This window comes from Pseudomonas botevensis (assembly GCF_019145475.1).
GTDB lineage: Bacteria > Pseudomonadota > Gammaproteobacteria > Pseudomonadales > Pseudomonadaceae > Aquipseudomonas > Aquipseudomonas botevensis.
This window is the reverse complement of the sequence record NZ_JAHTKI010000003.1, coordinates 1-55,374: the sequence shown is the minus strand read 5'-3', so window position 1 is coordinate 55,374 and position 55,374 is coordinate 1. Positions and strand designations below refer to the sequence as shown.

Genomic DNA, 55,374 nt, shown 5'->3' with positions numbered 1-55,374 from the left:
CTCAACGCCCTGTTGCATCACGTGCCGGACATCATCAATGTCCCGCGCGCCGGTATCGTCCATCGTCTGGACAAGGACACCACCGGTCTGATGGTGGTGGCCAAGACCATTCAGGCGCAGACAAAACTGGTTGCACAATTGCAGAGCCGCAGCGTCAGCCGGATCTACGAGTGCATCGTGATCGGCGTGGTCACCGCCGGGGGCAAGATCAATGCCCCGATCGGTCGTCACGGCCAGCAGCGCCAGCGCATGGCGGTGATGGAAGGTGGCAAGCCTGCCGTCAGCCACTATCGCGTGCTGGAGCGCTTCCGTTCCCACACCCACGTTCGCGTGAAGCTGGAAACCGGCCGGACCCACCAGATCCGCGTACACATGGCCCACATCAACTTCCCGTTGGTCGGCGATCCGGCGTACGGCGGTCGTTTCCGCATTCCGCCGGCCGCGAGCCAGACCATGGTCGAATCCCTCAAGCACTTCCCGCGTCAGGCCCTGCACGCGCGATTCCTCGAGCTGGATCATCCGACCACCGGTGAGCGCATGAGCTGGGAATCGCCGCTGCCGGAAGATCTGGTCTGGCTGCTGACCCTGCTCAAGCAGGATCGCGAGGCATTCGTCGGATGAACTGGCTGACGCCGGACTGGCCCGCGCCGGCCAGCGTCAAGGCCTGTGTCACCACCCGCGAGGGCGGCGTCAGCGAAGCGCCGTTCGACAGCCTCAATCTCGGCGATCATGTCGATGATCTGCCGCAGGCGGTTGCCGAAAACCGTCGGCGGCTCACTGATCATTTTTCAATCAAGCCTGCCTGGTTGCAGCAGGTCCACGGCATCACCGTGGCTCATGCCGACCCGGGCGTGGTCGCGACCGCCGACGCCAGCTGGACCGCCACGCCGGGCATTGCCTGTGCGGCGATGACGGCGGACTGCCTGCCGGCATTGTTCTGCGACCGCGCCGGTACTCGCGTTGCCGCCGCCCATGCCGGGTGGCGTGGTCTGGCGGCCGGCGTGCTGGAGGCTACCCTCGACAGCCTGCAGGTGCCGGGCGAAGAGGTGCTGGTCTGGCTCGGCCCGGCCATCGGTCCACAAGCCTTCGAGGTCGGCCCGGAAGTGCGGGAAGTCTTCGTCGACCAATTGCCGGAAGCGGCGACGGCTTTCGTCCCGAGCCAAAACCCCGGCAAGTTCATGGCCGACATCTATACGCTGGCGCGCCTGCGTCTGGCGGTTCGCGGTGTCACGGCAGTGTATGGTGGCGGTTTCTGCACCGTCAGCGATCCGCGCTTCTTCTCTTACCGCCGTGCCTCACGCACCGGTCGGTTCGCCTCCCTGGTCTGGCTCACCCGCTAGACTGATCTGCATCAAACGTCTGCCGCTTGAATCTTCCAGAATCGACCGCATCTATAGCGGTATCTGGCAGGTTTCTTCATTCAGGATGGTTCTCAGGTCCGGCCTGCTCAAAAGGAAGGTGACCCATGCGTATAGACCGTTTAACCAGCAAATTACAGTTAGCCTTGTCCGACGCCCAATCCCTGGCCGTCGGCCACGATCATCCGGCCATCGAGCCGGCGCACTTGATGCAGGCCATGCTTGAGCAGCAGGGTGGTTCGATCAAGCCCCTGCTGATGCAGGTCGGCTTTGACGTCAACAGCCTGCGCAAAGAGCTGACCAAAGAGCTCGATCAATTACCGAAAATCCAGAACCCGACCGGCGACGTCAACATGTCGCAGGATCTGGCGCGCCTGCTCAATCAGGCCGATCGCCTGGCCCAGCAGAAGGGCGACCAGTTCATTTCCAGCGAGCTGGTATTGCTCGCCGCCATGGACGAGAACAGCAAGCTCGGCAAGTTGCTGCTCGGCCAGGGTGTGAGCAAGAAGGCGCTGGAGAACGCGATCAACAACCTGCGCGGCGGCGAGGCGGTCAATGACGCCAACCACGAAGAGTCGCGTCAGGCCCTGGATAAATGCACTGTCGACCTGACCAAGCGCGCCGAAGACGGCAAGCTCGATCCGGTGATCGGCCGTGACGACGAAATCCGCCGCACCATTCAGGTTCTGCAGCGCCGTACCAAGAACAATCCGGTGCTGATCGGTGAACCGGGTGTGGGCAAGACCGCGATCGCCGAAGGTCTGGCGCAGCGGATCATCAATGGCGAAGTGCCGGATGGCCTGCGCGGCAAACGTCTGTTGTCCCTCGATATGGGGGCACTGATTGCCGGCGCCAAGTATCGCGGCGAGTTCGAAGAGCGCCTGAAAGCGCTGCTCAACGAACTGTCGAAGCAGGAAGGGCAGATCATTCTGTTCATCGACGAACTGCACACCATGGTCGGCGCCGGCAAGGGCGAAGGCTCGATGGATGCGGGCAACATGCTCAAACCGGCCCTGGCCCGTGGCGAGTTGCATTGCGTCGGTGCGACCACGCTCAACGAGTACCGCCAATATATAGAGAAGGACGCGGCTCTCGAGCGGCGCTTCCAGAAAGTGCTGGTGGACGAGCCGAGCGAGGAAGACACCATTGCGATCCTGCGTGGCCTCAAGGAGCGCTACGAGGTTCACCATAAAGTGGCGATCACCGACGGCGCGATCATCGCGGCGGCGAAGCTTAGCCATCGCTATATCACTGACCGGCAGTTGCCGGACAAGGCCATCGACCTGATCGACGAAGCGGCCAGCCGCATCCGTATGGAAATCGACTCCAAGCCGGAAGTGCTGGATCGTCTGGAGCGTCGCCTGATTCAGTTGAAGGTGGAGTCCCAGGCGCTGAAGAAAGAAAGCGACGACGCGGCGAAGAAACGCCTGGAAAAACTCCAGGAGGAAATCGACCGCCACGAGCGTGAGTATTCGGATCTGGAAGAAGTCTGGAACTCGGAGAAAGCCGAGGTGCAGGGTTCTGCGCAGATTCAACAGAAGATCGAACAGTCCCGCCAGGAACTGGAAGCCGCCCGCCGCAAGGGCGACCTGAACCGCATGGCCGAACTTCAGTACGGGGTGATCCCGGATCTGGAGCGCAGCCTGCAAATGGTCGACCAGCACGGCAAGAGCGAGAACCAGTTGCTGCGCAGCAAGGTGACCGAAGAGGAAATTGCCGAGGTCGTGTCGAAGTGGACCGGCATCCCCGTATCGAAAATGCTCGAAGGCGAGCGCGACAAACTGATGAAGATGGAAAGCCTGTTGCATCAGCGCGTGATCGGGCAGGACGAAGCGGTGGTGGCGGTGGCCAACGCAGTACGGCGCTCGCGCGCGGGGTTGTCGGACCCGAATCGTCCGAGCGGCTCGTTCATGTTCCTCGGCCCGACCGGTGTCGGTAAAACCGAGTTGTGCAAGGCGCTGGCCGAGTTCCTCTTCGATACCGAAGAGGCGATGGTGCGGATCGACATGTCCGAATTCATGGAGAAACATTCCGTGGCGCGGCTGATCGGTGCGCCACCGGGATACGTCGGTTATGAAGAGGGCGGTTATCTGACCGAAGCGGTACGGCGCAAGCCTTACTCGGTGATCCTCCTGGATGAAGTCGAGAAGGCTCACCCGGATGTGTTCAACATCCTCCTGCAAGTGCTGGAGGATGGCCGCCTGACCGACAGCCACGGGCGCACGGTGGATTTCCGCAATACCGTGATCGTCATGACCTCCAACCTGGGTTCGATGCAGATCCAGGAGCTGGTCGGAGATCGTGAGGCGCAACGTGCGGCGGTGATGGATGCGATTTCCACGCACTTCCGTCCGGAATTCATCAACCGGGTCGACGAAGTGGTGATCTTCGAGCCGTTGGCGCGGGATCAGATTGCCGGCATCACCGAGATCCAGCTGGGCCGTCTGCGCAGCCGTCTGGCCGAGCGCGAGCTGAAGCTGGAACTGAGCCCGGAAGCAATGGACAAGCTGATTGCCGTCGGTTACGACCCGGTCTATGGCGCACGGCCGCTGAAACGGGCGATCCAGCGCTGGATCGAGAACCCGTTGGCGCAGTTGATCCTGTCGGGGCGTTTCCTGCCGGGCGAGACTGCTCAGGGTGTCGTGGAGAACGACGAGATCACATTCAACTGATACTCGACGGTGTAAAAACAGGAAGGCCTCGCTTTGCGAGGCCTTTTTTTCGTTAGGCTGTTGAACTCTAAGGAAAAGGCTTGTAAAGTGCGCCCCGCAGTCAGTCACCCACAAGGTTTCAGCTCACTGGGCAGAAATCTGAAATAAGTTGCAAATCATTAACTTGAAAGCGATTTAGGGGGTTGACAGAGGTGTTCTAGGTTGTAGAATAGCGCGCCTCAGACACACGAACGCAGCGATGCGAACGGGTGGCAGAGGTGAGGCAAGCCTCACAGTTGTAACTTGAAATATGTTGTTCCGTGATAGCTCAGTCGGTAGAGCAAATGACTGTTAATCATTGGGTCCCAGGTTCGAGTCCTGGTCACGGAGCCAATTTCAAACCGGGGTATAGCGCAGTCCGGTAGCGCGCCTGCTTTGGGAGCAGGATGTCAGGAGTTCGAATCCCCTTACCCCGACCATTTTTGGGTCGTTAGCTCAGTTGGTAGAGCAGTTGGCTTTTAACCAATTGGTCGTAGGTTCGAATCCCACACGACCCACCATTTTTGAAACCAGGTAACACTGGAATCGAATCTTAAGATCAGAGGCCAAAAGCGCTGATCGAGGAAGGCGACTGAAAGGTCGCCTTTTTTTTACCGGGGTATAGCGCAGTCCGGTAGCGCGCCTGCTTTGGGAGCAGGATGTCAGGAGTTCGAATCCCCTTACCCCGACCATATTAAAAATCCTCGTATCGAAAGATACGGGGATTTTTTTTGTCCCGAAAAAGTGAAGTTTCATTCAAGTCGTCGTACAACATGCCGATAGCCCGCTAACAAAAGGGGCCTGCCGGGTCATTCGCCCCTTTGAATCTGGCCATTACAAGAAAAAGGGCGTTCTTCATGTTGCTTCGTCAGTTGAATATTGCTCCCCGTGCCGCACTGGGTTTCGCCCTGATCGCGGTGCTGGTGGCGTTGCTCGGGGTGTTTTCGCTGGGGCAGATGTCGAGCATCCGCGACAGCGAAGTCGCGGTGGAAACCCAATGGCTGCCCAGCATCCGTGGGGGCGACGAGATCCGCGAGATCATGTTGCGCATCCGCACCATCTCCCTGCGCATGGCGCTGGATCCCGATCCGAAGAACGTCGCCACTTACCGCAGCCAGATGGACACCCGTGACAAGGAGTTGAGCGAGAAAATCGCTGCCTACGACAAACTGGTGGTCACCCCCGAAGGCAAGCAGATATATGACCAGTTCAAGAAAACCTTCGCCGCCTACCGTTCCGGCATCGCCCAATCCTTTGTCCTCGCCGAGCAGGGCAAGCGTGACGAGCTGACCAAGCTGCTGCTGGTCGACATGAAGACCGTGGTCGACGGTTCCGGCAAGCAGCTCAGCGACCTGGCGGATCTGTTCGCCAAACAGGTCGCCGCTGAGAGCGAGAACTCTGCTGCCCACTACGCAACCTCACGCACCATCGTCAGCCTGTTCATTGCCCTGGCGGCGCTCGCCACCGTGGCTCTGGCGATGTTGCTCACGCGCAGCATCGTGCGCCCGCTGAGCAACGCCGTGAGCGCAGCCGAGAGCGTGGCGAACGGCGATCTCACCCGGCCCATCGAAACCCATGGCAATGACGAGGTCAGCCGTCTGCTCAAGGCGCTGGCGACCATGCAACAGAATCTGCGCGAAACCCTGCAGGGCATCAGCGGTTCGGCCACGCAACTGGCGACTGCCGCTGATGAACTGAATGCCGTGACCCTCGACAGTACTCAGGGGCTGCAGCAACAGAACAACGAGATCGAGCAGGCGGCGACCGCCGTCAACGAGATGACCACCGCGGTGGAAGAAGTCGCGCGCAATGCCGTTTCGACCTCCGATGCAACCCGACAGTCCAGCGAGTCGGCGCATCTGGGGCAGGAGCGCGTGAGTGAAACCGCCAGCGCGATCAATGCTCTGGCCAGCGACGTGGAGCACACCGGCGGGTTGGTGCAGGCTCTGGCGAACCAGTCTCAGGACATCGGCAAAGTACTGGATGTGATTCGCGCCATTGCCGAGCAGACCAACCTGCTGGCGCTCAATGCGGCGATCGAGGCCGCGCGTGCCGGGGAAAGCGGGCGTGGTTTTGCCGTGGTTGCCGATGAGGTGCGCGCGCTGGCGTATCGCACGCAACAATCGACGCAAGAGATCGAGCAGATGGTGCAAGGCATGCGCAACGGTTCGAGCCTGGCGCTCGATTCGATGCAGGCCAGCGCTTCGCGGGCCGCCACCACGCTGGTTCTGGCCGAGCGCGCCGGCGAAGCGCTGCAGACCATCACGGCTTCGGTACACGAGATTCATGAACGCAATCTGGTGATCGCCAGCGCCGCCGAAGAACAGGCGCAAGTGGCGCGGGAAGTGGATCGCAATCTGGTGAACATTCGCGATCTGTCGGTGCGCTCTGCAGCGGGTGCCGATCAGACCAGTGCCTCCAGCCACGAACTGTCGCAACTGGCCAATGCCCTGCAAGGCCTGGTACGGCGCTTCCAGTTGTAACTTCGGCCGATGTGAAAAAGCCGCGCCTTTCGAGAGAAAGCCGCGGCTTGGTTTTTTCCGGAGTTGAAAGGCAATCAGGCGCCGTCTTGATCTTTCAGATGTTCAAACAGGCCTTTGGGCATTTTCTTGCCATTGGCTTCGAAGTTGGCTTTGACGTTGTTGTACGCCTCTTGCTCGTCGATAAAGCCGTCGTGGTTGGTGTCGATCTTGTCGAAGTCGGACTTCGGCGCGACTTTCAGGAATTCGGCACGGGAGACTTTACCGTCGCCATCGGTGTCGGTTTTGGCCATCGACGCATCGCCGCATTTGCCTTCACCACATTTGCCTTCCGGGGTTTTCACCGAAGTTTCCGCCGAGGCGACCATGTAGCCCTGGGTCAGCGGCTGCGCGGCGAACACCGAGCCCGAGAGCATCAGGCCACCGGCCAGGACAGCGCCGACCAGGCCAATGGAGTTCTTGGTAGGTTTCGAAGTACGGGACATTGCATTCTCCTTCGGTTGCACAGCGCAACCACGCGTTTGGGATTAGCCGGAGCCGTTGTGCTCGGGTGTGGCCATTAGGCGGGGGCGGTGTATCGCGTCTGTGTCGTGCAGCGGGGGAGTTTGTAAGCGAAGGTGGGAAAGGTGGGGCGGGATACAGTAGGAAACAGATCTTCAGGGTTTGTGCTGTTCAAACAATTGTGCGAACGGGGTTGCTCGCGAATGCAGGGGGCGGCAATTCATTACTGTCTGCCCCGGCGCTTTGGCGAGCAACCCCGCTCCCACGGGGTTTACATCAGTGCAGCTTCAGGCGTGGCTCGGTGCCGCGTCCGATCTTGCTGCCCAGCATCAGCATGGCCGTGCGGAACGGTCCGTACAACGCCATCTGGTGCATGCGGTACAGCGACACGTAGAACATCCGCGCCAGCCAGCCTTCGAGCATCACGCTGCCGGTCAGGTTGCCCATCAGGTTACCCACGGCGGAGAAACGTGACAGCGAAATCAGCGAGCCGTAGTCGGTGTACTTGTACTCCGGCAGGGACTTGCCCTCGATGCGCAGTTTCAGCGATTTGGCCAGCAGCGACGCCTGTTGGTGCGCGGCTTGCGCGCGTGGCGGCACATTGCGGTCGGAACCGGGTTGCGGGCACGCGGCGCAGTCGCCGAAGGCGAAGATGTTTTCGTCGCGGGTGGTCTGCAAGGTCGGCAGCACTTGCAGTTGATTGATGCGATTGGTTTCCAGACCGTCGATGTCCTTGAGGAAACCCGGCGCGCGAATACCGGCGGCCCAGACTTTCAGGCTGGCCTTGATTTCGTTGCCGTCGGCGGTGATCAGGCTGTCGGCGGTGACTTCGCTGACCGACGCGTTGGTCATCACGTTGACCCCGAGTTTCTCCAGGGTCTTGTGGACCGGGCCGCTGATTCGCTCCGGCAGGGCAGGCAGCACCCGTGGCCCGGCTTCGATCAGGGTGATGTGCATGTTCTCCGGTTTGATCCGGTCGAGGCCGTAGGCCGCCAGTTCATGCGCAGCGTTGTGCAGTTCCGCTGCCAGCTCGACCCCGGTCGCACCGGCGCCGACGATTGCCACGCTGATCTGCGCGACATCGTCGTTCTGTCCGGCGTGAGCGCGCAGGTAGTGGTTGAGCAGCTGCTGGTGGAAGCGCTCTGCCTGTTTGCGGGTGTCGAGGAACAGGCAATGCTGCGCCGCGCCCTGGGTGCCGAAGTCGTTGGTGGTGCTGCCGACCGAAATCACCAGCGAGTCGTAAGGCACTTCCCGCGCCGGTACGAGTTCGACGCCGTTTTCGTCGTAGGTGGCGGCAAGCTGGATTTTCTTCTGCGCGCGATCGAGCCCGCTCATGCGCCCGAGCTGGAACTCGAAGTGGTTCCATTTGGCCTGGGCGACATAGTTGAGTTCATCTTCGGAAGAGTTCAGCGATCCGGCGGCCACTTCGTGCAACAGCGGTTTCCAGATGTGGGTCAGGTTGGCGTCGACCAGCATCACGCTGGCAATGCCACGCTTGCCCAGAGTCTTACCCAGACGGGTAGCCAACTCCAGACCGCCGGCGCCGCCGCCGACAATGACAATACGATGGGACATGGGGATAACTCGCAAGGCTAAAAGAAATCGGTGCGGTCACCCGAGCGAGCGCGATGCTGCTCATAGCGTCAGGTAACTGATAAATCGGCTCAACAGGCCCAGACCAATGGTCACTGCCAGTACCAGCACCAGGAGCATCCACGGCCGGAAAGGCCGGCGCTCGACACGGTGTTGGGACAATTGCAGGTACTCTTCGACATGCTTCTGGTCTTCGGGGTTCAGGCGGCTGGTCATAAAGGCCTCGTCAGGGATAGACGTTGCTGAATGCGCAGACGTTACAGCGTTTTGTCTGCGGGCGTTGAACGGCGCATGTCATCCGGGCGAATGATTGCGCTTTTGTAACATCCGGCCGGCAATCGCGCCATCCTGCTAGAGGCTGATACCGACGTCGAACACGATGCTGCGGCCGAGGTTGCTGCGCAGAAAATCCGGTGCATCCGGATGGGCGAACAGCACGCGGGCGAACGTCGGGCCGACCAGCGACAACGAGCGCCAGCCCTGACGCAAATATTCGGTCGGCGGTGGAAAGTGGCTGTTCAGATCCAGCACTTCGCGCTTGAGGCTGGCGAAGGCGATGATGTCCAGCTCCCCCAGATCCATGCCGCGCTCCTTGTAGTTGTGCGCTTTTTTGCGCAGGGTCGGCGCCAGTCTGAGCAGAAATTCATTGGCCGGAATCCGCCGTGGCTTGGCTTCGCGCCGCACCAGTTGGCTGAGGGAAAACGCACTGCGCCGGCGTTGCAACTCGTCGCGCCATTCGTCGTTGAGGCGTCGCCCCTCATCGAGCACGAAAAACACTTCGAAATTGGCATCACGGAACAACACGTCCGGCGGCTCCCCGGCGGGGGCAAATTCGTCGGCGCGGTACGGAATGTTCAAGCCTTGCAGCAGGCGCTGGCAGACCCAACGCTCACGCTCCCATTTGCGGGCATTGGACAGGAACGCGTTGGCTTGCTCGGCCGCGATGGTCAGCAGGCGTAGGTAATCTGAGTCATCCATAGGCCCAAGCTTAGCGTTCAAATGCGACAAGCAGAAAATTTGCGCAGGCGTGCGGTGTAGACTGCGACGAATCACCCCTGTAGGGGAATTGGTCAGGGAGGAGTCATGATCGGTGCTGAACTGCTGTCGTCCACGAGCCTGACACTGGGCTGGCTGGTCTACCTGCCAGTGCTGGTCTGGGCGGTCTGCCGCGCTCCGTGGGTCGAATTGTTCAGTGACAATCGGCGTCAGCATTTGTTGTTCGGGACGGTATTTGCACTGTTTCTGTTGTGGCTGGTGCGCAGGGATTTCGACACTGGCGTGTCTTACCATTTCATCGGCATGACGGCGGTGACGCTGTTGCTCGACTGGCCGCTGGCAATCGTCGGCGGGTTGGTGGCGCAACTCGGCCTGGTACTGCTCGGCCGGCAGGATCTGGCGGCCCTCGGGGTCAACGGGGCGTTGTTCATTTTGCTGCCGGTGTTGATCACTGAATGCCTGGCGATCCTGGTCGAGCGGGCGCAGCCGCGTAATCCGTTTGTGTATATCTTCTGTTCCGGGTTCTTTGCCGCCGCGCTCTCGGCGTTGCTGTGCCTGACGCTGAGCCTGACCCTGCTGTGGTACGACGGCCTGTTCGCCATGCCCGAATGGCTTGAGGACTTCATCGGTTACCTGTGGCTGCTGATTTTTCCCGAAGCGTTCATCAACGGCATGGTGGTCAGCGCGCTGGTGGTGTTTTGCCCGGAATGGCTGGAGACCTTCAACCGCACCCGCTACCTTTCAGCGCCCTGGAAAGACGACGATCGCGATTCTTGATCCACATCAATCACACCGCGCGCGCGGCATTTCATGCTCGGCCAAATCCCTTCAGGAGCAGCGACATGAGTGTTTACGAGTGGGCGAGGCAGGAAACCCGGCAAAGTCTGGAGATGGCGCAGGAGGTGGGGTTCGATCCGGGCCTGAGCCTGCGCGCCTTGCTCAGTGCGGTGGTGCAGCAGAGCAAGGCGGTGCGCAACGCCGAAGACCTGGCCGACGAGTTGCGCTTTCTGGCGGAAAACCTCGACGACGATCAGGACTACGGCTTTATGCGGCCCTGAGCGGGATCAGTGGCGCGGGTCGAAATCGCTGGAAAACAGTTCGTCTTCGGCATCCGGGGCGACCGGAATCTTGTGATCTTCGGCAGCCCAGGCACCGAGGTCGATCAGCTTGCAGCGATCCGAGCAGAACGGGCGGAATGTGTTCTCGGGAATGAATTCCACCGGCGCGCCGCAGGTCGGGCAGTTGACGGTTGGGGTCTGGCTCATGATCGGCCTCCACTTAAAGTCAGGTAAAAATCGTGCAGACGCTCCACCTCGCCGTGCAGCCAGGCGAGGTCGCGGTCGTTGACCACCACGTCATCGGCATGGCTCACGCGGTCTTCACGGCTCGATTGCGCCTTGAGGATCGCCTGAACCTGCTGCTCGCTGGTCTGGTCACGTTGCAGGGTGCGTTCGATCTGTAATTGTTGCGGGGCGTCGATCACCAGGATCCGTTGGGTCATCGCGTATTGCCCTGATTCGATCAACAGCGGCGAAACCAGAATCGCGTAAGGCGATTTTGCCTGCGCCAGGTGATGAGCGATTTCCTCGGCGATCAACGGATGCAGCAAGGCTTCGAGCCAGCGCCGCTCTTGCGGCACTTCGAAAATCAGTTTGCGCAGGGCCGCGCGGTCCAGTGTGCCGTCGGCCTGCAAGACGCCGGGGCCGAAATGCTCGGCGATTTTCGCCAGCGCCGGGCGCCCCGGTTCGACCACCCAGCGCGCCGCGTGATCGGCGTCGACCACATGGATGCCGAGGTCGATGAAGTGCTGCGCGGCCGCGCTTTTGCCGCTGCCAATGCCGCCGGTCAGGCCGAGAATCCAGGGTTTTTCCACAGGGGTATTCATTTCAAACCGACAAACTGCCAATAGAAGTCGGTTATTTGACCACCCCAGAGCAAGGCAATCCAGCCGGCAATTGCCAGATAGGGACCAAAGGGGATGGGCGTCGATGTGTTCTGCTCGCGCAGCTTGAGCAAAATCACCCCGAGAATGGCCCCCACCAACGATGAGAGCAGGACGGTCAACGGCAGGATCTGCCAGCCGCCCCAGGCCCCCAAGAGGCCCAGCAGCTTGAAGTCGCCGTGACCGATGCCGTCCTTGCCGGTCAGCAGTTTGAACAGCCAGAACACCGACCACAGCGCCATGTAACCCGCCACCGCGCCCCACAGCGCCTCATGCAGCGAGACGAACACCCCGAAGCTGTTGACGATCAGCCCCAGCCACAGCAGCGGCAGCACCAGCACATCGGGCAGCAATCCGACGTCGATGTCGATCAGGCTCATCGCCAGCAAGCCCCAGGTCAGGACGATCAACAGGCAGGCGGCCCAGCCGAAACCCAAATGCCAGGCAATGAAGGCCGAGAGCAGGCCGCAGGCCAGTTCGGTCAGTGGATAACGCTTGCTGATCGGCGCGGCGCACGCCGAGCAACGTCCACGCAACCACAGGTAACTGAGCAGCGGAATGTTTTCCCACGCGCGGATACGGTGGGCGCAATGCGGGCATTGCGAATGCGGCAGCATCAGGTTGTAGGTGGGCAGTGGCGTTTCGCCGGGCAGGCCGAGGACATCGCGGGCCTGCTGGCGCCAGTCGCGCTCAAGCATTTTCGGCAGGCGCCAGACCAGCACGTTGAGGAAACTGCCGACCACCAGCCCTACGAGCAGGGCGGTGAAGACAAAAGCCAACGGATACACACTGAAGAGTTCGTCGACAGGCATGTCAGATCGCGGAGCCGAGTTGGAAAATCGGCAAATACATCGCCACCACCAGCCCGCCGACGATCACCCCGAGTATCACCATGACGAACGGCTCCATCAGGCTGGTGAGGTTGTCGACCATGTTGTCCACTTCGTCCTCGTAGAATCCTGCGACCTTGTCGAGCATCTCGTCCAGCGCGCCGGACTCTTCGCCGATCGCGGTCATCTGCACCGCCATGTTCGGAAAGACGCCGGTGGCGCGCATCGAAAAATTCAACTGCATGCCGGTGGCGACATCCTGCCGGATCCGCTGCACCGCCCGCTTGAACACCACGTTGCCGGTGGCACCGGCCACCGAGTCCAGGGCTTCCACCAGCGGCACCCCGGCGGCGAACGTGGTCGACAGGGTACGAGCGAAACGCGCCACGGCAGACTTGTACATCAGCGTGCCCACCAGTGGCAGTTTCAGCAGCCAGGCGTCGCGACGGTCGCGCAGGGGCTGGGAGGTTTTCAGCGCATGGCGCGTGCCGAAAAACGCCGCCACCAGGGCGCCGAGGATCGCCCACCACCATTGCTGCATGAATTCCGAGAGACTGATCACCATCAGGGTGAAGGCCGGCAGCTCGGCACCGAAACCGGAGAACACCGACTGGAACTGCGGCACCACTTTCACCAGCAGGATCCCGGTCACGACGGCCGCCACCAGCACCACGGCCGTCGGGTAGGTCATGGCTTTCTTGATCTTGGCCTTGAGGCTCTCGCTCTTTTCCTTGTAGGTCGCGACCCGTTCCAGCAGGGTGTCGAGGGCACCGGACTGCTCGCCGGCATCCACCAGGTTGCAATACAGTTCATCGAAATACTGCGGTTTCTTGCGCAGTGCCGCCGCGAAGCTGTTACCGGCGGCGACCTCCTGCTTGACCTCGTCGACCAGCTTGCGCATCGCCGGGTTTTCAAAGCCTTCACCGATGATGTCGAACGACTGCAACAGCGGCACGCCGGCCTTCATCATCGTTGCCATCTGCCGGGTGAACAGGGCGATGTCCTGGGCCTTGATGCGTTTGCCGAAACTGAGCAGTGAGGCGGATTTCTTGCGTACCTTGCCCGGATTGATGCCTTGCTTGCGCAGTTGCGCCTTGATCAGTGCCGGGTTCTGCCCGCTCAACTCGCCAGTGACCTTGCTGCCTTTCCTGTCCGTGCCTTCCCAGGCGTAGACGCTGATTTTCGCTGCCTTGACCGCCATGTTCAGTCCTTGGTGACCCGGTTGATTTCCTCAAGGCTGGTGATGCCTTGCATGGCCTTGTGCAGGCCGGCGGTGCGCAGGTCGTTGAAGCCGTCCCGGCGCATCTGGGTATCGATTTCCAGCGCATTGCCTTCGGCCATGATCAACCGTTGCAGCTCGGCGGTATTTTTCACCACTTCATAAATCCCCACGCGGCCCTTGTAACCGCCGTTGCAGTGATCGCAACCGGCGGGTTCATAGATCGTGAAGCTGCCGATGCGTTCCTCGGGGAAGCCTTCCCTGAGCAGTGTCTCGGGAGGGATCTCGATGGGCTTCTTGCAGTGGCTGCACAATTTGCGCGCCAGGCGCTGGGCGATGATCAGGCTGACCGAGGTGGCGATGTTGAAGCCTGGAATGCCCATGTTGTGCAGGCGGGTCAGGGTTTCCGCCGCGCTATTGGTGTGCAGGGTCGACAGGACGAGGTGACCGGTCTGCGCGGCCTTGATCGCGATCTCGGCGGTTTCCAGGTCACGGATCTCGCCGACCATGATCACGTCCGGGTCCTGACGCAGGAACGAGCGCAGGGCCTGGGCGAAGTCCATGCCCTGGCGTGGATTGACGTTGACCTGATTGACGCCTTCCATGTTGATCTCCACCGGGTCTTCGGCGGTGGAAATATTGATGTCGACGGTGTTGAGGATGTTCAGGCCGGTGTACAGCGAAACGGTCTTGCCCGAGCCGGTCGGGCCGGTGACCAGGATCATGCCTTGCGGCTGCTTGAGCGCGGCGAGGTACAGCTCCTTCTGCTCCGGCTCGTAGCCGAGGGCGTCGATGCCCATTTGCGCGCTGGTGGGGTCGAGAATCCGGATCACCACTTTTTCACCCCACAGGGTCGGCAGGGTGTTGACCCGGAAATCGATCGACTTGCTCTTCGACAGGCGCATTTTCAGGCGTCCGTCCTGGGGTTTGCGGCGTTCCGAAATGTCCAGGCTGGCCATGACTTTCAGGCGTGCGGCGATACGGCTGGCCAATTGAATTGGCGGCCTGGCGACTTCGCGCAGGATGCCGTCGGTGCGCACCCGCACCCGGTAGTTTTTTTCGTAGGGCTCGAAGTGCAGGTCGGACGAGCCGCTCTTGATCGCGTCCAGCAGCATCTTGTGGACGAAGCGCACCACCGGCGCATCGTCGGCGTCGAGCCCGCCGATGGCCTCCTGTTTGTCGTCGTCGATGGATTCGATGTCCAGCCCGTCGAGATCGACGTCGGCCATGTCTTCGAGGCCGCTGGCGTGGGTGTCGAAGAATTTTTCGATGGCGTCGGTGAGCTTGTCGTCCTCGACCAGGATGGCTTCGGTGCTCAGCCCGGTGCTGAACTGAATGTCGTTGATCGCCTGATGATTGCTCGGGTCGGAGATGCCGACGAACAATTTGTTGCCGCGCCGCCAGAGGGGCAGGGCGTGATGCTGGCGCACCAGTTTTTCACTGACCAGGCCCTTGGGCTGGGTTTCCTTGTCCAGGCAGTTGAGATCGAGGAAGGCCACGCCGAAATGCTCCGACGCGATCTCGGCGACCTGCCAGCTCTTCACCAGTTTGTTCTGTACCAGATAGCTGACCAGCGACAGGCGATTGCGCTGGGCCTGTTGCCAGGCTTGCTGGGCGCTTTTTTCCGTCAGCAGTTCGGCCTGCACCAATCGTTTGGCCAGACCGCTCAGAGCGATGTCATTCATGGGAATCCCGGACGCAGACAGTTCATGACTTATAGCCTAGTCAAGTGACAGCGCCAAACACCCTCGGTGCAGGTGACAAAAAGTGTCAGATAGTGCGGTTGCAGGTTGTAGGAAACCGTCACTCAGTGGCGCCACGCCCAGCAGACGCGGCTTGCAGCCGGTTGGCATGGGCTGTGCTGAGACCTGTTCAGATCATGAGACTTCGACTCATGCATGGAGAGCCTGTCTATGAACAACCAAAAAGGTTTCACTCTGATCGAGCTGCTGATCGTCGTGGCGATCATCGGCATTCTGGCCACTGTGGCATTGCCGCAATACTCCAAGTACCAGGCGCGGTCGAAAGTGACGGCGGGGCTGGCCGAGATTTCGGCGATGAAGGTGCCGTATGAGGATGTCATCAATGCCGGTACTGCTCCCACCACGGCCAACACCGGGCCTGGTGGTGCAGCGGCCACCAGCAACTGCACGCTGACCGTGACGGGTACGGCGGCCACCGGTGCTGGCACCATCGTCTGCACATTGGTCAATGCGCCTGCCCCCGTGCTGAGCAAAACCATTACCTTGACCCGCGATGCCACCAACGGCTGGACTTGCACCAGCACCGCCGCTCAGGACTACCTGCCGAAGCAATGCACCGGCGTTTGATCTGACTGCGAAACACCCCGCCCCGCCGATTCTGGCGGGGCTTTTTTTTGCCTGACATACCGCAATGAAAAGTCCTGAGGATTCATGGCCTTAAGCCGCCAGGGCAAATCTGCAAGTTGCATGCAGATTATTCGGTGCTCGTGCAATTTGCATGATTCCGAAAATTCGCTATTTTTATAACTTGTTGATTTATATGAATTTATTTCGATGTTCAAAGTTGGCACAGCGTTCGCAATATCTCTCGTAACCCTGCTGAAAAGAAATCCAGCAGACTTTCCAGAAAAACAGGAGTTACTCGTATGAAGAAGTTCGCTATCACTGCCGCTGCTGCTACCGCGCTGACCCTGACCATGGCCACCGGTGCGTTTGCACAATCCACCCAGGCAACCCAGGCGCCGATGACCCTGGCTGCCGGTGAAATGACCAAGGCCAAAGAAGCTACTTCCGACACCTGGATCACCACCAAAGTCAAAAGCGATCTGGTCACCGAAAAAGGCATTCCAGGCACTGACATCAAAGTAGAAACCAACAAAGGCGTCGTTTCCCTGTCCTCTACCGTTGCCATCACCGAGGCTCAGAAAACCACCGCCGTGGCCATCGCCAAGAAGATCAAAGGCGTCAAGGCCGTTTCCGCCGACGGCCTGAAAGCCGAGTAAGGCAAGACTTCTCGCCTGGACCGGGAGAAGACGCGACAGGCGGGCCGAGCAATACGTCTGCCGCACTTTAGAGTTCATGCGAACGGCCACACGGAGGTGGCCATTACAGGCCCCGGCACTTGTGTCGGGGCCTGTTCTATTTCAGGGGCAGGAAAAGCGGGGAGGTCAGTTGCCGCGCTTGCTATTGATCTGTTTCAGGCGACTGCCTTCGAAGCGCAGGTACTGGTACATGCCGTTGCTCGGGCCGTAGGTCCATTCCTCGACCTGGAACTCTTCACGACGGTTGGCGCTGCGCTTGTAACCGAGCAGATCACGACTGACCGGCTCACCGCATTTTTGCAGCACCTCGCTGGCACGGTCGCCAAGACTCACCAGTTGGCTGCCGCAGCGCAGGGTATCGGACGCGGCAGCCTGGCTGGCGATCAACGCCAGCCCCAATGCAGCAAGCAGTATGCGGCTCATCATTCGGCATCCAGATGCATTTGTGTCACCACCCGGCCATCGCTCTCCGCCTCGCCGAGATTGGCGTCGATGAAGTACACGCGGTCGTCGGCCAGTTGGCCCTTGTCCACCAGATAGTCCTTGATGCTGCTGGCGCGATCCTGACCGAGCTGGCGCAGCAGCACATCGCTGGAGCTCCAGAACTTGATCACGTCGGCGCGCATTTTCGCCGTGCGTTCTTCCTTGCCCAGATCCTTCCACTCGGCCGGCGGCTGGGTTTTCAGACGGGTGCGGTAGATGCCTTCCAGCAACGGGCCTTTCTCGCCATCCGGCACCTGCAACAGCGATGCCTGGGCCGGCACCTTGTCGCCACGGCGCTGGAGCATCTTGTAGTAGTTGTACTGGTATTCACGTTCCAGACGCTGTTCGGCGATCAACGGGCCGTCGCTGCTTTGCGCGGCGGTGCCTTCGATCTCCAGGCGCAGTGCCGGACGTTCCTTCAAGGCCTGGGACAGTTTGACCAGCGCCGCTTCGGCGTCCTTGCTCAGGTCGCTGGAGCCGGGGGCGAAAGAGACGGTGCCGAGGTCTTCGGAACCGCCGCCGCTGACCAGCCCGCCGATCAGTTTGAACGGTGCGGCCGCTGCCTTGACGATGAGGTTACGCAGGGTCTGCCAGACGATCGGCATCACGCTGAATTGCGGGTTGTTCAAGTCGCCGGTGACCGGCAGCTCGATGGAGATCTTGCCGTCGACGTCCTTGAGCAGCGCAATCGCCAGTTTCAGCGGCAGGCTCACGGCGTCCGGGCTGTCGACTTTCTCACCCAGCTGCAATTGTTCAACCACCACTTTGTTTTCGGCCTTGAGCTGGCCCTTGGTGATCAGGTAATGCAGGTCGAGATTGAGCCGGCCCTTGCGGATGCGGTAACCGGCGAACTTGCCGGAGTAGGGCGTCAGGGTCGTCAGCTCGACCCGTTTGAAGCTGGTGGCGATGTCGAGGCTGGCCATCGGGTCGAACGGGTTGACTGCGCCTTTGATGGTCACCGGAGCATAGCGATCGACCTTGCCCTTGACGTCGACACTGGCCGGTTTTGCCTGGCGACTGTCGATGGTGCCGATCTGGCCGTTGAGCTGCTGGATCGCGGTGGCGAAGTTCGGGGTCAGGCTAAAGTCGGCGAAGTTGGCCGAGCCATCGTTGATGGCGATTCCGCCGATATGAATACCCAGCGGTTTTTCATTGCTGGCGGGCTTGGCTGCTGCCGGTTTGGCCGCAACGTCCGCCGGTTGCAGAACCAGCAAGTCATCGATGTTGGTGGTGCGGTCATCATTGATCATGAAGCGCGCGTAAGGCTGGAACAGGTTGATCCGGTCGATCGACAGGCTGTCGCCGTGCTGGTAGTTCAAACCTTCGACCACCACTTGCTGCCACTTGAGGAAGTCGCGGGTCTTCAGGGTGTCGAGGGTGTGCAACTGATCGACCTGGGCACGTCCGGTGACGCTGAGCGCCAGTGGCTCGGTGCTCTTCAGGTTGACCTTGAGGTCGCTGCCGAGCATGCCGCTGCGCAGTTCCAGGCGAATGAACGGGGTGATGTAGGACTGGGCGACACGCAGGTCGATGTCCTGGGTCTTCACGTTGAGCTGGGCGGTGACCGGCGCCAGATTGATCACGCCATCGGCGCTGATCTTGCCCTGCTTGCCCAGCCCGGTGTCGAGCTTGAGGTTGAAGGGCGAGCCATTGAGGCTGTCGAAATTCTGCAGGTCGACGTTCAGCGGCCCGACTTCCAGCGCCACGGCCGGCTGTGCCTGGCGGTCAGCCAGATGCACTTGATAGTTGCGCAGTTGCACATCCTTGAGCAGCACTTGCCAGGGCTTGCTCGGCGCGGCCGGTTCCTTCGGCGAGTCGGCGGCCGCTGGAGCGGACTTCGGTTCTGCGGCGGCCTTGGCCGCCGGTTTCGATGGCTGACTGGCGAACAGTTTTTGCCAGTCCAGTTGCCCGTCGGCTTCGCGAGCCGCCCAGGTTTCCAGTTTCTGGCTGCGGATCTTGCCGACCACCACTTGCTGTTTGGCCAGATCCACCGTGGTTTCGCTGACGTCCAGGCGTTCGAGTCTGGCCAGCGGGCGACCGTCCGGTGCCTTGATCGCGAACGGCGCGACACTCACCGCGACGTTGTTCAGCAGCAGTTCGGTTTCCTTGGACAGGTTGAGCTTGTACTCGGTGCTGAGGCTGACCACGCCGTCTTCCAGCACCAGCGGCACTGCATCGCGCACATAGGGCCAGAACGACTTCATCTTGCCGTCGGTGATTTTCAGCGTGCCTTCGGAGGTGAGTGGGATCAGACTGAAGTTGCCGGCCCAGTCGATTCGCCCGCCCGCCGGCCCCACCGCGACCAGGGTCATGTCGGCGCTGTCCTCGGGCAGGGTGCTGAGATTTTTCAGTTCGAAGTCGAGGGCGTCGTAGACGAATTCGATGGGCTCGCTCGGACGCGCGTCCTCGAAATGCAAGGCGCCGCCCGCGAGCTTGATGCGGTCGATGCGCAGCGGAAACGGCTTGGCATCCGGATCGGCCGGGGTCGGTTCGCTGGCCGGCAGTTTGAACAGGCCGAGCAGGTTGAGCTGGCCGTCCTTGGCGAAGAGGATTTCAGTCCTGGATTTTTCCAGCTCGATATCGGACAGGTGCAGGGCTTTTGTCCACAGGCTGTCGAGTTGCAGGTTGGCGTACAGGCGTTCGAAGCCGACTTGTTCCTTGCCCGGCTCGCCGATCACCAGCCCCCACAGGGTGACTTCAAGGCTGAACGGATTGAGTTCGATGCGTTGAAGGTGCGCGGGCACGGTCGCGTAGTTGGCCAGTTGCTGGTTGACCACGCGAAGCGCAATGCCCGGCAAGATCAGAAACCCCAGCAGGCTGTAGAGGGCCAGAGCGGTCAACAGGGCGCCAGTCGCGCGAATCAATCCTTTGGGCATGTGCGGCTTCATCTGTCTGAATCGGAGTGCCTTGGAGTATGGCACGCGATTACGGTTCCGAAGTGCGCCCGCTTTATAGGAAATGTCTGAAAGTTGTGAGGGCTCGCCGGGAGTGGGTCAGAGCTGAAGGATCAGGGTTTTCAGCGGCGGCTGTTGATCCTGCGACGGAAAGTCCCGGGCCGGGGTCATCACGCTCCATTCGCGCACCGGGCGTCCGGCCTTCTCGGCGCAACGCAAGACCTGTTCGCGCCAGTCGTCCATGCTCACTTTCGCCAGGTTGTTGCAGCAGATCAGCACGCCGTTGTCGGCGGTGGTCAGCAGGGCAGGCTTGAGCAGGCTTTGATAGTCGCGCAGCAGGTCGACGGTGCCGAACGCACTCTTGGCCCAGGCCGGTGGATCGAGCAGCACCAGGTCGTATTGGCGCTGTTCGAGGCGCTGATAGCCCGGCAGTTTCTGCCCGCGCCGCTGGCTGATCGGCAGGCCGGCCAGTTGGCGGATCGCCGGGAAGTAATCGGACTGGATGAATTGCATGGCTGGCAATTGCGGGTTGAGCAGGCCATTTTCGCGCCCGACCGCCAGATTGCCCTCGGCGAAGTCCAGGTTGCACACTTCACGGGCACCGCCGGCCGCCGCGCTGAGACCGACGCCACAGGTGTAGGCGAACAGGTTGAGGACACTCTTGCCTTTCGCGTGATCCTTGACCCAGCCGCGTGCGTTGCGCAGGTCGAGAAACAGCAGCGGGTCCTGCCCGGCGTGGCGCCCGCGCACCCGGTAGTTGAGGCCCCACTCGTGGCCAACCAGATCGGCCAGCGCAGCTTCGTCGGCGCGATAGACGCTGTCTTCGCGATCGATACGCGAATTGCCACGGGAGCGGTCGTTGTAGACCAGCAGAGTGTCGAAGCCCAGGGTCTGATTGACCATTTCATGCAGTTGCAGCAGCGCATCACGCTCCAGCGTCTGGTGGAAACTTTGCACCAGCAACTGCGGGCCGTAGCGGTCGATGGTCAGGCCGCCGGCACCTTCCTGGCTGCCGTGGAACAGTCGATAGCAATCGGTGCCCTGGCCGTGCAGTTCGGCGAGCAGGTCCTGGCGTTGGTCGAGGGCGGCGCGCAGCGCCTGATTCAAGGAAGACATGCGGGCGCCTTGCTGGTGAGAATGGTGGGGCGCGGGAGTTTAGCAGCAACTGAGCCTCAAGCCTCAAGCTTGAGGCCAGGGGCCTGAAGCTGCCTTTACTGATTCAGCCGCTTGTCGATCAGCCCCTGCACGACACTTGGGTCGGCCAGGGTCGAGGTGTCGCCGAGGCTGTCGATCTCGTTGCAGGCGATCTTGCGCAGGATGCGCCGCATGATCTTGCCCGAACGGGTCTTGGGCAGCGCCGGTGCCCACTGGATCAGATCCGGTTTGGCGAAACTGCCGATTTCCTTGCTGACGTGGGCCAGCAGGTTCTTTTTCAGTTCATCGTCAGGTTCGGTGCCGTTCATTGGCGTGACAAAGGCGTAGATGCCCTGGCCCTTGACGTCGTGGGGATAACCGACCACGGCGGCTTCGGCGATGCTGTCGTGCAGCACCAGGGCACTTTCCACTTCGGCGGTGCCGATGCGGTGGCCGGAGACGTTGATCACATCGTCGATGCGTCCGGTGATCCAGTAGTCGCCATCCTCGTCACGGCGTGCGCCGTCACCGGTGAAGTAGTAGCCGGGGTAAGGTTTGAAGTAGGTGTCGACCATCCGCTGCGGATCGCCGTAGACACTGCGGATCTGCGCCGGCCAACTGGACTTGATCACGAGTACGCCGCTGCCGGCGCCTTTGATTTCCTTGCCGGCTTCATCGAGCAGGGCCGGTTGCACGCCGAACATCGGGTGGGTGGCGCAGCCCGGTTTGATCCGTTGGGCGCTGACCAGCGGGCTGAGCATGATGCCGCCGGTTTCGGTCTGCCACCAGGTATCAACGATGGGGCAGCGCTGTTCGCCGACCACGTTGAAATACCATTCCCACGCTTCCGGATTAATTGGTTCACCGACGCTGCCGAGCAATCTGAGGCTCTCGCGGGACGTTCCCTGCAATGGCCCGGCACCTTCGCGCATCAAGGAGCGCAGGGCGGTCGGTGCAGTGTAGAAAATATTGACCTTGTGTTTATCGATCACCTGCCAGAAGCGGGAGGTAGTCGGGTAACTCGGTACGCCTGCGAACATCAATGTGGTCGCGCCGTTCGCCAGCGGGCCGTAGACGATGTAACTGTGGCCGGTGACCCAGCCGACGTCGGCGGTACACCAGAACACTTCACCGTCGCGGTAGTCGAGAACGTATTTGAAGGTCATCGCCGCTTGCAGCAGGTAACCGGCGGTGGTGTGCAGCACGCCTTTGGGTTTGCCGGTGCTGCCGGAGGTGTAGAGGATGAACAGCGGATCCTCGGCGCCCATCGGTTCCGGTGGGCAATCGTCACTGACATCGTGCACGGCCTCGTGATACCAGAGGTCGCGGCCATCGACCCAGTCGACCTTGCCTCGGGTGTGCTCGACCACCACCACGCTGCTGACGTTCGGGCAGCTTTGCAGGGCCTTGTCGACGTTTTGCTTGAGTGAGGCGAAACGCCCGCCGCGCACGCCTTCGTCGGCGGTGATCACGGTGCGGCAGTCGGCATCGAGAATGCGGTCGCGCAGGGAGTCCGGGGAGAAACCGCCGAATACCACCGAATGAATTGCGCCGATCCGCGCGCAGGCGAGCATCGCGTAGGCGGCTTCAGGGATCATCGGCATGTAGATACAGACCCGGTCGCCTTTCTTCACGCCACGGCTTTTCAGCACGTTGGCCAGGCGGCAGACGTGATGATGGAGTTTGTTGTAGGTGACAGACAGGGATTCGGCGGGGTCGTCGCCCTCCCAGAGCAGGGCGGTCTGTTCGCCGCGCGTTGCCAGGTGGCGGTCGATGCAGTTGTAACTGACGTTCAGCTTGCCGCCTGCGAACCATGAGGCCTCGCCGGTCTTCAGGTCATAGCGCTGGACGGTCTGCCACGGCGTGCTCCAGTCGAGGAACTTTGTGGCTTGCTCGGCCCAGAAGGTGCTGGGGTGTTCAACGGATTCGCGGTACAGGCGCTTGTAGTCGTCCTGACTCAACTGTGCAGCCCGGCGGACGGCATCGGCTTTGGGGAACGTGCTGATATCGAACATGACGGTTCCTTATTCTTGTTTTGCGACATGAATAAAGATGCGCCGAGTGCCCGAAGGGTTCAAGTTGTCTGCTGAAACAACTGTGGGAGCGGACAAGCCCGCTCCCACAAGAGGGTGTGGTTGCCCGCGAGGTTCGCAGGCAACCGGTCGGATCAACCGCGGTGACGACCGCGGAAGTAGTTGATCAGGCCTTGGGTGGATGGATCCTCGGCGGCGGTTTCTTCGCTGCCGACCAGGCGGTTGTAGACGCCCTTGCCCAGTTCCTTGCCCAGTTCCACGCCCCATTGGTCAAAGGCGTTGATGCCCCAGACCACGCTCTGCACGAAGACCTTGTGTTCGTACATCGCCACCAGCGCGCCGAGACGACGCGGGCTGATGCGCTCGACCACCAGGGTGTTGCTCGGACGGTTGCCCGGGATCACCTTGTGCGGTGCTAGTTTCTGCACCTGATCTTCGCTCATGCCCTTGTCGCGCAGTTCGGCTTCCGCTTCCGGCAGGGTCTTGCCGAGCATCAGTGCCTGGCTCTGCGACAGGCAGTTGGCGTACAGCCACTGGTGGTGGTCGGAGACCGGGTTGAAGCTGACGATCGGCACGATGAAGTCGGCCGGGATCAGTTGGGTGCCTTGGTGCAGCAACTGGTGGTAAGCGTGCTGACCGTTGCAGCCGACGCCGCCCCAGATCACTGGACCCGTGTCGGTCGACACTGCGGTGCCGTCCTGACGCACGCTCTTGCCGTTGGATTCCATGTCCAGCTGTTGCAAGTGCTTGGTGATGTTGCGCAGGTAGTGGTCGTACGGCAGGATCGCGTGGCTCTGCGCGCCCCAGAAGTTGCCGTACCACACGCCGAGCAGGGCCAGCAGTACCGGCATGTTCTGTTCGAACGGCGCGCTCTGGAAATGCTGGTCCATGGTGTAGGCACCGGACAGCAGTTCCTTGAAGTTGGACATGCCGATCGCCAGGGCAATCGGCAGACCGATGGCCGACCACAGCGAGTAACGACCGCCGACCCAGTCCCACATCGGGAAGATGTTCTCTTCGCGGATACCGAAGGCCACGGCCGCCGCGTTGTTGCTCGACACCGCGATGAAGTGGCGATACAGCTCCGCTTCCGAACCGCCCTGGGCCAGATACCAGGCACGGGCGGCCTGGGCGTTCTTCAGGGTTTCGAGGGTGTTGAAGGATTTCGACGAGACGATGAACAGCGTGGTTTCGGCGCGCAGTTTCTGGGTCAGCTCGTGGAACTCACTGCCGTCGATGTTCGCCAGATAGTGGCAACGCACGCCTTTCTGGGCGTAGGACAGCAGGGCTTCGGACACCAGTTCCGGGCCGAGGAACGAACCACCGATGCCGATGTTCACCACGTCGGTGATCGGCTTCTCGGTGTAACCGCGCCACAGGCCGTCGTGGATGCGGCCGACCAGATCGGTGATCTGGTTCAGTACCTTGTGTACCTCAGGCATCACGTTGACGCCGTTGACCAGCAGCTTGTCGCCCACCGGACGGCGCAGGGCGGTATGCAGCGCCGGGCGACCTTCGGATGAGTTGACGGTTTCGCCGTCGAACAGCGCCTTGATCGCGCCTTTGAGGTCGACTTCATTGGCCAGGCCCACCAGCAGATTGCGGGTCTCGGCGTTGATCAGGTTCTTCGAATAATCGAGAAACAGTCCGCAGCTGCTGAGGGTGAACTGATTGAAGCGCTGCGGATCGGCGTTGAAGGCTTCGCGCATGCTGAAATCCTGCATGGCTTGGCGGTGATCTTTCAACGCTTGCCAGGCAGGCAGAGCGGTAACGTCATGAGGAGTGCGGTAATACGCCATCGCTGCGGTTTTCCTTTTTACTTGAACGGCCTTTTGAACACTTGAAAGCCCATCTTGCCCTGTTTGAGCGAGAGGTCAGCTGCGTCGACACGGTTACCGGGCGCAGGGCGAATACAGTAAACCTAGCGCCGCGATCTGTCTTGACTTTGTCTGACCTGTTTCCGGTACTTTTTTAACATTGATAACGGTGGTGGCCGACAGACGGACTGACGCCGGCCCAAAACAACTGTGGGAGCGGGCCTGCATGGCGAATGTGCTGTGCCAGTTACCGTAGGGACGGACTGACAGATTGCATTCGCGAGCACGCCCGCTCCCACAGAACGTTATTGCGCCGCTCAGGCGGGGGTATCGAGATTCAGGTGCAGGTTGTCGATCAACCGGGTCGTGCCGAGGAACGCCGCCACCAGGATCACCAGGTCGCGATCCTGCGCCGTCGCCGGACGCAAGGTCAGGGCATGGCGGATTTCCAGGTAGTCCGGACGCAGGCCGGCCGCTTCCAGCTGTTGCAACTGGGTGCGGATCAGGGCCGGGAAGTCGCGTTCACCTTGCTTGATCGCCTCGGCGATGGTGCTCAGGGTGCGATAGACCACCGGCGCCACGGCGCGTTGTTCTTCGCTGAGGAAGCCGTTGCGCGACGACAGCGCAAGGCCATCGGCAGCGCGGACAGTCGGCTCGCCGATGATCTGGATCGGCATGTTCAGGTCATGCACCAGCGCGCGAATCACCGCCAGTTGCTGGAAGTCCTTCTGACCGAAGATCGCCAGATCCGGCTGGACCATGTTGAACAGCTTGCTGACTACCGTCGCCACTCCTTCGAAGTGCCCCGGACGACTGGCGCCGCACAGGCCTTCGGAAAGTTGCGGCACGCTGACCCGGGTCTGCCCGGCCATGCCGTCGGGATACATCTCCTCGACGGTCGGCGCAAACAGCAGGGCGCAACCGGCTTCCTGCAGTTTTTGCTGGTCGGCCACCAGGGTGCGCGGGTACTTGTCGAGGTCTTCGCCCGCACCGAACTGCAGCGGGTTGACGAAAATGCTCGCGACGACGAAGTCCACCCGCTGGGTGGCCTTGGTGATCAGCGCGATGTGGCCGCTGTGCAGGTTGCCCATGGTCGGCACGAAGCCGATGCGCTTGCCTTCGCTGCGGGCGCGGGCTACGGCGGCGCGCAGTTCACGTACGGTCTTGACGGTGTTCATGCGGAGAATCCGTGTTCGATGCCAGGGAAAGTGGTGGCTTTGACTTCGCTCACGTAAGCCTTCAGCGCCGACTGGATGTTCTCCTGGCCGTGCATGAAGTTCTTGACGAATTTCGGTACGCGACCGCTGATCGACAGGCCGAGCATGTCGTGCAATACCAGCACCTGGCCGTCGGTGGCATTGCCGGCGCCGATGCCGATCACCGGGATTTTCACTGCCTGGCTGATTTCGGCGGCCAGTTCACTCGGCACGCATTCGAGCAGCAGCATCGCTGCGCCCGCCTGCTCCAGCGAGATGGCGTCGGCACGCATCTGTCGCGCCTGGTTCTCGTTGCGGCCTTGTACCTTGTAGCCGCCGAGAATGTTCACGGCCTGTGGGGTCAGGCCCATGTGCGCGCAGACCGGCACACCGCGCTCGGCCAGCAGGCGGATCGAGTCCGCCAGCCACAACGCACCTTCGACCTTGACCATGTGCGCACCGGCCTGCATCAGCATGGCGCTGTTGGTCATGGTTTGCTCAAGGGTGGCGTTTGCCATGAAAGGCAGGTCGGCCAGGATCAGGGCATCAGTGTTGCCGCGTTTGACGCAGGCTACGTGGTAGGCCATTTCTGCGGTGGTCACCGGCAGGGTGCTGTCGTGACCTTGCAGGACCATGCCGAGGGAGTCGCCCACCAGCAGCACTTCGACACCAGCCTCGTTGCAGGCGTGGGCGAAAGTCGCGTCATAGCAGGTCAGCATGGTGATCTTTTCACCTTTCTGCTTGAGGCTCTGGAGCGTGGTCAGGGTGATGGCTGGCATGTAAAAAATCCTCGTTCAGGCGCTCTGGAAACTACTGCGAGTAACGCGCGTGATTCGTCATCTACTCAGGCGCACGCTCTTTTGTCGTGCTTATAAGGCCTGGATTGCGCCCTTGTGTGCCGGGTTGGCGGCAGCGGGACGCCTATAGTCGTGAGGAGAACCCGGGAAGTCAATTGCGTGTGTTACCGCATTGTTACGAGGGGAGTGTTACCGCCGTTACTGATGCGATTCAGCGGGCCGGCGGGCCTGATTTGCAGGGTTTTTGTCCTACAAAATGTGGATTTTTTTCAGGCTTGGGGCAGGCGTTCGAGGCCGACGAACGGGCAGGCAGCGAGCAGTTCGGTGAGGCTGCGGCCATCGGCCAGGCGCAGGTCGGCGGGTGCCAGTTCGGCCAGGGGATAGAGGACGAACGCGCGTTCCTGGATCTGGTAGTGCGGGACTTTCAGGCGTGGCACGTCGATCAGGCGATCGCCGAACAGCAGGATGTCCAGGTCCAGCGTGCGCGGCCCCCAGCGTTCCAGACGTTCACGACCCTGATCGTTCTCGATCGCTTGCAGGGCATCGAGCAGGTCCAGCGGCGCCAGATTGCTGTCGAGTGCCGCCACTGCGTTGGTGTAGCGCGGTTGGCCCGGCAGCAACGAGTCGCTTTGATAGAAAGCGGAAACGCCGGCCAGTTCGCTCTGCGGCAATTGCCCCAGCGCCTCGACGGCGCTGCGCAGTTGCTCGGCGGGGTCAGCGAGGTTGCTGCCCATGCCGATGTAGATACGCTCCATGCCTTATTCGCCCGTGGCGCTCGGAGCACCGGCGCGCTTGCGCTTGGCGCCACTGCTACGGCGACGCTTGCGTGGCGCACCACTGGTGCCGTCTTCCTTGCCGCTGAGGTCGCGAATCATGTCACGGCGCTCGCTGTCGTTGGCGTCCTGGTAGTCGGTCCACCACTCGCCCAGGCCATCGGTCTGCTCACCGGCGCTTTCACGCAGCAGCAGGAAGTCGTAGCCGGCGCGGAAACGCGGATTGTCCAGCAGCAGGTCGGCACGTTTGCCGCTGCGGCGCGGCAGGCGCTCCTGCATGTCCCAGATCTCGCGGATCGGCATGGTGAAGCGTTTCGGAATCGCGATGCGTTGGCACTGTTCGGCGATCAGCTCATGCGCGCCTTCCTGCATTGCGGGAATCGGCGGCATGCCACGCTCTTGCAGGCGCAGCACGCGGGCCGGCAGGGCAGGCCAGAGCAGGGCGGCAAACAGGAACGCCGGGGTGACCGGTTTGTTCTGCTTGATGCGCAGGTCGGTGTTGGTCAGCGCTTCGCTGATCAGCGTGTGGGTGTAATCCGGGTTGTGCTCCAGGGCGTCGGCGCTGGCCGGGAACAACGGTGCGAACAGTTGCAGGTCGACCAGCATCTCGAAAGTGATTGCGCCATGGCCGGAAAGAAACAGCTTGAGCACTTCCTCGAACAGACGGGCCGATGGAATCTCGCGCAGCATCGGTGCCAGTTCGCGGATCGGCTGGACGGTGTGCTTCTCGATGCCGAAGTTCAGCTTGGCGGCAAAGCGCACGGCCCGCAGCATCCGCACCGGGTCTTCCTGGTAGCGCTGTTTCGGATCGCCGATCAGGCGGATCAGGTGATTGCGAATGTCGTGTACGCCGTTGGCGTAGTCGAGGATGCGCTCGCTGACCGGATCGTAATACAGGGCGTTGATGGTGAAGTCGCGGCGTTGCGCATCTTCCTCAAGGGTGCCGTAGACGTTGTCGCGCAGAATCCGTCCGCTCTCGTTGCGCGAGGACTGGTTGCTGTCTTCGTCGTCTTCGTTTTGCGGGTGATTGGCGCGGAAGGTCGCGACTTCGATGATTTCGCGACCGAAATGGATATGCACCAGTTTGAAACGACGGCCGATGATCCGCGCGTTGCGGAATTCGGCACGGACTTGTTCGGGGGTGGCGCTGGTGGCGACGTCGAAGTCCTTGGGCGTGATGCCCAGCAGCATGTCTCGCACGCAGCCACCGACCAGATAGGCCTGGTAGCCGGCGCCCTGCAGGCGTTCGACGATGTTGACCGCGTAACGGCTGAATTGCGTCTTCTGCAGCGAATGTTGGCCGCTGTTGAGGACTTCAGGCGTGCTGCGGATGTGTTGCGTACGACGCAGGGGAGTTCGGAATGACTGGAACAGCTTCTTCAGCATGGGATGCACTGTTTGAAGGAATGTTCGGCCATACCAGAGAATGACCGCATGATGGGCCGGGATTCTAGCATTTAGTCGAGGGATGGTGTAGGACGCCGCAGATTTGCGCTGCAGGCCGCAGGCTAGAAGGGTGGGGCAAGGTGTGGCAGAGGATTTTTTGCGAAGAAGAGAAACTACAAGGGGAGCCGAAGCTCCCCAAGAAGTAGTTGCGTGCTCTTTTTATTATTGATTCGGGCTTCTTGTTTTTGTTGAGTGCCCTCGCCATGAAGCTTTTCCTTCATGACCCTCCCAATCGGGAGCCAAGAGCAAACGGATTGCTTTGGTCGCTGAATTGCAGTGATCTTGCGATCCAACCAGTACAGGCTCTGTCTTAGGACAGTTTTTGTTGTTCTCGGCCTGGTCGTGGGGCGAACCCCAAATACAACGCCTCTCCAAAAGAATCAGTTAGCTGCGCCTCTCGCCGTCTTGTTTTTATTGTGCGTGAGTCGATTCGTCTTATTTTTATTGTCTTGTGCATTGCTTGTTATTGTTCTTGTACCAAACATATAGCAGGTGCCGTGCCAACTTTTGCGAAACCCAATAAAACAAGGGGTTAGGTCGATATAACCGTTTTGTCGAGGCGAAAAAAAGCCGGGGTTTCGTTACCGTAAACCCCGGCTTTTGTTACGTGAAATGACTGAGGTAACAGTTTTTTCACATCTTCAACGGTTACGCGCACACTCGACAGGTAACGTTCAGCTCTCGCTCGCGACCCCGGTCTTGCGCCGCGGGATGCCCAGGCGCTGGCGGCGTTCCCACAAACACTTGCGGCTGACGCCCAGTTTGCGGGCCAGTTCGGTCTCGGTCATGTGGTCCTGATGCTCGAGCACGAAGTGCTGGAAGTAGTCTTCCAGCGACAGATCTTCGGTTGGTTCGTGGCTGTTGTTGCTGGCGTTACCGGCCGGTTGCGCCGGCAGGCCGATGAACTCGTCGTCCTCCAGATCCCCCAGTTCGATGTCGATGCCCAGCAGGTCGGCGGAAATTTCCGCGCTTTCGCTCAGGATCACCGCGCGCTCGACTGCGTTTTCCAGTTCACGCACGTTGCCCGGCCAGGAGTAGTGCCGGATCGCCTGTTCGGCATCGGTGGCAAATTTCAGGTCGGTGCGGTTGATGCGGGCGCTCTGGCGCGCAAGGAAGGCATTGGCGATTTCGTTGACGTCGGCGCCGCGCTCGCGCAGGGCGGGCAGTTTCAGAGCGATAACGTGCAGGCGGTAGTACAAGTCTTCACGGAACTGGCCGATTTTCGCCAGGCTCTTGAGATCCCGGTGGGTCGCGGCGATCAGGCGGACATCGACCTTCTGCGACTGTACCGAACCGACCCGGCGAATCTCGCCTTCCTGCAATACGCGCAACAGACGGGCCTGGGCTTCGAGCGGCAGTTCACCGATTTCGTCGAGGAACAGCGTGCCGCCGTCCGCCGCTTCCACCAGACCGGCGCGACCGGCGCTGGCGCCAGTGAACGCGCCTTTCTCGTGACCGAACAGTTCGGACTCGATCAGGCTTTCCGGGATGGCCGCGCAGTTCACCGAGATCATCGGCGCCTTGGCGCGTTTCGACAGGTTGTGCAGGGCGCGGGCGACCAGTTCCTTGCCGGTGCCGGACTCACCCTGGATCAAGACATTGGAATCGGTCGGTGCGACCTTGCGGATCTTGCCGTAAAGGTCCTGCATTGGCGGGCAGGAACCAATGATGCCGATCTCGCCATTGCTGTTGTCGACGGCGGATTTGCCGTTGCCATTGGCGGCTTTGCCGGCGACCGTTTCACTGGCGGCGGGCGCCGACTGGCGATCACGCAGGATCCGGGCAACGGCTTGCAGCATCTCGTCGTGGTCGAAAGGCTTGGCGATGTAGTCCACCGCGCCCATCTTCATCGAGTCGACCGCCGAGCGCAGGCTGGCGTAGCTGGTCATGATCAGCACCGGAGTGCCCTGGCCAAGCTTGATCAGCTCGGTGCCCGGAGCGCCCGGCAGGCGCAGGTCACTGACGATCAGGTCGAATGTGGGAATACTGAAGCGTTCTTGTGCTTCCTGCACTGAGCCGGCTTCGCTGACCTGATACTGGTTGCGTTCCAGCAGGCGGCGCAAGGCGGAGCGGATAATGGTTTCGTCTTCGACGATCAAAATGTGCGGCATTGATTCGATACTCTCGACGGTCTCAGTTCACAGCGGACGTCGCTTCGACATGACGCGGCAGGGTGACCCGGATACGGGTGCCGCGCTGGCTCTGAACATCAGCCGGGCTGTCGATGGTGATTTGTCCATAATGCTCTTCAACGATGGAATAGACCAGTGCAAGGCCCAGACCGGTGCCTTCGCCAGGATCCTTGGTGGTGAAGAAGGGTTCGAACAATCGATCCATGATGCTCGACGGGATACCACTGCCTTCGTCCTCGACGATCAGATCGACCGTGTGTTCGCCGGCTTCGCTCTTTACCCGCACCGCACTGCCGGCAGGCGAGGCGTCACGGGCGTTGGAGAGCAGGTTGATCAACACCTGGGCGAGTCGCTGCGGATCGCCTTCGACCCAGTGATCGGGGTCGCACAGGTTATAGAACTGCACTTCGAAATTGCGTCGGTTCAGGGCGAGCAGGCCGATGGCGTCCTGCGCCACCTCCGCCAGACAGACGGGTTCGTCGCTGTGCTGATGGCTGCCGGCGTGGGCGAAACTCATCAGCGACTGGACGATGCGTGACACGCGTTTGGTCTGTTCGAGGATCTGCCCGCTGATTTCCGTGAGTTCGCCGTCCTCTTCGCGCTCTTCGCGCAGGTTTTGCGCCAGGCAGGCGATGCCGGTGATCGGGTTGCCGATTTCATGGGCCACACCGGCGGCGAGTCGACCGATGCTGGCCAGGCGCTCGGAATGCACCAGTTTGTCTTCGAGCATCTGGGTTTCGGTCAGGTCTTCCACCAGCAGTACCAGGCCGCTGTTGCCCGGTGCCAGCGGCTCGTCGATCGCCGCTTTGTGCAGGTTCAGCCAGCGGGTCTGGCCGTCGAGGGCCAGGTGCTGCTTGTGCAAATGTTCGTCGGGCAAATGAATGAAGCCTTGCAGCAGATCCTTCCACGGATTGGCGATGGTGCTCAGGCGCGAACCGACCACCCGTTGCGCGGCGATTCCGGTGAGTTCTTCCATGGCCTTGTTCCACATCAGGATCTCTTGATCCTTGGCCAGCGAGCAGACGCCCATCGGCAACTCTTGCAGGGTCTGGCGGTGGTAGCGGCGCAGGGCATCGAGTTCGGCGGCGAGGCCGGTGAGGCGCGAGTGATAGTCCTCGAGGCGGCTTTCGATGAAGTGGATGTCTTCGGTGACATAGTTTTCGCCGCCAGCCTTGTAGGGCAGGAAGGTTTCCACCATGTCCTGGGCCACGCTCGGCCCCATCAGACCAGACAGGTTGGCCTCGATTCGATCGCGCAGGCGGCGCAGCGCATAGGGGCGGCGCTCATCGAAGGGCAGGTAAAGATCACGCAGGGCCTGCTCCACTTCCTTTTGCGCCGCCTTGGCACCCAGCGGTTTGGCGAGCTGTGTGGCGAATTCCTGCGGCGAGGCGGCGTGCAGTTCACGACGCTGCGGACGGCGCACGTTGTCTACCGCACAGGCTTCGGCGGCGCTGGCCTCTTCGGGGCTGGCGTTGGTGAACAGGGAAATCAGGGTGAACATCAACACGTTGGCGGCCAGCGAGGCGATTGCCGCCATGTGCCAGCTGGTGTCATCCAGTACGTAAATCATGTTGAGCAGCGGGATATAGAACCCCTGCAGATTGCCGACCAGCGGCAGGAGCATGGTCACCACCCAGACGATCACGCCAGCCAGCAGGCCAGCGATGAAGCCACGGCGGTTGGCGGTCGGCCAGTACAGCACCGAGAGCACACCCGGCAGGAATTGCAGGGTGGCGACGAATGCAACGATGCCGAGGTTGGCCAGGTCCTGTTCGGCGCCGAGCATCAGATAGAAACAGAAACCGGCCATGATGATCGCGACGATCAGCGCGCGGCGGGTCCATTTCAGCCAGCGGTAGATGTTGCCTTCGGCCGGCGGCTGATACAGCGGCAGCACCAGATGGTTGAGCGCCATGCCCGACAGCGCCAGGGTGGTGACGATGATCAGGCCACTGGCGGCCGACAGTCCGCCGACATAGGCCAGCAACGCCAGTGCCTTGCTGTTGGCGGCAATGCCGATGCCGAGGGTGAAGTATTCCGGATTGGTGGTGGCACCGAGTTTCAGGCCGGCCCAGAGAATCAGCGGCACCGCCAGGCTCATCAGCAGCAGAAACAGCGGCAGGCCCCAGCTCGCACTCACCAGTGCTCGTGGGTTGAGGTTCTCGGTGAAGGTCATGTGATACATGTGCGGCATCACGATGGCCGAGGCGAAAAACACCAGCAGCAGCGTGCGCCACGGGCCTTCCTGCAGCGGCGTGTGCAAGGCGGCGAGGGCGGTCTGGTTTTGCAGCAGCCACAGTTCGAGCTGTTGCGGGCCGTCGAACACGCCGTACAGCGCGTACAGGCCGACACCGCCGAGGGCCGCCAGTTTGATCACCGATTCGAAGGCGATGGCGAACACCAGGCCTTCGTGTTTTTCCCGCGTGGCGATGTGCCGGGAGCCAAAGAAGATCGTGAACAGAATGATCAGGCCGCAGAAGGCCAGGGCCACGCGGCTCTGCACCGGTTCGCCGGTCAGAATGCCGATGGAGTCGGCCACGGCCTGAATCTGCAACGCCAGCAATGGCAGCACGCCGATCAGCATGAAGATCGTGGTCAGTGCCCCGGCCCAGGTGCTGCGGAAGCGGAAGGCGAACAGATCCGCCAGCGACGACAGCTGATAGGTGCGGGTGATCTTCAGGATCGGATACAGCAGCACCGGCGCCAGCAGAAACGCGCCGGAGACACCAAGATAGCTGGAAAGAAAGCCGTAGCCGTACTGATAGGCCAGGCCCACCGTGCCGTAGAACGCCCACGCACTGGCGTAGACCCCGAGCGACAGGGTGTAGGTCAGCGGGTGGCGAATGATCGCCCGGGGGATCATGCCCCGTTCACTGATCCAGGCCACGCCGAACAGTGCCGCCAGGTAGGCAGCGCTGAACAGCAGCATCTGGGTCAGGCTAAAGCTCATCGGCATCTTTTTGGCTCTGCAGGATGAAGGTCACGACAATCAGGATCAGCCAGAGCAGATAAGGGCGATACCAGGCGCCAGTGGCGTCGATCCACCAATCCATGATGGCGGGAGAAAACAGATAGATCCCCACGACCAAAAGCAGGACCAAGCGATAGATGTACATCCCGGCCTCTCTTTTTTATGCGCGTGCCCGAAAACGTGCGGCGATGGTAACGGATGGGTGCGCCACTGCAAGTGTCGTCATCGCAGTTGCGCTTCGGGCAGGGTCAGTGTGCGCGGGATTTTCGTCGCATCCCAGTGGGCGACGCCCCAACTCAGCAGTTCTTGCGGCGTGGCGTCGGCCAGCTCGTTGCCGGGTTGCTGCCCCAATGCCCGCAAGGCGCGCAGCAGCAATGGTGTGGCCTGATCGGCGGTCAGTGGCGGCGAGCGGTAGGACTTGCCGAGCTTGTTGCCATCCGGCTGGGTGATCAGCGGCAGGTGCAGATAGCGCGGCTGTGGGAAACCCAGCAATTCTTGCAGATAGAGCTGGCGCGGTGTCGAGTCGAGCAGATCGGCACCGCGCACGATGTCGGTGATGCCTTGCCAGGCATCGTCCAGCACCACCGCCAGTTGATAGGCGTAGAGGCCGTCGCGACGGCGAATCACGAAGTCGCCGACATCGCGTCCCAGGTGCTGACGGAACTCACCCTGCACGCGGTCGATGAAGTGGTATTCCAGCTCCGGCACGCGCAGGCGGATCGCCGCGTCTTCCGGGCCGTGGCCGGCATTGCGGCACAGACCCGGATAGATGCCGTGATACGGCTCCAGTTGTTTGCGCGAGCAGGTGCAGGCGTAGGCCAGGCCGTGGCTGAACAGGCGGTTGAGCACTTCGGCGTAGGCATCGTGCCGAGCGCTCTGGCGGACCATCTCGCCATCCCATTCGAAGCCATAACTTTCCAGCGCTTTGAGAATCGCAGCCTGGGCTCCGGGTTCTTCCCGGGGCGGATCGAGATCCTCCATGCGCACCAGCCAGCGGCCACCCACCGAACGCGCGTCGAGATAAGAGGCGAGCGCGGCGACCAGCGAACCGAAGTGCAGGTGCCCACTGGGCGTTGGGGCGAAGCGTCCGATGTAGGCGGGGGAAGTCTTGGCAGTCATGGGAGCGATGTTACTTTTTCAGGGCTTGCGTCGGCCAACCGGTGGAAGAACGGCAGAAACAAAAACGGAGCGTTCGCACGCTCCGTTTGTCGATCAGGCCGGGATTACTTGCCGACCTGTTTTTCCTTGATTTCCGCCAGGGTCTTGCAGTCGATGCACAGATCGGCGGTAGGACGGGCCTCGAGGCGCTTGACGCCGATCTCGATGCCGCAGGACTCACACCAGCCGTATTCTTCGTCCTGGATCAGCTCAAGCGTCTTGTCGATCTTCTTGATCAGCTTGCGCTCACGGTCGCGGGCACGCAGTTCGAGGGCGAATTCTTCTTCCTGGCTGGCCCGGTCGGCCGGGTCAGGGAAGTTGGCCGCTTCGTCTTTCATGTGATCAACAGTGCGGTCGACTTCCTGCATCAAGTCCTGTTTCCACTTGTTCAGGATCTTGGTGAAGTGCGCGCGCATGGGGGCGCCCATGTACTCTTCGCCGGGCTTCGAAACGTAAGGTTCGAAACCGCTGATGGTCTGATTCTGCTGTTGCTTTGCTTGGGTGGGCATGAAATGGACCGCCTCTACTCTTGTAATCCATTGCGCAGGATTGCTCCATCACCGACACCTGCCGGCCCTGCGGCTGCAAGCGGGCGAACTTACCAGATCAATTCCGCCGGCGCTACTCCCGGATGTCGAGCCTGCGGCCGGTGGTGCCTGCAAATGTTTGCCAAGCCATGTCTGGCGGTGTTGGAGACCTGATCAATCACTGATTTTAGTCAATCCTGGAGCGTACGCGCGGTGCGTTACAGTCCAGCGTTCCTGATGCTGTGACCATTGTGGGTTCTCGCCCGTTCCGGCAGATGGGTAGAATCGTTTCTTTTTCCCCGTCGAAGGAAGGCCAATGGCTCACCCCTACAGTGCGCGCAGTCGTGCGATCGAACCGTTCCATGTCATGGCGTTGCTGGCGCGGGCCAATGAATTGCAGGCTGAAGGCCATGATGTGATTCATCTGGAAATCGGCGAGCCGGACTTCACCACCGCCGAGCCGATCATTCGCGCCGGCCAGGCTGCGCTGGCGGCAGGGAAAACCCGCTATACCGCTGCCCGTGGCATTCCTGAGCTGCGCGAAGCGATTGCCGGCTTCTATCAGCAGCGCTACGGCTTGAATATCGATCCTCGGCGGATTCTCATCACTCCGGGCGGTTCCGGCGCCTTGCTGCTGGCCAGCGCGCTGCTGGTGGATCCGGGCAAGCACTGGCTGCTGGCCGACCCCGGTTATCCGTGCAACCGGCATTTTCTGAGGCTGGTCGAAGGCGCGGCGCAACTGGTGCCGGTCGGCCCGGACGTGCGTTATCAACTGACCCCGGATCTGGTGGCGCGGCATTGGGATCACGACAGCGTCGGCGCCCTGGTGGCCTCGCCGGCCAACCCGACCGGCACCATCCTGACCCGCGACGAACTGGCCGGGTTATCCACAGCGATCAAGGCACGGCACGGCCATCTGGTGGTGGACGAGATCTATCACGGCCTGACTTACGGCACCGATGCGGCGAGCGTTCTGGAAGTCGATGACAGCGCGTTTGTCCTCAACAGTTTCTCCAAGTATTTCGGCATGACCGGTTGGCGTCTCGGCTGGCTGGTGGCGCCGGACGCGGCGGTCAGTGAGCTGGAAAAGCTCGCACAGAACCTCTATATCAGTGCTCCGAGCGTGGCGCAGCATGCGGCACTGGCCTGTTTCGAACCGGCCACCATCGAAATCCTTGAAGAGCGCCGCGCCGAATTCAGCCGTCGTCGCGACTACCTGCTGCCAGCACTGCGGGAATTGGGTTTCAATATCGCCGTGGAGCCTGAGGGCGCATTCTATTTGTACGCCGATATCAGCCAGTTCGGCGGTGATGCCTTCGCGTTCTGCCGACATTTTCTAGAAACCGAACACGTGGCGTTCACTCCGGGCCTGGATTTCGGTCGTTATCAGGCGACTCATCATGTGCGTTTTGCCTACACGCAAAACCTCCCTCGCTTACAGGAAGCGGTGGAGCGGATCGCCCGTGGTCTGAAGAGCTGGCAAGGCTGATGCGCTTTCATCCTCCCCTCGAAGAAGCGCGACTGATCCGCCGCTACAAGCGTTTTCTTGCCGATATCGAAACCGTTGACGGCGAGTTGCTGACCATTCATTGCCCGAACACCGGTTCGATGCTCAATTGCCAGGTCGAAGGCGGGCAGGTCTGGTTCAGCCGCTCCAATGATCCCAAGCGCAAATTACCCGGCACTTGGGAAATCGGTGAAACCCCGCAGGGCCGGTTGTTTTGCGTGAATACCGGCCGTGCCAACGCACTGGTCGAAGAAGCCTTGCAGGCCGGGGTCATCAGCGAGCTGAGCGGGTTTACTGCTTTGAAGCGTGAAGTGGCTTACGGACAGGAAAAGAGTCGAATCGACTTTCGCCTCGAATACCCGAGCGGCCCGGCCTACGTGGAAGTGAAAAGTGTCACCTTGGGTTTCGATGGAACCCCTGTGGCGGCGTTTCCCGATGCGGTCACCCAGCGTGGCGCCAAGCATTTGCGCGAACTGGCGCATCTGGCCCGTGACGGAATCCGTGCGGTGCAGTTGTATTGCGTCAATCTGACGGGCATCGAGGCGGTGCGTCCGGCCGATGAAATCGATTCGGCCTACGCCGATGCTTTGCGTGAAGCGGTGGCCTGCGGGGTCGAGGTGCTGGCCTATGGCGTGCGCTTGAGTCACGAAGAAATGCTTATCGACCGCCGCCTGGACGTGTTGCTCAACGGCTAGACATCAACCCACAACCCTTGTGCATCCTCGCGGCAAGGGATGGCCGTCAGCGATTGCCCGGCGCAGGGACCTGCCACGCACTCGCCATCCTCGATCAGAAACAGTGCGCCGTGGGTGGCGCACTGGATCAGGCTGTTGCTCGGATCGAGAAACTGATCGGGGTGCCACTCCAGAGCGACGCCGCGATGCGGGCAGCGGTTGAGGTAGACATACGCCTGGCCGCTGCGGCGCACGGCAAACAGCTTGTTCCCGTCGATTTCGAAGCCGCGACTGCCGGCTTCGGCGAGATCGGCGCCCGCGCACAAAAACTTCATGGCTATCCTCAAGTGTCGGCTCGTGTCGGGATATGTCCGAGCTTGACGTTCAAATGCAAACAATTATCAAATGGCCGCTTCGCCCGCAGGGCGGCTGCCGGATGCCGAGGATACTTGGCCTGGCAGCCGGATGCCCGGGAAAACCTTATTCAAGGAAGCTGTGTATGCGCCTGAGTACCCGCGTTGCTGTGCTGTGTGTCGGACTTTTCGTCAGCCACCAGGCTGCAGCGGCCGATTTGCCGCAACGTTGGGTGAGTGCCGGCGGTGCCTTGTCGGAATGGGTCAGTGCGTTGGGCGGCGAAGCGAAACTGGTGGGGGTCGACACCACCAGCCAGCATCCCGAGTCCCTGAAAGCGCTGCCGAGCATCGGTTATCAACGCAGCCTGTCCGCCGAAGGCATTCTCAGTTTGCGTCCGGACATTCTGGTCGGCACCGAGGAAATGGGGCCGCCGCCGGTGATTTCACAGGTGAAGAGTGCCAAGGTGCAGGTCGAGTTGTTCTCGGCCCAGGCGGATCTCTCGACGCTGGAAAAGAACGTCACGCACTTGGGGCAGTTGCTCGGCGCCCAGGATAAAGCCGCGCAGCTGCTGCAAAGTTATCAACAGCAACTCGATGCGCAGAAAACCCGGGTGGCTGAAGCGCAGACTCATCAGAAAGCTCCGGGGGTGTTGCTGCTGGTCGGGCATGCCGGCGGCAAACCGCTGATCGCCGGCAAGGACACCGCTGCCGACTGGTTATTGCAGCGTGCCGGCGGACACAACCTGGCGACGCATACCGGTTACAAACCGTTTTCCCAGGAGTCGCTGGCAGAACTCAATCCTGAAGTCTTGGTGTTCGCCGACCGTGCGTTGACGGGCGATGCGGCGAAAGCGGCGCTGTTCAAGGAAAACCCGATTCTCGATACCAGTCGCGCGGCGAAGGCCGGGCGGGTGTTCGAGCTGGACCCGACGCTGCTGGTCGGCGGCCTCGGGCCACGCTTGCCGGCGGCGCTGAAGGCGTTGTCCGATAGCTTCTACCCGGCCAAGGGCGGCCAATGACTGCGCTGGTCAAACCCCGTGGCTTGTTTGTCGGCCTGATTCTGCTGTGTCTGCTGGCGATCTGGCTGTCGTTGGCGCTGGGGCCGGTCAGCCTGCCGCTGATCGACACCTTGCGCGCTGCCTTGCGCCTGATCGGTGTGCCGCTGGCGCCGGAAGGTCTGGAGCAGGCGGAGCTGATTCTCGGGCAGATTCGTCTGCCGCGTACCTTGCTCGGATTGGCGGTCGGCGGCGTGCTGGCGTTGTCCGGGGTGGCGATGCAGGGATTGTTTCGCAATCCACTGGCTGATCCGGGCCTGGTCGGGGTGTCCAGTGGCGCGGCGTTGGGCGCGGCGGTGGCGATTGTCGGCGGTTCGGTTTTCGGTGGTTTGCCGGAATGGTTCGGGCCGTATCTGCTGTCGGCGTGTGCGTTTCTGGGCGGCCTCGGGGTGACGGCGCTGGTTTATCGACTGGGCCGGCATAACGGCCGGACGAATGTCGCCACCATGCTGCTGGCGGGGATCGCCCTGACGGCCCTGGCCAGTTCGGCGGTGGGGTTGTTCACCTATCTTGCCGACGACGCGACCCTGCGCACCCTGACGTTCTGGAATCTCGGCAGCCTCAATGGCGCCAGTTACGCACGGTTGTGGCCGTTGCTGATTATCAGCACCGGAGTGGCGCTGTGGTTGCCGCGCCGGGCCAAGGCGCTGAATGCGCTGTTGCTCGGCGAGTCGGAGGCCGGGCATCTGGGGATCAATGTCGAGCGGCTCAAGCGTGAACTGGTGTTCTGCACCGCGCTGGGTGTCGGCGCAGCGGTGGCGGCGGCGGGGATGATCGGATTTGTCGGGCTGGTGGTGCCGCATCTGGTGCGCCTGCTGGCCGGGCCGGATCATCGGGTGCTGTTGCCGGCGTCGGTACTGGCCGGGGCGAGTCTGTTGCTGTTTGCCGATCTGGTGGCGCGCTTGGCGCTGGCGCCGGCCGAGTTGCCGATCGGCATTGTCACGGCGTTCATCGGGGCACCATTCTTCCTTTATTTGCTGCTGCGAGGGCGTGCCTGATGCTGCGTGCGCACAATCTGCACATTCGCCGTGGCCGCAAGACCGTACTGGCCGACGTCTCGCTGCAACTGAAACCCGGTGAAGTGCTCGGCGTGCTGGGGCCGAACGGCGCCGGTAAAAGCACGCTGCTCGGGGCTTTGTGCGGTGAGCTGGCGGCCAGCGACGGCGAGGTCTTGCTCGATGACCGGACCTTGAAGGACTGGAGCGGACAGCAGCGTGCCCAGCGAATGGCGGTACTGCCACAGGTTTCGACCCTGGATTTCGCGTTCAGCGTTGAGGAAGTGGTGGGGATGGGACGCTTGCCCTGGCAGAGCGGCCGGGTGCGTGACGACGAAGTCGTCGCCGAAGCCTTGCTCGCGGCGGACGCCGGTCATCTCGGTGGCCGCAGTTATCTGGCGCTGTCCGGCGGTGAGCGGCAGCGAGTGCATCTGGCGCGGGTGCTGGCGCAACTCTGGCCGGGGCAGGCCGGGCAGACATTGTTGCTGGATGAGCCGACCTCAATGCTTGATCCGCTGCATCAGCACACTACCCTGCAAGCGGTGCGCGAGTTCGCCGATCGCGGCGCGGCGGTGCTGGTGATCCTGCATGATCTGAACCTGGCGGCGCGTTATTGTGATCGTCTGTTGCTGCTTGAGGGCGGGCGTCCGGTGGCGCTGGATACGCCGCAGCAGGTGTTGCGTCCGGATTCGCTCAAAGCGGTGTTCGGCCTGGAAGTGTTGGTGCAGCAGCATCCGGAGCGCGGGCATCCGCTGATTATCGCCCGCTGATGTGATCATCGAGGTGAAGGCATGCGTGGGATTCTGCTGTTGGCGGTGTTGTGGCTCGGCGGCTGTCAGCATGTCGCCGCGCCGCCGGTTGCCGGCGAGATTCGTGACTTGCGCAACGGCGAGATCTTGACGGCGGAGCAATTGCTCACGCAATTGAGCAAGCCGTCACAAGTGATCGTTGGCGAGCAGCATGACAACGCCGATCACCATGCCGTGCAATTGTGGTTGTTGCAGAACCTGAGCGAGCAGCGCCCGCAAGGCAGTCTGTTGCTGGAAATGCTGGTGCCCGAACAGCAACCGCGCGTTGAACAAGTACAACGCGCCGGAACGTTACCCGCTGATCTTGCCAATGTGCTGGCCTGGCAGGACGGCTGGGACTGGAATCTGTACGGGCCGATTGTCCGGTTTGCCCTGGCGCAACCTTATCCAGTGATGGCGGCCAATCTCGATAACGCTGAAATTCGTGCGTTTTATCGCAATCCTCCTGCGTTGACCGGGGCGCGCAGTAATGCCGAGTCGGTGAAGGCCGAGCTGTTGGGGGATATCAGCGAGTCTCACTGCGGTCTGCTGCCCGAGTCGCAAATGCCGGCGATGGTAGCCGTTCAGCAGCAGCGTGATCGACGCATGGCTTCGCGCTTGCTGGCGGCGCCTGCACCTGCGCTTTTATTGGCCGGCACATTCCACGCGCGCAAGGATGTGGGGGTGCCATTGCATGTTGTGGATCTGGGAGCGGTTGTCGCGCCCACTGTGTTGTTACTGGCACAGCAGGGCAGTGAGGTCACCTCGGCCATGGCCGATTACGTCTGGTACACGCCCGCCATGCCTGCTAAGGATTACTGCGCTGAAATGCGCAGGCAATTCGGCAAATGACTTTTCCACAGGCAAAAAAAGACCCGGTAAAAACCGGGTCAAATAACCGTGATTAGCCTGATGAGGAGATAATCTGAGAGTCCGAACCAAGGGCTTTTCAGAATATCGACTGATCTCGCGACCAGTTGTGATAATCATAGCGATTCTCATTACCGAGTCAACAGCTGTTTTCTCATTTATTCGGTTTTATCTTCGAATTGGCCGGAATGCCCCGTAAACAGGGGACGTCAGCATCTTGTTGCCGAACGGCGTCATGCGCAGTGATGGCCACCGCGTTTGGCGCCTGTTCAGTTTTTATGGCGCGAGGAAATGGCCTCCAGCTGTTTGTTCAGGGCGTCCTTGCGCTCTTCGGGAATATCGTTCCAGTGCATGTCCAGCAGCGCTCCCTCGATCGCATACAACAACACCTTCGATGCCCGGAACCCGCGCGTGCGCACGGCCCGGTAGGCATCCACCGCCCCCAGGCGACGCAAGTCCGAGGCGCTGTGGATGCCCACGGCATGCAGCCACTGCGCTGACGTCTTGCCAAGATTCTTCAGGTGTTGCAGTTCATCATTCATCAAGCCTCCTTGCGACGGCCGAATGGTGCGTGGGCGAGCTTCTCAGGAGTGTAGCCATCAGTAGGAAAAGCGTGGTTGTTTGGTCGGATTCGACGCAAAAGCTTCTAAGACTGAGCGGATTTTTCGGTGGGAAAGGGGATCAGACGCGCGTGCGCGGTGGCACTTGGCACGCAGTCCAGCGCAAAGCGGGGGCGCTGGACGATTGGGACAAACAGGCGATCAGCGGGTGCGATAACGCAGGCGGGTGCCGAAGTTCATCGACATCAGGATTTCGTCTGCACTGAGCTCGGGCGGGAAGTAAGCCCCGGAAATCTGCGCGTGAGCCAGGCTCGCGCCTTCCAGCGATGCCCCACGGAAGTCGATGCCGCGCAAGTCGGCGGAGCGGAAATAGGCGTCCCGGAAGTCCACGCCGTCGGCGTTCAATTCACGTAGGTCGAGGCCGCGAAAGTCGCCACCGACCATGTCGATCGGCCCGTCTTTCGGGCGTTCCTTGTTGAAGCCTGTGATGTCGTCCTTGTGCAGCAAGGCATAAAGCGGAGTGTCGAGAAGTTTCGGCTGGCTCATGTCAAATCACCTGTTGGTTTTATGACGCCAGTATAGTGCCACTATTTGACGACCGTGAAGCCAGCGCGGGCCTCACGGTCGAAATAGTTTCTTACAGACCTGGCAGGTGCTGACGGATTTGCGCCACAACGACGTCCAGAGTGCCGGATTCATTGGTCTGCACGCGCTTGCTGCGCAGGATTTCTTCCGGGGTCAGGGCTTCGCGACTGGCCTGTTGGGCTGCGATCACTTCCAGGGTCGCGTCGGATGGATCCTTCTGATCGGCCTGACGAATCGCCAGCCAGCTCTCGATTACCGCTTGCGGTGCGTTGCAGTCGAGGATCAGGAACGGCGTGCCGGTCGCCTCAGCAACCTGCGCTGCGCTGTCACGCTGTTCACGCTTGAGGTAGGTGGCGTCGATTACGACCGGGAAGCCGGCACGCAGGATCGCCGCCGCCACTTCATGCAGGCGGGCGTAGGTGGCCACGCTGGCATAGGCGCTATAAATGCCGGCCTGAACGTCATTCGCCACGTTTTGTTCACCGAACAGACGCTTGCGCTCAACATCGGAACGCAGGCGAATCGCGCCCAGCGCTTCGACCAGACGCATCGCCACATGGCTCTTGCCGACAGCGGAAACGCCGTGGGTAATGGCCAGGAAGCGCGAAGGAATGGTGCTGTAGCTTTCCGCCAGGTTGGCGTAGTTGCGGTACTGGCGCAGGGTGGTGGCACGCTGCACTGGCGTAGCGTCGGCGGGCATGCTGAACAGCGCGACTTTCGCACGCACCAGAGCGCGGTAGGCTTTATAGAAGTTCAGCACTTCGAGGCCTTGATAGTCGCCGGTCAGTTCCAGGTATTGGCTGATGAAGCGACGCGCCAGGGATTTCAGGCCACGGTCTTCCAGGTCCATCGCCAGGAAACCGGTATCGGCCCAGACGTCGGTGAAGCGGAACGGTTCGTTGAATTCGATGCAATCGAAGATCACCACTTTGCCGTCGATCACGGTGGCGTTGCCCAGGTGAATGTCACCGTGGCATTCGCGGGTGAAGCCTTCGGCCTTGCGTTGGGCGAACAGCGGCTTGAGGCGATCGAAGCTGCTTTCGGCCCAGGCCTTCAGCGCTTCAAGTTGCAGCAGGTCGGCTTTGTCGCTGAGGAACGGCAGGATCTGCTCGAAGTTCTGGCGGACCGGCGCCATCACGCTTTCCGGCGTGCCCGCGTCGTGCTCGGCCGGGACTTTCGGGGCGTTGAGGTGAAATCTGGCGATTTGCTCGGCCATTTCGTCGATGTGCCCGGTGGTCAGTTCGCCGTTGGCTTGCAGCGTGCTGAGCAGGCCGGTCTGCGGGAACTGGCGCATTTTCAGCACGTATTCGATGGCCGGGCCTTCGCCACCCAGTTGCGGGGCTTCGGCACTGCCGGTCACTGGCAACACTTCCAGATACAAATCGTCGGTCAGGCGTTGGTTCAGACGCAGTTCTTCAGCGCAGAAGTGTTCGCGGGATTCGAGGCTGGTGAAGTCGAGGAAGCCGAAATCCACCGGCTTCTTCACTTTATAAGCGTAGGCACCGGTGAGCAGGACCCACGAGATGTGGGTTTCGATGACCTGAAACCCTTCGACAGGGTGCGGGTAGAGGGCCGGGTTTTGCAGGGCAGCGATCAGGGACTGGCTCACAGGCGATCCTTCAGAGACTGGGGAAATTCGAGGTCGCCATTATGGCCGCTCGCCAGCCCGACGCAAACCTCGGAGCGCTCCTGTTGAGTATGAATAAAGTGCGTATAATCCGCCGCCATGACTCGTACTCGATCCCCCCGTACCCCTAAAAAACCACCCTCCAAGGGCCTGCGCCCATGGTTGGGCTGGGCCATTAAACTCAGTCTGGTCGGCCTTGTGGTGCTGGCCGGCTTCGCCGTTTACCTCGATGCCGTGGTGCAGGAGAAGTTCTCCGGCAAGCGCTGGACCATTCCGGCCAAGGTGTACGCGCGTCCGCTCGAGCTGTTCGTCGGACAGAAACTGAGCAAGGACGACTTCCTCACGGAACTCGATGCCCTGGGCTATCGCCGTGAGGCAGTGAGCAATGGTCCCGGCGCGGCGTCGGTCAATGGCAACACGGTCGATCTGAATACCCGTGGCTTCCAGTTCTATGAAGGCTTGGAAAAACCGCAGCCGGTGCGCGTGCGCTTCTCCGGCGATTACGTGGCCGAACTGGCGGCGACCAACGGCTCGAAGTTGTCGGTGGTGCGCCTGGAGCCGCTGCTGATCGGCGGGATCTACCCGAAAAACCTCGAAGACCGGATTCTGATCAAGCTCGATCAGGTGCCGCCGTACCTGCTTGAAACCCTGGTCGCCGTGGAAGACCGGGATTTCTACAGCCACTGGGGCGTGTCGCCGAAGTCGATTGCCCGGGCCATTTGGGTCAACACCTCCGGCGGAAAGATGACTCAGGGCGGCAGTACGCTGACCCAGCAACTGGTCAAGAACTTCTACCTGACCAACGAACGCAGCCTGACCCGCAAGCTCACCGAAGCGATGATGGCGATGTTGCTTGAGCTGCATTACGACAAGAAGGAAATCCTTGAGGCCTACCTCAACGAAGTCTTCGTCGGTCAGGACGGTCAGCGCGCAGTTCACGGCTTCGGGCTGGCCAGCCAGTTTTTCTTCGGCCAGCCGTTGTCCGAGCTGAAACTGCATCAGGTCGCGTTGCTGGTGGGCATGGTCAAGGGGCCGTCCTACTATAATCCGCGACGGAATCCGGAGCGGGCGCTGGAACGCCGTAATCTGGTGCTAGATGTGCTTGAGCAGCAGGGCGTTGCCTCCGCCGAGCAGGTTGCCGCCGCGAAGAAGATGCCGCTGGGCGTGACCACGCGCGGCAAGCTGGCCGACAGTTCTTTCCCCGGCTTCATCGATCTGGTCAAGCGCCAGTTGCGTGAAGACTACCGTGACGAAGACTTGACCGAAGAAGGCCTGCGGATCTTCACCAGTTTCGATCCGATCCTGCAAATGAAGGCCGAAGCCTCGGTCAACGACACCTTCAAACGTCTTGCCGGGCGCAAGGGTTCCGATGATGTGGAAGCGGCCATGGTCGTGACCAACCCGGAAACCGGTGAAGTCCAGGCCATGATCGGCAGCCGCCAGGCCAGTTTTGCCGGCTTCAACCGGGCGCTGGACGCGGTGCGGCCGATCGGTTCGTTGATCAAGCCGGCTGTTTATCTGACGGCGCTGGAAAAACCAAGCCAGTACACGTTGACCAGTTGGCTGTCGGATGAGCCGTTGGCTGTGAAGGGCGCGGACGGTCAGGTCTGGAAGCCACAGAACTACGACCGCCGCTCTCATGGCACGGTGTTCCTCTATCAGGGCCTGGCGCACTCCTACAACCTGTCGACCTCGCGTCTCGGGCTGGCAGTCGGTGTTCCGAATGTTCTCAAGACCCTCGGGCGCCTGGGCGTAAGTCGTGAGTTCCCGGCATTCCCGTCGATGCTGCTGGGCGCCGGCGGGATGACCCCGATCGAAGTGGCGACCATGTACCAGACCCTGGCCAATGGCGGTTTCAACACGCCGATGCGCGGCATTCGCAGCGTGCTGACCGCCGAGGGCGAGCCGCTCAAGCGCTATCCGTTCCAGATCGAGCAGCGCTTCGATCCGGCTTCGATCTACCTGATCCAGAACGCCATGCAGCGCGTCATGCGTGAGGGCACCGGCAGTTCGGTCTATAACGTGTTGCCCAAGACCCTGACGCTGGCGGGCAAGACCGGTACGAGTAACGATTCCCGTGACAGCTGGTTCGCCGGCTTCAGCCAGGACCTGCTGGCGGTGGTCTGGCTTGGACGCGATGACAACGGCAAGACGCCGTTCACCGGCGCTACCGGTGCGTTGCAGGTCTGGACCAGTTTCATGCGCAAGGCCGATCCGCTGCCGCTGGACATGCCGCAGCCGGATAACGTGGTGCAGGCGTGGGTCGATTCGCGTACCGGTCAGGGTTCCGATGCCAACTGTCCGGGGGCGGTGCAGATGCCGTATATTCGCGGCAGCGAACCACCACCCGGCGCCTCATGTGCGGGCGAAACGCCTGCTTCCGGCGAGTCGGTGATGGATTGGGTCAAGGGCTGGATGAATTAAGCAAAGAGGGTTTCAAGTGAACAAGTGGTTGATTCCAGCGGTGACCGCCGTGGCTTTGCTCAGTGGCTGCTCCACCGTACAGCGTGGTTCGATCCCGGTCGTGGATTCCGGGACGGCGGTGTCCAACAGTGAGCGTATTTCCGCCAATGGCGGCTTCCGTCAGACGACGGTCAAGCGTCCCGTGCAAGGCCAGGTGCAGGCGATTCCGCAAGGCGATACCGGTGTGGTGGTGATGGTGCCTGGCGGCGGTGCAACGTCGACCCCGATCAGCACTTCGCCGATCACGCCAGGTCCGGTTTCATCCGGTCCGATCACGCCGGGGCCTTACAATGCTGCGCCGGTCGAGTCGGCGCCGATCAACGCCGGCAGCTACAGCATGCCTTCGACGCCGAGCGGCATTCCTTCGGCCGGCAGCGGCGGTCTGTCCGCCGATGAGCAATTGGATGGCCCGGTGCTCGCCTTGCTGACCACCGCTCAGCAACAACAGGCGGGCGGTGATCTCAACGGTGCATCCTCCAGTCTGGAGCGCGCTCAGCGCGTGGCGCCGCGTGAGCCGCAAGTGCTTTACCGTCTGGCGCAGGTGCGCATGGCCCAGGGCGATGCTCCGCAGGCCGAGCAATTTGCCCGTCGTGCGCTGACCATGGCCAATGGTCGTCCCGACTTGCAGGCCAATCTCTGGGAGTTGATCGCCCAGGCCCGCGAGAAACAAGGTGATTCCGCCGGCGCCAGCCTGGCCCGTCAGAAAGCCAAGGTTGCGCTGTGATGGACGTGCGCTTCCCGCAAATCGCCGACCAGTTGCTGCTGATCGAGGCCGAGCTACGGGCGCAAGGCTGGTGGGACGAGGTTGAACCGTCCGCCGAGGCCTTGAGCAGCGTCGAGCCGTTTTCTGTCGATACCCTCGAGTTCGAGCAGTGGCTGCAATGGATCTTCCTGCCGAAGATGAAAATCATCCTTGAGCAGAACATGCCGCTGCCGAATGCCTCGGGTATTCGCGAAATGGCCGAAATGGTTTTCGCCCAGCGCAATGTCCAGGGCCGGGATCACAAGCTCCAGCAGTTGCTCAAAGAGTTCGACCAACTGATCGTCGCCACCCGCTGAAGGTGAAACTGCCAGTGCTTACTGGCAGTTTTCCGCGATCTGTTTCTGCGCTTCGACGATGCGTTCCTGACGTTGCGTATCGCTCAGGCGCCGCATTTCACCTTCCACTTCCTCTCTCAAGCGTGGGTTGTTCTGCAACTGCGCGAGATTCGTGCGCGCCTGTTCGCAGAACTTTTTCAGTTCAGCCTGCTGCTCGGCGACCTGCTTCTTCACGCTGTCATCGATGCTTTTCTGATCGCCGATCGGACCGCTGCCGGGCATTGCCGGCGGCCGGACCACTGGTGTCGCGGGTGTCTGCATGACGCTGGAAGGCTGCCCTTGTGGCGGTTGTGCGTCGAAATGAGTCACCCCTTGGGCGTCGACCCATTTGTAGATCTGACCGGCCATGCACCACGGGCTGAGGCCGATCAGCAGAGTTAGCAGAAGCGTTCGCATGCTGATTCCTTGGCAAAATTGCGCAATTGAAGCTAACAGAGTAGCTGTTTCCAGGTTTTTTCTTGCGTTCTCATGTGCTTACCCACAATTAGGCATACAGACGGCTTGACTTGGAGAGGGCGAAACAGAAGAATCCAAAGTCCGCTGTAGAGGGACTGCCAGAAGCAGACCCACTCGGTAGATCATGAGGCGCACATCCGCGCCGACCTGTTACACCCGCAACGCGTTACCTCGCGCTGGGTGGGAAAGGCCCGCAACACTTGGGACGATCCCAATACTTGCTCAGTCAGTGCTGACGTAGTCGGCGACCACCGTCGCTCATGCTCTGCCGAGAAGTAAACCTATTAAGACCCGTTCCATTTTTCGTGGGCGGTATTCTGGCGTTTTAGAGGTGAACAACGTGGAGCTTTTATCTGGCGGTGAGATGCTCGTCCGCTTCTTGCGTGACGAAGGCGTCAAATATATCTACGGGTACCCGGGTGGTGCTCTTCTTCATGTTTACGATGCCCTGTTCAAAGAACCGGAAGTGACCCACATTCTGGTTCGTCACGAACAAGCGGCTACCCATATGGCTGACGGCTATGCCCGTGCCACCGGTAAAGCCGGCGTGGTATTGGTGACTTCCGGTCCAGGCGCCACAAACGCCATCACCGGTATCGCCACGGCCTACATGGACTCGATTCCAATGGTGATCATTTCCGGTCAGGTGCCAAGCACCATGGTCGGCACCGACGCGTTCCAGGAAACCGACATGATCGGTATCTCCCGGCCGATCGTGAAGCACAGCTTCATGATCAAGCACGCTTCGGAAATCCCGGAAGTCATGAAGAAAGCCTTCTACCTGGCGCAATCCGGTCGTCCTGGCCCGGTCGTGGTCGATATTCCGAAAGACATGACCAACCCGGCCGAGAAGTTCGAATACATCTTCCCGAAGAAAGCCAAACTGCGTTCCTACAGTCCGGCCGTTCGCGGTCACTCCGGGCAGATCCGCAAGGCGGCAGAAATGCTCCTGGCGGCCAAGCGTCCCGTGCTGTACTCCGGCGGCGGCGTGATTCTGGGCAACGGCTCCGCGCCGCTGACCGAACTGGCACAAATGCTCAACCTGCCGGTGACCAACACCTTGATGGGCTTGGGTGGCTACCCTGGCACCGATCGTCAGTTCATCGGCATGCTCGGCATGCACGGCAGCTTCACCGCCAACCTGGCGATGCACCATGCCGACGTGATCCTGGCTGTCGGCGCGCGTTTCGACGATCGCGTGATCAACGGCGCGCCGAAGTTCTGCCCGAACGCCAAGATCATCCATATCGACATCGACCCGGCTTCGATCTCCAAGACCATCAAGGCCGACGTGCCTATCGTTGGTCCGGTGGAAAGCGTCCTGACCGAAATGGTCGCGATCCTCAAGGAAATCGGCGAAACCCCGAACAAGGAAGCGGTGGCCAGCTGGTGGAAGCAGGTTGACGAATGGCGCGGTGATCGCGGCCTGTTCCCTTACGAGAAGGGCGACGGCAGCAAGATCAAGCCACAGACTGTGATCGAAACCCTGTGCGAAGTGACCAAGGGCGACGCCTATGTGACCTCCGACGTGGGTCAGCACCAGATGTTCGCGGCGCAGTACTACAAGTTCAACAAGCCTAACCGCTGGATCAACTCCGGTGGTCTGGGCACGATGGGCTTCGGTCTGCCGGCGGCCATGGGCATCAGCCTGAGCTTCCCTGATGCTGACGTCGCCTGCGTGACCGGTGAAGGCAGTATCCAGATGAACATTCAGGAACTGTCGACCTGCCTGCAATATGGTTTGCCGGTGAAGATCGTCATCCTGAACAACGGTGTTCTGGGCATGGTTCGTCAGTGGCAGGACATGAGTTACGGCAGCCGTCACTCGCATTCCTACATGGAGTCACTGCCTGATTTCGTCAAGCTGGCAGAGGCCTACGGTCACGTCGGCATTCGCGTCACCGAGTCGAAAGATCTGAAGTCGAAGATGGAAGAAGCGTTCGCCATGAAGGATCGCCTGGTGGTGATCGATATTTCGGTCGACACCAGCGAGCACGTCTACCCGATGCAGATCAAAGACGGCTCGATGCGCGATATGTGGCTGAGCAAGACGGAGCGTACCTAATCATGCGGCACATTATTTCCTTGCTTCTGGAAAACGAACCCGGTGCTTTGTCTCGCGTAGTCGGCCTGTTCTCGCAGCGCAACTACAACATCGAAAGCCTGACCGTGGCGCCAACCGAAGACCCGACTCTGTCGCGTCTGACGCTGACCACTGTCGGTCACGATGAAATCATCGAGCAGATCACCAAAAACCTGAACAAGCTGATCGAAGTGGTCAAGCTGGTGGACCTGTCGGAAAGCGCTCACATCGAGCGTGAACTGATGCTGGTCAAGGTCAAGGCCACTGGCGCCCAGCGCGCCGAGATCAAACGCACCACCGATATTTACCGTGGACAGATCGTCGATGTCAGTGCCAGCGTGTATACCGTTCAATTGACCGGTACCAGCGACAAGCTCGACAGCTTCATTCAGTCCATCGGCACCGCATCGATTCTGGAGACTGTCCGTAGTGGCGTCACCGGTATTGCCCGCGGCGACAAAGTACTCAGCATCTAAACCAAATTAGCGAATGGCCTGAACGGCCTGGATATATAGGGGAAATTCATGAAAGTTTTCTACGATAAAGACTGCGACCTGTCGATCATCCAGGGCAAAAAAGTTGCCATCATCGGTTACGGTTCCCAAGGCCACGCTCAAGCGTGCAACCTGAAGGACTCCGGTGTCGACGTTACCGTTGGTCTGCGTAAAGGCTCGGCGACCGTTGCCAAGGCTGAAGCCCATGGCCTGAAAGTGACCGACGTTGCTGCAGCCGTTGCTGGCGCGGACCTGGTCATGATCCTGACCCCGGACGAGTTCCAGTCCCAGCTGTACAAGAACGAAATCGAGCCGAACATCAAGAAGGGCGCTACCCTGGCCTTCTCCCACGGCTTCGCGATCCACTACAACCAGGTTGTTCCGCGTGCCGACCTCGACGTGATCATGATCGCGCCGAAAGCACCAGGCCACACCGTACGTTCCGAGTTCGTGAAAGGCGGCGGCATTCCTGACCTGATCGCGATCTACCAGGACGCCTCGGGCAACGCCAAGAACGTTGCGCTGTCCTACGCTGCCGGCGTTGGTGGCGGTCGTACCGGCATCATCGAAACCACCTTCAAGGACGAGACTGAAACCGACCTGTTCGGCGAACAAGCCGTTCTGTGCGGCGGTACTGTTGAACTGGTCAAAGCCGGTTTCGAAACCCTGGTTGAAGCGGGCTACGCGCCAGAAATGGCCTATTTCGAGTGCTTGCACGAACTGAAGCTGATCGTTGACCTCATGTACGAAGGCGGTATCGCCAACATGAACTACTCGATCTCCAACAACGCTGAGTACGGCGAGTACGTGACCGGTCCGGAAGTGATCAACGCCGAGTCCCGTCAGGCCATGCGCAACGCCCTGAAACGTATTCAGGACGGCGAATACGCCAAAATGTTCATCAGCGAAGGCGCAACCGGCTACCCTTCGATGACCGCCAAGCGTCGCAACAACGCCGCTCACGGTATCGAAGTCATCGGCGAGCAACTGCGCTCCATGATGCCGTGGATCGGTGCCAACAAGATCGTCGACAAAGCCAAAAACTAAGTCTTCGACCCTTGTATGAAAAAACGCGGCCTCGGCCGCGTTTTTTCGTTTGAACCGACGGTTCTGGTATAAAGCTGCATCGTTTGCGGCCGAACCGTCGTCCCAGACACCTGTCGAAACTGTCCAATCCGTTGCAAGGTAATGTCCATGAGCGAACGTCCCGAAGAGCCGAACCAGGCTTCTGACGCCGAAAGCCTGCTGCCCATCGATGAACACATCGAAGAAGGGCATGACGCAGAAGGCCGTAAGGTCCGGCATCGTGGTATCTATCTGCTGCCGAATCTGTTCACCACGGCGAACCTGTTCGCAGGGTTCTACTCCATTATCAACTCGATGAGTGCCCAGGCTGCGTTGAGCGCCGGTGACAGCGCCAATGCGAGCAAATATTTCGCCTTTGCCGCGATCGCCATTTTCGTTGCCATGGTGCTCGACGGCCTTGATGGCCGAGTGGCACGCATGACCAATACCCAAAGTGCGTTCGGTGCCGAGTACGACTCGCTGTCGGACATGGTCGCCTTCGGTGTGGCGCCTGCGCTGCTGGCCTTCGGCTGGGCGTTGGGTGACATGGGCAAGGTCGGATGGATGGTCGCCTTCATCTATGTGGCTGGCGCGGCATTGCGTCTGGCACGCTTCAACACGCAGGTCGGCACGGCCGACAAGCGTTACTTCATCGGTCTGGCCAGTCCGGCGGCTGCCGGCGTGGTTGCCGGGATCGTCTGGGCTTTCAGTGATTACGGGATCCAGGGGTCCAAGATGTCGTTCCTGGTGGCCCTGATGGTCGCGGCGGCCGGCATGCTGATGGTCAGCAACATCAAGTACAACAGCTTCAAGGAACTGGATTTGAAAGGGCGCGTGCCTTTCGTTGCGATCCTGGCGGTGGTGCTGGTTTTTGCCGTGGTCTTCAGCGATCCGCCGCGCATTCTGCTGCTGGTTTTCCTCGCCTATGCCGCGTCTGGCCCGGTGCAGTACCTGTTGCATCTTCGTCGTCACAAAAACGCCGAGTGATGTAATTTCCCGCATACTCCGCACTCTATGGATGCAACTGTCCTCCAGAGCTGCGGAGTTGCCATGCTGATCAAAGTCCCCAAAGCGTCTGACTGCCATGAGTCGGACGTCACGCCAGAATCCATCTATCTTTCCCGTCGTCAATTGCTCGGCGCAACAGCGGCCGGTCTGGCTGTAAGCAGCCTGCCGCGCCGGGCCGGCGCCGACGATGCGGTGCGTTACGCCGATGTCGAGCCTGGAAAGGCTCCCGCCTGGTTCGCCGAGAAACTGCCTGCTACCAAATGGGGAGCGGTGAACGTCAAGGACGAAGCCATCACGCCCTTCAAGGACGCGACCCATTACAACAACTTCTATGAGTTCGGTACGGACAAGGGCGACCCGGCAGTCAACGCCGGATCGCTGAAAACCGAGCCATGGAGCGTGGTAGTGGACGGGGAGGTTGGCAAGCCCGGGCGTTATGCGCTGGAAGACTTCATGAAGCCTTATCAGCTGGAGGAGCGCATCTATCGTCTGCGCTGCGTTGAAGCGTGGTCGATGGTCATCCCATGGATCGGGTTCCCGATTTCTGCGCTACTCAAGCAGGTCGAGCCGACGGCCAACGCCAAGTACATTCGCTTTGAAACTTTGCAGGATCCCAAAAGCATGCCTGGGCAGCGCTCCGGTTTTGCGTTGATCGACTGGCCCTATGTAGAAGGGTTGCGTCTGGATGAGGCGATGAATCCGCTGGCGATCCTGGCGGTCGGCATGTACGGCCGTGAGTTGCCGAATCAGAACGGCGCGCCGTTGCGTCTGGTGGTGCCGTGGAAATACGGCTTCAAAAGCGTCAAGTCGATTGTGCGGATCAGCCTGGTCAGCGAGCAGCCCAAGACCACATGGCAAAGTATTGCGGCGGATGAATATGGTTTCTACGCCAACGTGAATCCGACAGTCGATCATCCACGCTGGACCCAGGCGAGAGAGCGGCGCCTGCCGAACAGTCTGTTCAAGTCGAATGTGCGCGATACGCAGATGTTCAATGGCTACGCGGATGAGGTCGCTTCTTTATATTCAGGACTCGATCTGCGGAAGAATTACTGATGCGGTATCCGTTATGGCGTGCAGGCGTTTTCGTTGCGGCGTTGATCTGGCCGTTGCTGTGGTTTTACCAGGCCTTTGCAGATCTGCTCGGACCGGATCCCGGCAAGGTGCTGGTCGATCGGCTCGGGCTTGGGACCTTGGTGTTGTTGCTGGTCACATTGAGCATGACGCCGCTGCAGAAACTGACGGGGTGGGCGGGGTGGATTGCCGTGCGCCGCCAGTTGGGGCTTTGGTGTTTTGCCTATGTGGTTCTGCACTTGTGCAGTTATCTGGCGTTCATTCTGGGGTTTGACTGGTCGCAATTGGGTGTTGAGTTGCGCAAGCGCCCCTACATTATTGTCGGCTCGCTCGCTTTCCTGGGGCTGTTGGCATTGGCAGTGACGTCCAACCGTTATAGCCAGCGTCGGTTGGGTAAACGCTGGAAGAAGTTGCATCGACTGGTTTATGGGGTTCTTGGGCTTGGATTGCTGCATATGTTGTGGATCGTGCGTGCAGATCTAAAGGAGTGGGCTATCTATGCCTCTTTGGGTGCCTTGCTGTTAATACTGCGTCTTCCTCCTGTAGCTCGCCGAATCCCGCGTCTGGTGGGTAAAAGGCAGGTTCTGCAATAAAAGTGAAATTAACGGTTGACGGCAGATTCAG

Annotated in this window: 51 protein-coding genes and 4 tRNA genes (1 of these 55 only partly in view); 27 read left to right on the top strand and 28 right to left on the bottom strand. The window is 60.8% G+C overall.

Annotation, left to right across the window (positions count from 1 at the left end; all coding sequences use genetic code 11):
- From rluD to KVQ74_RS05750, 8 genes are all read left to right on the top strand, one after another.
- Positions 1 to 621 carry the 3' portion of a 23S rRNA pseudouridine(1911/1915/1917) synthase RluD gene (gene rluD, locus KVQ74_RS05785; protein WP_217830041.1) on the top strand. It extends 342 nt beyond the left edge of the window, so 621 of the gene's 963 nt are visible here — the last part of the coding sequence; its start codon lies beyond the left edge, outside the window; its stop codon occupies positions 619 to 621.
- Entirely contained in the window at positions 618 to 1,340 is a 723-nt protein-coding gene (gene pgeF, locus KVQ74_RS05780) for a peptidoglycan editing factor PgeF (protein ID WP_217830040.1), read from the top strand. Before rluD ends, pgeF begins: the two co-directional genes overlap by 4 nt.
- 125 nt (positions 1,341 to 1,465) lie before the next feature.
- Complete coding sequence (clpB, locus tag KVQ74_RS05775; RefSeq protein WP_217830039.1) at positions 1,466 to 4,030, top strand: ATP-dependent chaperone ClpB; 2,565 nt, start codon at positions 1,466 to 1,468, stop codon at positions 4,028 to 4,030.
- A 296-nt stretch (positions 4,031 to 4,326) separates the two neighbouring features.
- A tRNA-Asn gene (locus KVQ74_RS05770) sits at positions 4,327 to 4,402 on the top strand.
- 9 nt (positions 4,403 to 4,411) lie between these two features.
- Positions 4,412 to 4,488, top strand: a tRNA-Pro gene (locus KVQ74_RS05765).
- A gap of 5 nt (positions 4,489 to 4,493) precedes the next feature.
- Positions 4,494 to 4,569: transfer RNA gene (locus KVQ74_RS05760), tRNA-Lys, on the top strand.
- A gap of 94 nt (positions 4,570 to 4,663) precedes the next feature.
- A tRNA-Pro gene (locus tag KVQ74_RS05755) sits at positions 4,664 to 4,740 on the top strand.
- 165 nt (positions 4,741 to 4,905) lie between these two features.
- Entirely contained in the window at positions 4,906 to 6,531 is a 1,626-nt protein-coding gene (locus KVQ74_RS05750) for a methyl-accepting chemotaxis protein (protein WP_217830038.1), read from the top strand.
- 74 nt (positions 6,532 to 6,605) lie between these two features.
- On the opposite strand, the gene KVQ74_RS05745 is transcribed toward KVQ74_RS05750, so the two are convergent.
- The 4 genes from KVQ74_RS05745 to KVQ74_RS05730 form a co-directional block, all read right to left on the bottom strand.
- Positions 6,606 to 7,013, bottom strand: a complete 408-nt coding sequence (locus tag KVQ74_RS05745; protein WP_217830037.1) for an HvfA family oxazolone/thioamide-modified RiPP metallophore — start codon at positions 7,011 to 7,013, stop codon at positions 6,606 to 6,608.
- A gap of 292 nt (positions 7,014 to 7,305) precedes the next feature.
- Positions 7,306 to 8,604 carry an NAD(P)/FAD-dependent oxidoreductase gene (locus tag KVQ74_RS05740; protein ID WP_217830036.1) on the bottom strand — a complete coding sequence of 433 codons (1,299 nt, stop codon included), beginning with the start codon at positions 8,602 to 8,604 and terminating at the stop codon, positions 7,306 to 7,308.
- A gap of 60 nt (positions 8,605 to 8,664) precedes the next feature.
- Entirely contained in the window at positions 8,665 to 8,838 is a 174-nt protein-coding gene (locus KVQ74_RS05735) for a DUF3094 domain-containing protein (RefSeq protein ID WP_007909875.1), read from the bottom strand.
- 135 nt (positions 8,839 to 8,973) lie between these two features.
- Positions 8,974 to 9,600, bottom strand: a complete 627-nt coding sequence (locus KVQ74_RS05730) for a DUF1780 domain-containing protein (protein ID WP_003228301.1) — start codon at positions 9,598 to 9,600, stop codon at positions 8,974 to 8,976.
- Positions 9,601 to 9,705: 105 nt separating this feature from the next.
- Here KVQ74_RS05730 and KVQ74_RS05725 point away from each other — a divergent pair, with 105 nt between their 5' ends.
- On the top strand, positions 9,706 to 10,395 hold the full coding sequence (locus tag KVQ74_RS05725; protein WP_217830035.1) for an energy-coupling factor ABC transporter permease: 690 nt from the start codon (positions 9,706 to 9,708) through the stop codon (positions 10,393 to 10,395).
- 65 nt (positions 10,396 to 10,460) lie between these two features.
- Positions 10,461 to 10,676 (top strand): hypothetical protein, encoded by a 216-nt coding sequence (locus tag KVQ74_RS05720; protein WP_007959584.1) that lies wholly within the window; start codon positions 10,461 to 10,463, stop codon positions 10,674 to 10,676.
- A 6-nt stretch (positions 10,677 to 10,682) separates the two neighbouring features.
- Here KVQ74_RS05720 and yacG read toward each other — a convergent pair whose 3' ends face one another.
- From yacG to pilB, 5 genes are read right to left on the bottom strand one after another with little or no spacing between them, the layout of a single operon-like run.
- Positions 10,683 to 10,883: a DNA gyrase inhibitor YacG gene (gene yacG / locus KVQ74_RS05715; RefSeq protein WP_217830034.1), complete on the bottom strand. Its 201-nt coding sequence runs from the start codon at positions 10,881 to 10,883 to the stop codon at positions 10,683 to 10,685.
- Entirely contained in the window at positions 10,880 to 11,503 is a 624-nt protein-coding gene (gene coaE / locus KVQ74_RS05710; protein ID WP_217830033.1) for a dephospho-CoA kinase, read from the bottom strand. The genes yacG and coaE overlap by 4 nt, the downstream gene beginning before the upstream one ends.
- Positions 11,500 to 12,372 (bottom strand): prepilin peptidase, encoded by an 873-nt coding sequence (locus KVQ74_RS05705; RefSeq protein WP_217830032.1) that lies wholly within the window; start codon positions 12,370 to 12,372, stop codon positions 11,500 to 11,502. Before KVQ74_RS05705 ends, coaE begins: the two co-directional genes overlap by 4 nt.
- 1 nt (position 12,373) lies before the next feature.
- Entirely contained in the window at positions 12,374 to 13,591 is a 1,218-nt protein-coding gene (locus tag KVQ74_RS05700) for a type II secretion system F family protein (RefSeq protein ID WP_217830031.1), read from the bottom strand.
- A 2-nt stretch (positions 13,592 to 13,593) separates the two neighbouring features.
- Positions 13,594 to 15,294: a type IV-A pilus assembly ATPase PilB gene (gene pilB, locus KVQ74_RS05695; protein WP_217830030.1), complete on the bottom strand. Its 1,701-nt coding sequence runs from the start codon at positions 15,292 to 15,294 to the stop codon at positions 13,594 to 13,596.
- Between the two features lie 228 nt (positions 15,295 to 15,522).
- Between pilB and KVQ74_RS05690 the strand changes: the two genes are divergently transcribed.
- Both KVQ74_RS05690 and KVQ74_RS05685 read left to right on the top strand, forming a co-directional pair.
- Positions 15,523 to 15,939 (top strand): pilin, encoded by a 417-nt coding sequence (locus KVQ74_RS05690; RefSeq protein ID WP_217830029.1) that lies wholly within the window; start codon positions 15,523 to 15,525, stop codon positions 15,937 to 15,939.
- Positions 15,940 to 16,238: 299 nt separating this feature from the next.
- A complete protein-coding gene (locus tag KVQ74_RS05685) occupies positions 16,239 to 16,595 on the top strand; it encodes a BON domain-containing protein (RefSeq protein ID WP_096820895.1) in 357 nt (118 codons plus the stop codon).
- 165 nt (positions 16,596 to 16,760) lie between these two features.
- On the opposite strand, the gene KVQ74_RS05680 is transcribed toward KVQ74_RS05685, so the two are convergent.
- From KVQ74_RS05680 to dksA, 14 genes are all read right to left on the bottom strand, one after another.
- Positions 16,761 to 17,060 carry a DUF2845 domain-containing protein gene (locus KVQ74_RS05680; protein ID WP_404822660.1) on the bottom strand — a complete coding sequence of 100 codons (300 nt, stop codon included), beginning with the start codon at positions 17,058 to 17,060 and terminating at the stop codon, positions 16,761 to 16,763.
- Positions 17,057 to 20,005 carry a DUF748 domain-containing protein gene (locus KVQ74_RS05675; RefSeq protein ID WP_217830027.1) on the bottom strand — a complete coding sequence of 983 codons (2,949 nt, stop codon included), beginning with the start codon at positions 20,003 to 20,005 and terminating at the stop codon, positions 17,057 to 17,059. The genes KVQ74_RS05680 and KVQ74_RS05675 overlap by 4 nt, the downstream gene beginning before the upstream one ends.
- A 105-nt stretch (positions 20,006 to 20,110) precedes the next feature.
- Positions 20,111 to 21,127 (bottom strand): class I SAM-dependent rRNA methyltransferase, encoded by a 1,017-nt coding sequence (locus KVQ74_RS05670; protein WP_217830026.1) that lies wholly within the window; start codon positions 21,125 to 21,127, stop codon positions 20,111 to 20,113.
- Between the two features lie 95 nt (positions 21,128 to 21,222).
- Positions 21,223 to 23,160, bottom strand: coding sequence for an acetate--CoA ligase (acs, locus tag KVQ74_RS05665; RefSeq protein ID WP_217830025.1), 1,938 nt, complete (start codon positions 23,158 to 23,160; stop codon positions 21,223 to 21,225).
- Between the two features lie 152 nt (positions 23,161 to 23,312).
- Positions 23,313 to 24,977 carry a glucose-6-phosphate isomerase gene (pgi, locus tag KVQ74_RS05660; RefSeq protein ID WP_217830024.1) on the bottom strand — a complete coding sequence of 555 codons (1,665 nt, stop codon included), beginning with the start codon at positions 24,975 to 24,977 and terminating at the stop codon, positions 23,313 to 23,315.
- A gap of 335 nt (positions 24,978 to 25,312) precedes the next feature.
- Positions 25,313 to 26,173 carry a pantoate--beta-alanine ligase gene (gene panC, locus KVQ74_RS05655; RefSeq protein WP_217830023.1) on the bottom strand — a complete coding sequence of 287 codons (861 nt, stop codon included), beginning with the start codon at positions 26,171 to 26,173 and terminating at the stop codon, positions 25,313 to 25,315.
- The gene (gene panB, locus KVQ74_RS05650; RefSeq protein ID WP_217830022.1) at positions 26,170 to 26,970 is read right to left on the bottom strand and encodes a 3-methyl-2-oxobutanoate hydroxymethyltransferase; all 801 of its coding nucleotides are present in this window, start codon (positions 26,968 to 26,970) and stop codon (positions 26,170 to 26,172) included. Before panB ends, panC begins: the two co-directional genes overlap by 4 nt.
- 287 nt (positions 26,971 to 27,257) lie before the next feature.
- On the bottom strand, positions 27,258 to 27,743 hold the full coding sequence (gene folK / locus KVQ74_RS05645; protein ID WP_217830021.1) for a 2-amino-4-hydroxy-6-hydroxymethyldihydropteridine diphosphokinase: 486 nt from the start codon (positions 27,741 to 27,743) through the stop codon (positions 27,258 to 27,260).
- Positions 27,744 to 27,746: 3 nt separating this feature from the next.
- Positions 27,747 to 29,147, bottom strand: a complete 1,401-nt coding sequence (locus KVQ74_RS05640; protein ID WP_217830020.1) for a polynucleotide adenylyltransferase PcnB — start codon at positions 29,145 to 29,147, stop codon at positions 27,747 to 27,749.
- Positions 29,148 to 29,881: 734 nt separating this feature from the next.
- Complete coding sequence (locus tag KVQ74_RS05635) at positions 29,882 to 31,318, bottom strand: sigma-54-dependent transcriptional regulator (protein ID WP_217830019.1); 1,437 nt, start codon at positions 31,316 to 31,318, stop codon at positions 29,882 to 29,884.
- 22 nt (positions 31,319 to 31,340) lie between these two features.
- Positions 31,341 to 34,295: a sensor histidine kinase gene (locus tag KVQ74_RS05630; RefSeq protein ID WP_217830018.1), complete on the bottom strand. Its 2,955-nt coding sequence runs from the start codon at positions 34,293 to 34,295 to the stop codon at positions 31,341 to 31,343.
- Positions 34,279 to 34,455: a hypothetical protein gene (locus KVQ74_RS05625; RefSeq protein WP_003176118.1), complete on the bottom strand. Its 177-nt coding sequence runs from the start codon at positions 34,453 to 34,455 to the stop codon at positions 34,279 to 34,281. Before KVQ74_RS05625 ends, KVQ74_RS05630 begins: the two co-directional genes overlap by 17 nt.
- Positions 34,456 to 34,532: 77 nt before the next feature.
- Positions 34,533 to 35,429: a tRNA glutamyl-Q(34) synthetase GluQRS gene (gluQRS, locus tag KVQ74_RS05620; RefSeq protein ID WP_217830017.1), complete on the bottom strand. Its 897-nt coding sequence runs from the start codon at positions 35,427 to 35,429 to the stop codon at positions 34,533 to 34,535.
- Positions 35,430 to 35,533: 104 nt separating this feature from the next.
- Positions 35,534 to 35,977: an RNA polymerase-binding protein DksA gene (gene dksA / locus KVQ74_RS05615; protein WP_217830016.1), complete on the bottom strand. Its 444-nt coding sequence runs from the start codon at positions 35,975 to 35,977 to the stop codon at positions 35,534 to 35,536.
- A gap of 334 nt (positions 35,978 to 36,311) precedes the next feature.
- Here dksA and KVQ74_RS05610 point away from each other — a divergent pair, with 334 nt between their 5' ends.
- The gene (locus KVQ74_RS05610; protein WP_217830015.1) at positions 36,312 to 37,484 is read left to right on the top strand and encodes a pyridoxal phosphate-dependent aminotransferase; all 1,173 of its coding nucleotides are present in this window, start codon (positions 36,312 to 36,314) and stop codon (positions 37,482 to 37,484) included.
- Positions 37,484 to 38,197: a DNA/RNA nuclease SfsA gene (gene sfsA / locus KVQ74_RS05605; protein WP_217830014.1), complete on the top strand. Its 714-nt coding sequence runs from the start codon at positions 37,484 to 37,486 to the stop codon at positions 38,195 to 38,197. The genes KVQ74_RS05610 and sfsA overlap by 1 nt, the downstream gene beginning before the upstream one ends.
- On the opposite strand, the gene KVQ74_RS05600 is transcribed toward sfsA, so the two are convergent.
- Positions 38,194 to 38,511 carry a Rieske (2Fe-2S) protein gene (locus tag KVQ74_RS05600; protein ID WP_217830013.1) on the bottom strand — a complete coding sequence of 106 codons (318 nt, stop codon included), beginning with the start codon at positions 38,509 to 38,511 and terminating at the stop codon, positions 38,194 to 38,196. The genes sfsA and KVQ74_RS05600 overlap by 4 nt on opposite strands.
- 164 nt (positions 38,512 to 38,675) lie before the next feature.
- Between KVQ74_RS05600 and KVQ74_RS05595 the strand changes: the two genes are divergently transcribed.
- The 4 genes from KVQ74_RS05595 to KVQ74_RS05580 are packed head-to-tail and all read left to right on the top strand — an operon-like array spanning position 38,676 to position 42,219.
- Complete coding sequence (locus KVQ74_RS05595; protein WP_217830012.1) at positions 38,676 to 39,548, top strand: heme/hemin ABC transporter substrate-binding protein; 873 nt, start codon at positions 38,676 to 38,678, stop codon at positions 39,546 to 39,548.
- Positions 39,549 to 39,598: 50 nt separating this feature from the next.
- Positions 39,599 to 40,582, top strand: a complete 984-nt coding sequence (locus tag KVQ74_RS05590; RefSeq protein ID WP_217830291.1) for a FecCD family ABC transporter permease — start codon at positions 39,599 to 39,601, stop codon at positions 40,580 to 40,582.
- The gene (locus KVQ74_RS05585) at positions 40,582 to 41,349 is read left to right on the top strand and encodes a heme ABC transporter ATP-binding protein (protein ID WP_217830011.1); all 768 of its coding nucleotides are present in this window, start codon (positions 40,582 to 40,584) and stop codon (positions 41,347 to 41,349) included. The genes KVQ74_RS05590 and KVQ74_RS05585 overlap by 1 nt, the downstream gene beginning before the upstream one ends.
- Positions 41,350 to 41,370: 21 nt before the next feature.
- A complete protein-coding gene (locus tag KVQ74_RS05580) occupies positions 41,371 to 42,219 on the top strand; it encodes a ChaN family lipoprotein (protein ID WP_217830010.1) in 849 nt (282 codons plus the stop codon).
- A 287-nt stretch (positions 42,220 to 42,506) separates the two neighbouring features.
- Here KVQ74_RS05580 and KVQ74_RS05575 read toward each other — a convergent pair whose 3' ends face one another.
- The 3 genes from KVQ74_RS05575 to KVQ74_RS05565 form a co-directional block, all read right to left on the bottom strand.
- Positions 42,507 to 42,779 carry a TfoX/Sxy family protein gene (locus KVQ74_RS05575; RefSeq protein WP_217830009.1) on the bottom strand — a complete coding sequence of 91 codons (273 nt, stop codon included), beginning with the start codon at positions 42,777 to 42,779 and terminating at the stop codon, positions 42,507 to 42,509.
- 219 nt (positions 42,780 to 42,998) lie between these two features.
- Positions 42,999 to 43,343: a pentapeptide repeat-containing protein gene (locus KVQ74_RS05570; protein WP_217830008.1), complete on the bottom strand. Its 345-nt coding sequence runs from the start codon at positions 43,341 to 43,343 to the stop codon at positions 42,999 to 43,001.
- A 91-nt stretch (positions 43,344 to 43,434) separates the two neighbouring features.
- A complete protein-coding gene (locus tag KVQ74_RS05565) occupies positions 43,435 to 44,991 on the bottom strand; it encodes a bifunctional aminoglycoside phosphotransferase/ATP-binding protein (RefSeq protein WP_217830007.1) in 1,557 nt (518 codons plus the stop codon).
- A gap of 117 nt (positions 44,992 to 45,108) precedes the next feature.
- On the opposite strand from KVQ74_RS05565, the gene mrcB reads away from it, so the two are divergent.
- The 3 genes from mrcB to KVQ74_RS05550 are packed head-to-tail and all read left to right on the top strand — an operon-like array spanning position 45,109 to position 48,531.
- Positions 45,109 to 47,433, top strand: a complete 2,325-nt coding sequence (gene mrcB, locus KVQ74_RS05560; protein WP_217830006.1) for a penicillin-binding protein 1B — start codon at positions 45,109 to 45,111, stop codon at positions 47,431 to 47,433.
- A 16-nt stretch (positions 47,434 to 47,449) separates the two neighbouring features.
- On the top strand, positions 47,450 to 48,196 hold the full coding sequence (locus tag KVQ74_RS05555; RefSeq protein WP_217830005.1) for a hypothetical protein: 747 nt from the start codon (positions 47,450 to 47,452) through the stop codon (positions 48,194 to 48,196).
- Positions 48,196 to 48,531 carry a YqcC family protein gene (locus KVQ74_RS05550; RefSeq protein ID WP_217830004.1) on the top strand — a complete coding sequence of 112 codons (336 nt, stop codon included), beginning with the start codon at positions 48,196 to 48,198 and terminating at the stop codon, positions 48,529 to 48,531. The genes KVQ74_RS05555 and KVQ74_RS05550 overlap by 1 nt, the downstream gene beginning before the upstream one ends.
- An 18-nt stretch (positions 48,532 to 48,549) precedes the next feature.
- Here the strand turns inward: KVQ74_RS05550 and KVQ74_RS05545 are convergent, their stop codons facing one another.
- Positions 48,550 to 48,966, bottom strand: coding sequence for a DUF4124 domain-containing protein (locus tag KVQ74_RS05545; RefSeq protein WP_217830003.1), 417 nt, complete (start codon positions 48,964 to 48,966; stop codon positions 48,550 to 48,552).
- A gap of 400 nt (positions 48,967 to 49,366) precedes the next feature.
- Between KVQ74_RS05545 and KVQ74_RS05540 the strand changes: the two genes are divergently transcribed.
- From KVQ74_RS05540 to msrQ, 6 genes are all read left to right on the top strand, one after another.
- Complete coding sequence (locus tag KVQ74_RS05540) at positions 49,367 to 51,091, top strand: acetolactate synthase 3 large subunit (RefSeq protein ID WP_217830002.1); 1,725 nt, start codon at positions 49,367 to 49,369, stop codon at positions 51,089 to 51,091.
- Positions 51,092 to 51,093: 2 nt separating this feature from the next.
- On the top strand, positions 51,094 to 51,585 hold the full coding sequence (gene ilvN / locus KVQ74_RS05535) for an acetolactate synthase small subunit (RefSeq protein WP_003205610.1): 492 nt from the start codon (positions 51,094 to 51,096) through the stop codon (positions 51,583 to 51,585).
- Positions 51,586 to 51,633: 48 nt separating this feature from the next.
- Positions 51,634 to 52,650 carry a ketol-acid reductoisomerase gene (gene ilvC / locus KVQ74_RS05530; RefSeq protein ID WP_217830001.1) on the top strand — a complete coding sequence of 339 codons (1,017 nt, stop codon included), beginning with the start codon at positions 51,634 to 51,636 and terminating at the stop codon, positions 52,648 to 52,650.
- 147 nt (positions 52,651 to 52,797) lie between these two features.
- Positions 52,798 to 53,655: a CDP-diacylglycerol--serine O-phosphatidyltransferase gene (pssA, locus tag KVQ74_RS05525; RefSeq protein ID WP_064589202.1), complete on the top strand. Its 858-nt coding sequence runs from the start codon at positions 52,798 to 52,800 to the stop codon at positions 53,653 to 53,655.
- Positions 53,656 to 53,718: 63 nt separating this feature from the next.
- Positions 53,719 to 54,732, top strand: a complete 1,014-nt coding sequence (gene msrP, locus KVQ74_RS05520; protein ID WP_217830000.1) for a protein-methionine-sulfoxide reductase catalytic subunit MsrP — start codon at positions 53,719 to 53,721, stop codon at positions 54,730 to 54,732.
- Positions 54,732 to 55,343: a protein-methionine-sulfoxide reductase heme-binding subunit MsrQ gene (gene msrQ / locus KVQ74_RS05515; RefSeq protein WP_217829999.1), complete on the top strand. Its 612-nt coding sequence runs from the start codon at positions 54,732 to 54,734 to the stop codon at positions 55,341 to 55,343. The genes msrP and msrQ overlap by 1 nt, the downstream gene beginning before the upstream one ends.
- Positions 55,344 to 55,374 lie beyond the last annotated feature (31 nt).

Bases quoted from the DNA above. Each gene is read 5' to 3' on its own strand.
- KVQ74_RS05735 (WP_007909875.1), bottom strand. From the start codon at position 8,838: ATGACCAGCCGCCTGAACCCCGAAGACCAGAAGCATGTCGAAGAGTAC.
- KVQ74_RS05725 (WP_217830035.1), top strand. From the start codon at position 9,706: ATGATCGGTGCTGAACTGCTGTCGTCCACGAGCCTGACACTGGGCTGG.
- KVQ74_RS05640 (WP_217830020.1), bottom strand. From the start codon at position 29,147: ATGCTGAAGAAGCTGTTCCAGTCATTCCGAACTCCCCTGCGTCGTACG.
- KVQ74_RS05635 (WP_217830019.1), bottom strand. From the start codon at position 31,318: ATGCCGCACATTTTGATCGTCGAAGACGAAACCATTATCCGCTCCGCC.
- acs (WP_217830025.1), bottom strand. From the start codon at position 23,160: ATGTTCGATATCAGCACGTTCCCCAAAGCCGATGCCGTCCGCCGGGCT.
- dksA (WP_217830016.1), bottom strand. From the start codon at position 35,977: ATGCCCACCCAAGCAAAGCAACAGCAGAATCAGACCATCAGCGGTTTC.
- panB (WP_217830022.1), bottom strand. From the start codon at position 26,970: ATGCCAGCCATCACCCTGACCACGCTCCAGAGCCTCAAGCAGAAAGGT.
- KVQ74_RS05595 (WP_217830012.1), top strand. From the start codon at position 38,676: ATGCGCCTGAGTACCCGCGTTGCTGTGCTGTGTGTCGGACTTTTCGTC.
- KVQ74_RS05600 (WP_217830013.1), bottom strand. From the start codon at position 38,511: ATGAAGTTTTTGTGCGCGGGCGCCGATCTCGCCGAAGCCGGCAGTCGC.
- KVQ74_RS05690 (WP_217830029.1), top strand. From the start codon at position 15,523: ATGAACAACCAAAAAGGTTTCACTCTGATCGAGCTGCTGATCGTCGTG.
- KVQ74_RS05550 (WP_217830004.1), top strand. From the start codon at position 48,196: ATGGACGTGCGCTTCCCGCAAATCGCCGACCAGTTGCTGCTGATCGAG.
- KVQ74_RS05730 (WP_003228301.1), bottom strand. From the start codon at position 9,600: ATGGATGACTCAGATTACCTACGCCTGCTGACCATCGCGGCCGAGCAA.
- KVQ74_RS05700 (WP_217830031.1), bottom strand. From the start codon at position 13,591: ATGGCGGTCAAGGCAGCGAAAATCAGCGTCTACGCCTGGGAAGGCACG.
- KVQ74_RS05585 (WP_217830011.1), top strand. From the start codon at position 40,582: ATGCTGCGTGCGCACAATCTGCACATTCGCCGTGGCCGCAAGACCGTA.
- KVQ74_RS05705 (WP_217830032.1), bottom strand. From the start codon at position 12,372: ATGCCTGTCGACGAACTCTTCAGTGTGTATCCGTTGGCTTTTGTCTTC.
- panC (WP_217830023.1), bottom strand. From the start codon at position 26,173: ATGAACACCGTCAAGACCGTACGTGAACTGCGCGCCGCCGTAGCCCGC.
- msrP (WP_217830000.1), top strand. From the start codon at position 53,719: ATGCTGATCAAAGTCCCCAAAGCGTCTGACTGCCATGAGTCGGACGTC.
- pilB (WP_217830030.1), bottom strand. From the start codon at position 15,294: ATGAATGACATCGCTCTGAGCGGTCTGGCCAAACGATTGGTGCAGGCC.
- KVQ74_RS05545 (WP_217830003.1), bottom strand. From the start codon at position 48,966: ATGCGAACGCTTCTGCTAACTCTGCTGATCGGCCTCAGCCCGTGGTGC.
- pgi (WP_217830024.1), bottom strand. From the start codon at position 24,977: ATGGCGTATTACCGCACTCCTCATGACGTTACCGCTCTGCCTGCCTGG.
- KVQ74_RS05680 (WP_404822660.1), bottom strand. From the start codon at position 17,060: ATGATGAGCCGCATACTGCTTGCTGCATTGGGGCTGGCGTTGATCGCC.
- KVQ74_RS05745 (WP_217830037.1), bottom strand. From the start codon at position 7,013: ATGTCCCGTACTTCGAAACCTACCAAGAACTCCATTGGCCTGGTCGGC.
- coaE (WP_217830033.1), bottom strand. From the start codon at position 11,503: ATGAATACCCCTGTGGAAAAACCCTGGATTCTCGGCCTGACCGGCGGC.
- KVQ74_RS05675 (WP_217830027.1), bottom strand. From the start codon at position 20,005: ATGAAGCCGCACATGCCCAAAGGATTGATTCGCGCGACTGGCGCCCTG.
- KVQ74_RS05630 (WP_217830018.1), bottom strand. From the start codon at position 34,295: ATGCCGATGAGCTTTAGCCTGACCCAGATGCTGCTGTTCAGCGCTGCC.
- clpB (WP_217830039.1), top strand. From the start codon at position 1,466: ATGCGTATAGACCGTTTAACCAGCAAATTACAGTTAGCCTTGTCCGAC.
- KVQ74_RS05625 (WP_003176118.1), bottom strand. From the start codon at position 34,455: ATGTACATCTATCGCTTGGTCCTGCTTTTGGTCGTGGGGATCTATCTG.
- KVQ74_RS05570 (WP_217830008.1), bottom strand. From the start codon at position 43,343: ATGAGCCAGCCGAAACTTCTCGACACTCCGCTTTATGCCTTGCTGCAC.
- KVQ74_RS05670 (WP_217830026.1), bottom strand. From the start codon at position 21,127: ATGTCTTCCTTGAATCAGGCGCTGCGCGCCGCCCTCGACCAACGCCAG.
- KVQ74_RS05720 (WP_007959584.1), top strand. From the start codon at position 10,461: ATGAGTGTTTACGAGTGGGCGAGGCAGGAAACCCGGCAAAGTCTGGAG.
- KVQ74_RS05685 (WP_096820895.1), top strand. From the start codon at position 16,239: ATGAAGAAGTTCGCTATCACTGCCGCTGCTGCTACCGCGCTGACCCTG.
- KVQ74_RS05610 (WP_217830015.1), top strand. From the start codon at position 36,312: ATGGCTCACCCCTACAGTGCGCGCAGTCGTGCGATCGAACCGTTCCAT.
- mrcB (WP_217830006.1), top strand. From the start codon at position 45,109: ATGACTCGTACTCGATCCCCCCGTACCCCTAAAAAACCACCCTCCAAG.
- KVQ74_RS05580 (WP_217830010.1), top strand. From the start codon at position 41,371: ATGCGTGGGATTCTGCTGTTGGCGGTGTTGTGGCTCGGCGGCTGTCAG.
- pgeF (WP_217830040.1), top strand. From the start codon at position 618: ATGAACTGGCTGACGCCGGACTGGCCCGCGCCGGCCAGCGTCAAGGCC.
- msrQ (WP_217829999.1), top strand. From the start codon at position 54,732: ATGCGGTATCCGTTATGGCGTGCAGGCGTTTTCGTTGCGGCGTTGATC.
- gluQRS (WP_217830017.1), bottom strand. From the start codon at position 35,429: ATGACTGCCAAGACTTCCCCCGCCTACATCGGACGCTTCGCCCCAACG.
- KVQ74_RS05740 (WP_217830036.1), bottom strand. From the start codon at position 8,604: ATGTCCCATCGTATTGTCATTGTCGGCGGCGGCGCCGGCGGTCTGGAG.
- ilvN (WP_003205610.1), top strand. From the start codon at position 51,094: ATGCGGCACATTATTTCCTTGCTTCTGGAAAACGAACCCGGTGCTTTG.
- folK (WP_217830021.1), bottom strand. From the start codon at position 27,743: ATGGAGCGTATCTACATCGGCATGGGCAGCAACCTCGCTGACCCCGCC.
- ilvC (WP_217830001.1), top strand. From the start codon at position 51,634: ATGAAAGTTTTCTACGATAAAGACTGCGACCTGTCGATCATCCAGGGC.
- sfsA (WP_217830014.1), top strand. From the start codon at position 37,484: ATGCGCTTTCATCCTCCCCTCGAAGAAGCGCGACTGATCCGCCGCTAC.
- yacG (WP_217830034.1), bottom strand. From the start codon at position 10,883: ATGAGCCAGACCCCAACCGTCAACTGCCCGACCTGCGGCGCGCCGGTG.
- KVQ74_RS05575 (WP_217830009.1), bottom strand. From the start codon at position 42,779: ATGAATGATGAACTGCAACACCTGAAGAATCTTGGCAAGACGTCAGCG.
- KVQ74_RS05750 (WP_217830038.1), top strand. From the start codon at position 4,906: ATGTTGCTTCGTCAGTTGAATATTGCTCCCCGTGCCGCACTGGGTTTC.
- pssA (WP_064589202.1), top strand. From the start codon at position 52,798: ATGAGCGAACGTCCCGAAGAGCCGAACCAGGCTTCTGACGCCGAAAGC.